Origin of the sequence: Methanococcoides alaskense (assembly GCF_027594145.1) — an archaeon.
Taxonomy (GTDB): Archaea; Halobacteriota; Methanosarcinia; order Methanosarcinales; family Methanosarcinaceae; genus Methanococcoides; species Methanococcoides alaskense.
In genome coordinates this window covers 692,056-749,726 of record NZ_JAQFFK010000003.1, presented here as the reverse complement: position 1 = coordinate 749,726, position 57,671 = coordinate 692,056, and the positions used below count along the sequence as shown (strand labels likewise).

The following is a 57,671-nucleotide window of genomic DNA, read 5'->3' as shown; positions in this document are numbered from 1 at the left end:
ATATTCCGTTCCCAATTCCCTTTCTTTTTACCAGTATTTTGTTCCTTTTTGTTCTTAGCACTAATACGGCGAATAGATACTGGTTGAGAACCAAGCCATTCATCGTTACAAAGATACCACACTTCATAATGACCATATTCTTCAGTAAGGACAGTGCCTTTGTCCAACAGTATTTTTCCAGATTCTAGAATAGTACCTGATTCATATAATTGTAATTTACAAAGTAGATCATTCAATCGCTGTGGAAGTTCTTTGATCTGCTTTTGTTCTAAACGTTCAAGTAATAGTTTCAGATCAAGTCGTTTTTGTTCGACCTTCAATCTTCCAATCACCTCACAACGTTCCATTTGTATAGTACGTTTCAACTCAATTTCCATGCAATTCCATCCTTTTACTCTGCTTAGCTAATTGTTTCAATTCTGCTGAAGATCTCTTTGCAAAATAGTCATGATGGCCAACTATGACTAATTGATATCTCGCTCTCGTAATCGCAACATTGAGACGATTCGGACTGTCAAGAAAGCCGTCTCTATTAGTATTTACCATTGAAAGAAAGACAAGGTCTGCTTCCTGTCCCTGGAAGAAATCAACTGTTGCTAATTTTATCTGTACATCATGTTTTTCAAAACGACTGTACCTTGTATCATCATCGGAAAGCTTTCGTAAATGATCACGCAAGCATTTTTCTTGACCTTTATAGAAAGTCAATACTGCTACTTCCCAAGGACTATTATCATCCTTTGGATTATGTTTTGCCCAGTTACAGAATGTATCCAGCTCTTTAGCAATCGTTTCTGCTTCTCTTTCATTGGAGTTTTTGACAACATTTCCATTAACGTTCAACCAGATTTTATGTTCACTATAGTGATCATATTTCCAATTCAAATCTTTGCAAACACGATCACCATCAAGTAAAGAAATTGCTTTATTTCGATTTTGTGAAGAATAAAACAGTTCACGAGGTAATTTTGAAATGTCAGGATGCATACGATGTTGATAATTCAATGTAGTATGACGGCAATCTCGTTCTTGCTCATTAAATCCTTTAGTAAGTGTCGTTGGATCATCATCTCTGCGCTTGATCATGCCACTACCAGATAGTGATTCAAGGATGGAGGGAAATGCAATGTTCCTCAATTGATATATTCGATTAATTGCTCTTTCACTGTATGGAAAAAGTCGGTTCAATTGCTTTTGTATACTGTTTAATTTTCCGAGATCATTTGTGATAAATCGTAACCAATATTCGCGTTCAAGTCTCCAACAAAGCTCTTCTGACCAACTGGAATCAAGGGAGTTATAAATTTGCTTATAAACGTCATCTGCCTTAGTTATTCGATTACCACGCTGGAGGTATATGTTGCTATTATACCAATTATTATTTGCAAAATTTCTACATGCATGGGCTGTCTGTAACCAGTTATTTTCAATAATTATTGAATCGTGTGGCATCCACTCTCTATATTCATTTAATAGATCTTTATCGATGAATAACACATTATGCTCATAAAGCGGTAATATGTTTAACAGATCGATTTTTTCTGAAATTATTAATATATTATTAAAATGGTCAGTATCTAAATACCTATCATCGGATAATCTTGCATCAATTTCTTTTTTAATTTCTTGAATTACTTTTTTAGAAAAAGGTACTACTAATTTATCTTTATATGGATATAATATGTGCAATACCTTGCATGCTTCTTGAAGAGCACCAGATAATATTTCAGGTGGTGAATCCCTTTTTCTGTATAAGACAAGTTTGTCTAAATTCGCTGTTATTTGCTCGCGATCAGTAAAAGGTGAAAGTTGTTTAATATCACCAACCAGAATCCAGCGTTTTGCAAGTCTTGCAGGAACAATAAATTCATGAAATGTAGTTTTGCTACATTCATCAATGATCATTAAATCGAAAGGAGGACCATTACGCTCAAGATTAAGATCCATTGATCGATTTCGCAACAAACTATGTATTCCCATTGTTGTTCCACAAACAAGGTTTGCACTTTCCATTACCATCTGTCTGCATGCAACTTCATCTAGATCAAGTGAATCAGACCAATTTTCGACCTGCCTATCCAAAACAAAATTTTCCAAACCTATGGCTCTATCCTCGAGACCTATACGAGTGGCGTATACTTTTTCAGTATATCCTTTTTCCTGCAACCTTTCAAGCACATTATTAATTGCTGCATGTGTAGATGCAGCAAGTAAAACTCGTTTGCCTCTATCTATTAATTGAATAATGAGCTCAAGTATAGTAGTTGTCTTTCCAGTTCCAGGTGGACCGTCCATTATTGCAAAATCAGGGGTTGCAAGAGCTTTACACACAAACTCACGTTGGTGATCACACCCCTTAAAAGAGAGATCAGTAAGTACTTGCCAGTCAATATTATTTTCTGATACGGGGTCAAATGATGGCCATTGGTGTTGATTTCGAGGTTTGAAAAGCTCAAGAAGTGGAAGATGATCTGGATATGGGTAATCTAATAACTGAAATGCGGTATCTCGCTGATTTCGAACCTGCCCAATATCAACCCTTAAATGTAATTCGACATTACGCGGTAAAGCAGATGGTCCATTTTTTTTATATGATATAAGAAGTTTTTTTTCATCATAATTGCGCTTGAGCACATAAAGTTGTCTTTCTCTCTTAAATTTGCCTTCAGAATCATGTAAAGTTACCTGATCACTAAAAAAATGTTCAAGTATTGAACCAGAAGGATTTGTTTCATTTGCATCTTCTGGTTCTAATAACTGTATCCATTTTTCATTGTTTTTATGTTTATGGCACGAAAAATTCCAGTTTGGAATATCAATGTGCTTTATTTTTTCGGGTAATTTTATTCCCTCATCAGTTCCCTTATAAAGCAAAAGGCACTCATTTTTACCTTTTCCTTTCTGAAGATTCCAAATTTCATTATTTGAAGATTCTAAATTTAGTTCTAGATCTTCTACTGAAAGCTGTTTCAACTCATTTTCAGTTATATCAATGATTTTAGCACATGTAATGTGTGGTTTTTTGATGTCAGATACTTTCCAAAAAATACCTGATGAAACATGATCACGATATTTACTTTGAAAATCCTCAACATTGAAACGTCGGATTACTCGATAATCACACTGCAGCCCATTGACTTCTATAGGGTGTTCAGAAGTCAGATCAAATTGTACCCAAAATCGCCAGCTTTCGTTTTCCCTACGGGATAGTATCGAGTTTCCATGCAAACTAAAAGTATGGTTATTACTTTCAAGAGGGTCTTGAATTTGTACCAATGAAAGTTCATAAGCTGACCAGCTTATTGCTTCTCCATTATTTTGAAAATCCTCTAACTTTATTTGCCAAAACCCAGTGGATGTCTGGCGAACATTTTCATCAGTGAGGGGTTTTTTAAGAGCATTGCGTCCTCTTCCAATAAGAAGAGGCTGTTCAGTATCCGGATCAAAATTTTCACCTTCATTAAGACTTATTGGTTCTACCTTATACCAGCCCGTTTCAGGTGGTTTAAGTTCAATTAAAGTTTCAGGATGTACCTCATATATTCGTGTTAAAGGCTTTAAAATGAAACGATCTTTTTCAACTCTCTCCCACTGACAACTCACTTCTTTGTTCTGCGAAGCATCAATCACATTTTTTAAGTAGCCTGTAAAAGGATCAATGCCTTTTTTCGTGAACTCCATGAAAGAAACAGGATCTTCCACACCCATTGCAATATAATGACCGATTGAAGAACTCATATCTTACTCCTTGGGATTCGTGATAAATGGGTTATCGATCTCTTGACGTAACCTAGGTTGCTTGGACCTTGAATCAATTTTGTCTAACAATTCCGGTTCTCTATCACTTGCTGGTACTGCACGCCCTTTTGCCCATTGTCGCGTGGATTGGATAACTTCTCTCATTGTATGGGAAAGTGGAGTAGTATCATTTATAGCATCTTCCAGATCATCTGCAGTTAATTCCCTCCCATAATCAAAAGCTCTAAACATTGCTTCTTTTACCGCTTCTTCAAGTTCAGCTCCTGTAAACCCACGTGATATGTCTACTAGATTTTCCAATTCTTCATTAGTGAAGTGATCAGAATTTCGACGGCGTTTTCGAAGATGAATACGAATTATATCTTTACGATCATCTGCATCAGGCAAATCTACAAAAAAGATTTCATCGACACGCCCTTTTCTGAGCAATTCAGGAGGTAACTGAGAGATGTTATTTGCAGTTGCAAGTACGAATACAGGTTTTGTCTTTTCCTGCATCCATGTAAGGAACGTCCCAAGGACACGAGATGTTGTTCCACCATCGGTTGAACCAGAGCTTTGTGCTCCAGCCATTCCCTTTTCAATTTCATCAATCCAGAGAACACAGGGTGCCAATGCTTCAGCTGTACTCAATGCAGCCCGTATATTTTCTTCTGATTGCCCAACAATTCCCCCAAATACACGACCCATATCCAATCTTAATAAAGGAAGTTGCCATGCACTCGAAACTGCTTTTGCAGCTAGGCTTTTTCCAGTACCTGGTAGACCCAGAAGTAGTATCCCTCTTGGTGACTCTAGACCGAAGTCTCTTGCATCTTCTGTAAATGCTCTCTCCCTACGTTCCAACCAGTCCTTTAACCTGCCAAGACCACCAATATCATTCAATCCCTGATCTGGTTGATAAAATTCAAGATGACCGCGTTTTTTTATCACTTGTTCTTTTTCTGCCGCGATTAAAGGAATTTCATCATCCGTCAGTCTTTTATTTTCTACAGCAGCCATAGAGAATGCTAGGGATGCTTCACTGGTCGTAAGACCAAGTGCTGCTTCTATCAATCTAGATGATTCTTGATAGTCACGTTCATGCAAACCAAATCGCTGTCTTACACTCCGCATTATTTGTTTTATCTCGCTATTCCCTGGTAATGGTAGTTCTAGTACTTGCACATCTTTTTCAAGTTCAAGAGGTAAATACCGTATGGGTTGAGATAATAATAAAGTTCGATCATTCAATTGTTGCGTTAAAATCCTACGTGCAATACATCGCAACCTGTTGATAATATGTGGTTGTTGCTCGGTAAGATCTGGATGAAAATCTTCAAGCAATAATAAGGACTCTTCTGATTCATCTTCAGTGAACCATTCAAGAATAGATGATGGATCTCTCATTTCTTCATCTTTTTCTATCAATTGACCATTCTGATCCAATTCACAGAGACCCTCAGTTCTATTCCATACATATGCACTTCTTCCTGTTTTTGAAGCAGCTTCAATCAGTGATGCATGAATTCTCAAAGTCTCATAACTTATAATCTGGATGATAGGTGCTCCAGACTCAATCAAATTTATGATCTTTGTGTCAATATTCATTTGGATTACCTCAACATAGTAATAATAATAAATTATTATAATTCATCTGTAATATATAGAGAGGTGTATTAATATTTTTTGATTTGTACCCAAGTATATTATTTTATTAGTGCTATATTTCGTTGTTTGTGAATTTTACTAGAATTTACGAAATTATAAATATTCATAGAGGAACTAAACAATTTAAAAAGTAATATATACATTAAAATCTTTTTATATTTAATTGCATAAAAAAATACTGGTAGTAAAAAGCAATTTAATTTCATAGCAATTTTGTTCAAATGAGTTAGACTGATTTTGTTAGTCTACTAATTGAAAATGAAAAGTAATTAAATTTTGATCGTTGGATGCCATTACAAGGAGCTGGAAAACAAATGAAGAACAAAGTGGGCGAATCATGCTTAAAATTAAAATGGAATATACAAGGAATTTTTGATGATATTCCTGCAATTGGAGAACAATTAGAATCACAAATCTCCCAGATTCCAGAAAATAACATTAACGATAAGATGAAAATCACAAAATGGGTAAATCAGATTAAAGAAATTAATGAAACAATTCGATATTTAAAAGAACATAAACTTGTTGAATTGGAACAAAATCTCAATTATAAGTTTGATGAACCCGATTTATTTGTCTTATCTTTCATTCAACCTAGTATCAAAAATTTGTTTGCTGAAGTGAATAAATACTATTCTAAAGCTGGCATTGATTACAATTTTGAACCTTACTTAAATTTAGATGAAGCAGCCAAAGTTTTAGCATTTATTGGTGATGCAGCAATCGATTTAGCATTAGCAGAAGTTCTTTGGCAGCCTAATATCTCTAATGTTGGAGATCTGTCCGTAAATAGATCGAAGATTGCATCAAATGGAAATTTAGCAAGAATATGTGATAAATGGAATATGTTTGATCATAGAATTCCCTTTATTCCAAATCAATCCAATGCCAAAACAAAGACAATTAATCATGTAAAAGGGACAATGGTTGAAGCTGTATTTGGTATTATGTATATTGAATCCGGACTAGATGATATAATTACATCAATTGTTTCATTAAAATAATTTTTGCAAAAATTTGGATAATGTAGGTGTGAATCAATGAAATTTCAGAATGATCGTTTTTCAAATACTAATCATGAACCTGACCCAATACTTCAGTTCAAGGAATTAAATGGACATATCAATCTTTTTGAAGATCATCTTGTTGTTGATCGGCTACCCTTCCACAAGTTCCTGCGAAGTAAACTATCTGAAAAATATACCCTGCCTTTATCCCAGATTTCAGAAATACATTTTAGACGTGCAAGTAGCTTTAAAAAAGGTTATGTTAGATTTATATCCATCGGCAAAGATGCAAGCTACTTGTCTTTTTTTGCGATTGATAAAGATGATGGAACGGTTGTCATCACTAAAAATAACAATGATTTCGTTGTTAGATTTATAATGCGTATTCATGAATTGAATCAATCAATCAATTAATGTTTTGGATTTGGATGATCCTGCAGTTAGTAGTCAAAACGATGATGTGGTTGATAAAATCGTTGATGCAACTAATTATGGTTTAGCATATGCAGGTGAAAAAATAAAAGAAGTTGATGGCAATAAAGCTGTTAAAGGAGCTGCTTATTTAGGAGCATGTGCTGGTGTTTACTTGTCATCCATCACATGGGGAATTGTTGGAAGGAGAAACTGTAGAAATTTAATCTTAGCTGCAGATTAGTATTATTTAAAAAACAGGGGAAACAATGTCAGAAACAAACATGTGGATGGTTAGAGCGGGCGAAAATGCTTACCTGATAGACGATTTCAAAAACAAAAACTATGTTGCTATTGGATGGGATATTGGAGATATCAGCAAAGTTGAAAACAAAGATCAAGTGAAAGAACTTGTTGAACAAACATGCACATATTTTTCCAAGAAAAGCCAGATAAGTAATGCTGCTGGCCAGATGAATAGGTTCCGTTTCGATTTCAAAAAAGATGACTATGTGATATCATACGACCCTGCGAACAGGATCTATATTCTAGGCCTGATCCGATCTGACTATGAATATAATACTGAAATAAGTGACTATTACCACACAAGAAAGGTTGATTGGGTTGGAGAAGTAAGAAGAGATGACCTCTCAACTTCAACACGAAATAGCCTCGGTGCTATTACTACTATATTTGCGATCAACGATGATGCTGCAGAAGAGATCATCGAGATACTTGAAGGAAAGAAAACACATCCTGATGAAGAGCTAGAAGAGATAAGCGAAGAAGAACTGAAAGAGGATATGGTCTCACGTGCTCATGAACTCATTAAAGATAAGATAATTGCACTTGATTGGGAAGAAATGGAAAAACTGGTCGCAGGAGTTCTAAGATCAATGGGTTACAAGACACTGGTCACAGAACGTGGTTCTGATAGAGGTAAGGATATTGAAGCTTCCCCTGATGGCATGATGTTGGAAGAGCCAAGAATATTGGCTGAAGTAAAGCACCGCAGTGGAAAAATGGGTGCACCAGAGGTTCGTAGCTTTCATTCTGTGTTGAGAGGTAGAAAGGGGTTGTATATTTCTACTGGCGGTTTTTCTAAGGAAGCAAAGTATGAAGCAGATAGAAGCATTGAGCAGTTAACATTGATTGATTCTGATAGATTGGTTGAATTGATAATTCAGAATTATGATGAGTTTGATGTGGAAACGAAGTTGTTGGTGCCATTGGCTAAGATCTATTGGCCTGCATGAAAGTTTAATTGATACTTAACCAGAATTTGTTATAATCGATATAAATAGAACCAAATTTGAAAAGCTCAATATGAACCAATTAGATGCTTTCATAATGAAAATGAATTAACTACATTTAAATAAATTTAGACACATGTGATATCAATGACTTTCGAGGAACGTTTAGAGCAATTAAAAGATGAGCTCAAAAAGAAGACTTCTTAAAAGCAAGAGGGCTTGGAAATGAGATTCCATTCTGGATATTTGACTATCCAGCAGATAAAGAACTTCTTGTTAGAAACAAGATCAACAAGATCATAACAAGTCTCGAAAATGAATCCATTTCTATCCTCAATATCGATCTGTACGATACTTGTCTTGAAATATTGCAACAGATTCCTGAAGAGAAGATCATTGCTCTTGAAAAGAGGAAAGGTTCAGATGCGTTGCTCAAAAAGCTTAAACTTATGCTAAAGCCGGATGTTCTTAAAAATACAATAATGAACAAGGTCGAAGAAGCCGAAAGTCCAGATATTATTTTTCTGACAGGTGCTGGGAAGGCATGGCCAATGATAAGGTCACATTCGATCTTGAACAATTTACAACCAGTGTTTGATAATACGCCCCTTGTTATGTTCTATCCAGGGGAATATAGTGAGTTTGATCTGAGTTTGTTTGGAAAACTGACTGCTAAGAATTATTATAGAGCATTTAGGTTGATCAATATTTAATAGTTTAATGTGTGGTAGTTATGACAAGTGGAACCAAAATAGAAGACCTCTTTTTAAAAGACGTTAAACGAAATATCAATGGTGTCATTAAGGTCGATCAAGATGATGATGCCAGTATTTATACTGAACTTGATGAGTATGTTGTTACAAAAGAATCAAGGGAACATTTTGATAAGTTCTTTTCCAGATACTTAAATGCCACACAGGAATCTACTGATAAGATCGGTGTTTGGGTATCGGGTTTTTTCGGTTCAGGTAAGTCTCATTTCATAAAAATACTTTCATATTTGATGGAAAATAGGACTGTACATGGAAAAACATCTCTTGATTTTTTCAGGGACAAAATTGAAGATGCACTTATTTTCGATAGCATTGAAAGATCGGTCAATTATGGTACAAAAGATGTCATCCTGTTCAATATCGATTCTAAAGCAAGTACTGTTGACAGAGACAATGAGCTTATTGTTAATGTGATGATGCGTGCGTTCAATGAGAAGAGAGGGTACTACAGGGATGTTTTCTGGATCGCTGAAATGGAAGAAGATATGGACAATAAAGGTCTCTATGGTTCATTTAAAGAGGAGTTTTTGAAGATCAATGGTGATACTTGGGAAAACAAGAGAAGTAGCTATTCTTTTGAACAGGATGATATTGTTGAAGCGTTGGTAAATTGTGGCTATCAAAGTCGTGAAGCTAATGAGAGACTTTTCGATAACGATGGTCAAGCATATCATTTTGATGTTGAGAAGTTTGCTGAAAAACTGAAGAAATATTGTGATTCAAAAGGAAATGATCATCAGGTCATTTTCCTTATTGACGAGATAGGACAATATATTGGTGCGAATAGTGAGCTAATGCTGAATCTCCAAACGATCGTTGAAGAGCTTGGTACTAAACTTGTAGGGAAAGCATGGGTAATTGTCACATCGCAGGCTGATATTGATCTTATTACTCAGGAAAAAGTAAAAGGTTATGATTTTTCTAAAATTCAGGGACGTTTTGATACTCGATTAAGCCTTTCCAGTGCTAATGTGGACGAGGTTATCAAAAGAAGGATTCTTGATAAAAAGGATGATTACAAGGATATGCTTTCAGTATATTATGGAGATAATCAAACCATACTGAAGAATTTGTTATTGTTCTCAAATGGCACAGCACAGATGAAATTGTATTCTAGTTCTGATGATTTTGTTAATGTTTATCCATTTGTTCCTTACCAGTTCATTATTTTGCAGAAAGTGTTTGACCAGATCAGGCAGACTGGATATACAGGAAAACACCTTGCAAAAGGTGAGAGGTCTATGCTTAATGCTTTCAAGGAAGCAAGTGAGAAATATTGTGATAATGAAATTGGCGTTCTTGTGCCGTTCTCTTCATTTTATAGTACCGTTGAGAGTTTTCTTGACCCGATTATTACGCGTACTATCAAACAAGCAGAAGCAAATGATGTTTTAAACAATGCTGATTGCGATATTTTAAAGATGTTGTTCATGATTCGTCATGTGGTAGATGTTCAGGCAAATCTTGAGAATCTGGTGGCTTTGTCAGTTTCGAGTGTTAATGAGGATAAGCTTGAACTTAAGAAAAGTGTCGCTGAGTCTTTGATTAAGTTGGAAGGACAGACACTTATCAATAAATCAGGAGATAGTTATTCATTCCTGACCAACGAGGAGCAGGAGATCAATCGTGAGATCAAGAACCTTGATGTTGACAGGCATTTGATCCTTGATGATATTTTCAATGTTGTTTTTAATTCTAATGATATTTGTCCTGTTAAGCATAGCAAATATGTTTTTGATAGAGCACTTGATGATAAAACTAAATCTGCAAACAATGCAGATATTACTGTTAAATTCCTGACCCCAATGTCTGATGAGGTAACAAGAGGCAGTGGTCAGAGGTCGTTGTCGGGTGATAATTTAAGCAATATTGATTCTAAGGATACGTTACTTTTCATTTTCCCTGAAAAGAGTGATTTTGTAGATATAGTTAAAAAATATTTGAGGATCAACAAATATCTTACTCAAAACAGCTCAAGATCAGATAACGATATTCGCCACCGTATATTATTGGATAAAAAACAGGACCTTGAGAGGCTTAAAGAGTCTGCTGTTAGAGGTATATTGGATGGAGCATCTGAAGCACGAATATTTGTTCATGGTAAAGAAGTGTCAAGTATTGGGAACAAGAACCCCAAGGAAAGGGTAAAGGAAGGATTAGATGTTCTTTTTGAGAATGTTTACAGTAAGTATGGATATGTTACAAGAAAATTTGATTCCGATAGTGATGTTCTAAAGATTCTAAGATCAAATGATCTTGAAAAGTATGGCATCGGTAAATCAGATACTAATAAAAGAGCTTTGAAAGAAGTTTTAGATTATGTGGATATTCGTACTGAAAAGAACGATAATGTTGTTCTAAAGGAAGTTAAGAGTAGATTTTCAGGAAAGCCATATGGCTGGAATGATCTGACAATATCCGGTCTTGTTGCGACTCTTTTTACAAACGAGGATATCAGACTTAGATACCAAAAGACAACGCTTCAGGGAAATCCAGAGGAAATTGCCAGATACCTTACAAGAAAAGATGATGCTGAACGTGTGATCCTTGAGATACGTAAGCCTGCTGGAATGGAAATAATCAATGATGTTAAGTCGATCCTTCGAGATGTGTTTGATAGAACGGCTATTCCTGATAAGGAGAAGGACCTTTTCGATCTTTGTTATGAGATAATTAGTGAAGAGATGGGAAGCGTTGAGAGAATTGCTGGCAAGTATGCTGAGGAGAAACGCTACCCAGGTGAGAAAGATATTCTTGCTTATGAGAAGTTTTTGAAACGTTTATTGAGTATCACTGATCCTTCTCAATTCCTTGGTAAGCTTTCAGAAGATAAGGTAATTCTTCATGATCTAAAAGAAAAAGTAAGTCCTGTGATGAGATTCTTTGGAAGTCCACAGGTTGATATTTTCAGGAAGGTTGCGAAGAAGATCGGTTCATTCAAGAGGAACGAGCAATTCCTTGATGCTGATGGAAAGTTTGCTGTTAAGGACATTGGGAGGATATTAGCTCTTGAGCAGCCATATCCTGAAATAAAGACTTTGACCGGATATGAAATATCTATAGATAGCTCCCTTAAAGCAAGTCTTGAGATTTTAAAGAAGCAGTTCTTTGATAGACTTGAAAGTGTTAAGATAGAGATAGAGGATGAATTTGGACATCATGCGACATTGTCCAATGACTTCAAACTTTCTGTGTTAAAACCATTTGAGAAACTGGAAGTTGATGTTACAAGTTCAGATGAGTGTTCTTTTGTGAAACTTCAGCTTGATAGACTTGAAGGTGAGCTGAGGATAGTGTTTGATGAGATCAGTAAACAGTTGCAGGTCATTAAGGAGGCCACGGCACCTGTTGAGGTTGATGGTGAGTCAGGTATTCCTGATCCAATGCCTGTTGTTCGTGGAACAAAAATGATCGAACATGCTGTATTCCGCACTCCGAATACAATTCGATCTGAAGAAGAGCTTGACAAGTATCTCGAAAGTTTGAGATCTAAGCTTATTGCTATACTTGAGGAGAGTAATATTAAGTTCTGATTATTAAATACCAGATTAAAATTTGTTGCGAAGTTTAACAACCGAGGAATCATGTGAGGACCAAGTTCGATGAAACCTCGCAGCAGTAAACAAAAATATCGCCTGACCTCCAAAGCTCACAAATTCTTAAAAAACGAACAAGCAGATCAAAACGTATGATTTGCTCTTATTGAACACAACAATTTTACAATAATCAAGTGGTAGCTACTATGGATAAGAAAAAGATAGAGGCATTTTCAAATACCGTGAGAGACAAGCTCCTCACAGAAATAAAGAACCAAGCATTTAACCTTGGTATTACTCCCGAAACGATCCACCCCGTGGACAGCACAACAGAAGATGCCATTATTGTAGGTGGCAAAGTCTTAGATAAGAAGATCATGCACCAGCGTGAGCAACTTGTAAGAGCAGTTGAAGAGAATGGCTACGTCCAAGTGATGGATGAAGTCACATACACATGGTTCAACCGTTTTGTTGCTCTCAAATTCATGGAAGCCAACGCTTACCTCCCCGTAAAAGTGTTCTCCTCCAAAGACCCATACGACCACGACAATGAACCTGAACTTTTCACTCAGGCAACATCCATAGATTTCCTCGACCTTGACCGCTCTCACATTCTCGACCTTAAAACCGATAACAAGGACGAAGAACTTTACAGATACCTTATCCTCAAGACCTGCAATTATCTTAATGAGATCATGCCGTTCCTGTTCGAACGCATTGAGGATTACACCGAACTCCTGCTTCCAGCAGACCTGCTCCACACCGATTCAATTATCCACGATATTAACGGCATCATCGATGAAGCTGACTGGCGTGAAGTTGAGGTCATCGGTTGGATCTATCAAGATTATGTTAATCCAAGAAAGACCGAAGTGTTCAAAGACCTGAAAAAGAACATCAAAATAAGCAAAGAGAACATCCCTGCTGCTACCCAACTATTCACTCCTAAATGGATAGTCAAGTACATGGTTGAAAACTCCCTCGGCAGACTATGGCTTGAATCCAATCCAAACCCAACCCTGCAATCAAAGTTCAAATACTTCATAGAACAGGAATCTCCAACCCCTGAAAACAAAACCCACAATCTCGAAGAAATAACCCTCCTCGACCCCGCCATGGGTTCTGGTCATATCCTTGTCTATGCTTTCGATGTTTTCTATGAACTCTACCACTCCATGGGCTACCTCGATGAAGAAATAGCCCCCCTCATCCTCAACAATAATCTCTACGGTTTAGAGATCGACAACCGTGCCACCCAACTTGCAGGCTTCGCCCTGATGATGCAGGCAAGAAAGTATGATAAGGACCTGTTCAAAAAGCAGATAAACCTAAACCTCTGCCCCATACAGGAAACCAACCATCTCCAGATAGACGCTTCAACATACCCTCAATTACACCGCCTCTATGATTTCTTCATCGATGCCAAAGAGTACGGCTCTATCCTGAAACTCCCTAAATTCGATTTTGCAAAGATCGATGAGGAATACGAACGATTTAAGGAGCAGCCATCGTTAGATTCTTTTTCAGTATCATTTGGCGTTGATGATATTGTCAAGCAGGCAAAAGTGATGGCAGGCTTGTATGATTGTGTGGTGACGAATCCGCCGTATATGAATGCAAGTGGAATGAACTCTAAATTGAAGAAAAGAGTAGCAAAGGATTATCCCGATTCAAAAAGTGACTTATTTTCTGTATTTATTCAAAGATGTCTAGATTACACATCAAATAATTGTTTTACTTCAATGATCACAATGCAATCATGGATGTTTCTTTCTTCTTTTGAAAAGTTGAGAGTGAATATATTACAAAATCATTGTATTGATACCATGGTTCATTTAGGAGCAAGAGCTTTTGAACAAATTGGTGGTGAAGTTGTTTCTACAACATCTTTTGTATTAAGGAAGTAAAAAAATGACTACATTTATAAATTTGATAAATTACAATTCAAGTAATGAAAAAGAGAATGAATTTTTCAATGATGACAATCGAAAATTTATTTTGGATCAGTCTGTTTTTTTAAATATTCCTGGCAAAACGATTTGTTATGAATCAAATGATAAAATTATTGATATTTTTAAATTAAATAATAGTTTAAAAGATGTTGCTGATTTTAAAACTGGAATTACTACTGGTGACAACACAAAATTTATGAGAAGTTGGTTTGAAATTCAATTTAATAATATATACTTTAACTCTGAAAATGTTCAAAATTCTATTGATTCCGGCTTTAAGTGGTTTCCATGCAAAAGTGGAGGAACTACTCGTAAATGGTTTGGGAACAATGATTTGATTATAAATTATCAAAATGATGGATATGACATTAAACATTTTGTTGATAAACACGGTAAACTAAAATCAACAATAAGAAATCAAAAATACTATTTTAGAGAATCAATAACTTGGTCTAAAATTACAAGTAATCAAATCAGTGTGCGTTATGCTAAAATAGGCTCAATTTTTGATGCTGTTGGGTTGTCAGCATTTGAAAAAAATAGTAATCTAACATATATAATGGCTCTTTTAAATTCAAAACCCACAATGCTACTTCTAAGCTACATTAGAGATGGTCTTAGCATCCTCGTAGGTAATCTTGTGAACTTACCGTTTATAGTACCTTCATCAACAGACGAGATTCAGATCAGTAAATTAACTCAACAATGCATCGATATTTCTTGCGAAGAATGGGATTCTCGAGAAATATCATGGGACTTCAACATTAACGAACTAATCCACTATAAAACAACATTAACTCTAGAAGATGCTTACAATAACTACTGCACCTACTGGAAAGAAAAATTCCATCAACTCCATACAAACGAAGAAGAACTCAATCGTATTTTCATTGACATATATGGCCTTGAGGATGAGTTAACACCAGATGTACCATTGAAAGATATTACAATTCTTAAGACTGAAACAGAAATTAGGAATGGCAAACTTTCATTCAAAAAAGATGTAATTATTAAGCAGTTTATCTCCTACGCTGTCGGCTGCATGTTCGGTCGCTACTCACCCGAAAAGCCCGGGCTAATACTCGCAAATCAAGGTGAAACACTCGCAGACTTCAAGGCAAAAGTACCTAATGTGGATTTCATGCCGGATGAGGATAATATTATTCCGGTGCTGGATAATGAGTATTTCTCGGATGATATTGTGGGCAGATTCAAGGAATTCCTTAAGTTTACGTTTGGGGCAGAGACATTGTCGGTAAATCTGGACTTTATAGCAGGGGCTTTGGCGAAGAAAGGTGGCAAGGGGTCAGAGCAGGTTATTCGGGATTACTTTATCAAGGATTTCTACAAGGATCATTTGAAGATGTACAAGAAGAGACCGATATACTGGATGTTTACTTCGGGAAAGGGGAAGGCTTTCAATGCTTTGGTCTATATGCATCGGTATGATAAGCAGACTTTGGCTAAGATGAGGATGGATTATTTGTTGGAGCTTGAAAGTAAAATGGATGCTCAGAAAGGGATGTTGGATGGGGATAAAGTTACTTCTCAGAGAGATAAGCTGGCTGGACAGATTCGGGAGATCATGGAGTATGATGAGGTGCTGAAGAATAAGGCAGATGCTTATATTGAAATCGATCTGGATGATGGGGTCAAGGTTAATTATGCGAAGTTTGAAGGGTTGGTTGGGAAGATATGATTATCGTTCCTATTTTCTACTTTAAGGTATGTTGATGATATTTTAGGTGGTAGTATGATATCAAGTTCCGATTTGAAACAAGAATTTAAAGAAAGTGATCGATTTTATGAAGATGCTAACAAAGACTTGTCTTTAAAAGATCCTATATTGCAAGAAATGATTCGAAGCGAATTTGGAAGAGACAGAGATAGAATCTTTTTTTCAAGAGCTTTTCGAAGATTACAACACAAAGCACAGATCTACTCTAATGAGAAAGGTGATCACTATAGAACTAGGCTTACTCACACATTAGAAGTTTCCCAATTATCAAGAAGTCTTGCCAGATATCTTTCAGTGAATGAAGATTTAGTAGAAGCTATTGCAATTGGTCATGACATTGGACATACGCCATTCGGACATGAAGGTGAAAGGGTGTTAGATGATGTGATGAGTGGGAATGACAATCTTGGAATGACGAGATTTAAAATAAATCATGGCGGTTTTAAGCACAATTTTAATAGTGTCCGAGTATTGGATATTACTACATTAAAATATCAGGATAAACCTGGATTAAACCTGAGCTGGCAAGTTTTAGAAGGAATCTTAAAACACACCAGAACAAAAAGATGTAAAGAAGAAGATTGTACTAAATGTGGGAACTGCTGGGACATCAAAAGATTTATTCATGATAAAAAATTAATTGATACTTTGTATTTAGATTTTAATTTTTCTGTAACACTTGAAGGTCAAATTGTTTCAATTGCCGATGAGATCGCTCAACGTCAACATGATCTTGATGATGGATTACGTGACGCTTCATTGAGATTGGATTCTAATGATGTTTATTCAAAAATAATAAGCTTTATAGGTGAGATTGTCGATGCTAAACCTGTTAACTGTAAGTCATGTAGTCACCAAGAAAAAGTTTATCTGAATGATTGTTATAATTCATTGGATATATTAAAAAACAAACTCGAAGTTAATAAAGAATCCAAAAATAAACTTTATATGATTGACAGTTTAGTAAGAGATATCATTGAATATTTTATTATCGATGTTTATCGAACAACAAATTATAATATCTCGATTTCCGAATTAGACATCTCTAGAACGAATGCTTGTAATGGTACAATTCTTGACAAAAATCTTGTATCTTTTTCGGAGTTAGGGACAATTCTGGATAACAAAATTGAAAGCTACATAAATCATCAAATTATAAATTCACATGGTGTGAACATGTTTGATGGAAAATCGAAATTCATTATCAGACAATTATGTAAAGCATATTATAATAATCCTCTACAAATGCCTTCATATGTTTTAATGAGGCTAGAAAAAGCAATTCGTGATAAGTTTCAGTTCTATGGTATAGATTTACGTCTTAGTGATATCTTTAAAAATGGAACAAAGAAAGACATTACCATGTTAATTAAATTGTTAAAACTTGATGACATTCCTATAATATACATGCAAGGCCCGATTATTAAAAATCCCTATGATATAAATGGCCACGATAAAGAATCAATATTTGAATCTATAAATAAAATAGGTACTTCTGAAATCGAGAACGATTCTGATCGATTCGTTAAATGGTTGTTAGAAAATAATTATGCTTATCTCTCTACAATATGTGATTATATTGCAGGCATGACTGATAACTATGCAAAGGATGAATATAAAAAATTATATTTGGTAGATTAAAATTATAATACAGGATGCTAGAGGATTATTTTGAATTTAGCATTCTTCTTTTCATATATTCAATGAACAAAAACCACATTTGTTTTTAGCAATTAACTTAAATATTATCTAGTTCAAACAACAATATACACGTAAAAATCACAAAAAATGCAATTAAATCTCAATATTTGGGTGTTATCAACATGTTAATTGAATTTAAAGCTGAAAATTTCAGATCAATTCGGGATGAGATTACTTTTAGTTTACTGGCATCATCGGATAAGGCACTCGATGGGAACTTGATCGAGCTGGATATATTAAAAAAGGATGATCGGTTACTTCGAAGTTCTGTTATCTATGGGGCTAATGCTTCGGGGAAGACTAATGTTCTTGCGGCAATGTACAATCTGCAGGCACTGGTGGTCAATTCGGTTAGGAATCAGATCGGGGATGTGCTTCCGTATTCTCCATTTAAGCTTGCGACGGAGTATGGGGCGAAGCCGACAAAGTTTACGGTGTTCTTTGTTAAGAACAATGTCAGGTACAAGTATAGAGTATCATTTGATAGTGAAAAGATTATTGATGAATTCCTTTACTATTATCCCAATAATCGGGAAGCTTTGGTCTTTGAAAGAACAGACACTACGGAATTTAGATTTACAACTGACAAAAGGGTTCAGAATGATATTTCGAAAAGGACGTTGGATAATGTCCTTTATTTGTCGAACTCTGCTCAGCAGAACTATGGTAAGACCCTTGAAGCGTTCAAATGGTTCAAAGAGAACTTACATATTGTAGGATCAATGCCAGTAGTTCAGGACTACTCAACAATCGAGATGTTAAAGAATGATAGTTCAAAAAGAGACATCATCAAGGCTCTTGAACGGGCGGATCTTGGGCTTGTGGATGTTGATGCTGAAATAAAACTATTCAAGCCGAATGATGCACCTCAGGAAGTAGTGGATAAACTCCCACGCAGCTTTGATATGGATAACGGTGAGCTCCAGAGGATAGAAATAAACTCATATCATCTTGGAACAGATGAAAGTGGAAACAAACAAAAAGTTTGGTTCAATTTTGAAACAGAAGAATCAGAAGGAACAAAGAGGATGTTCTCACTTATCGGACCATGGTTGGATGCACTTGAAAATGGACATGTTCTACTCATTGATGAACTTGAACTGAAATTACATCCGATGTTGAGTGAGCATTTGATCAAATTGTTCCATGATAAGAACTATAATAAGAACAATGCTCAGTTAATAATTACAACTCATAACACCAACTTGCTCAACGATGAGATATTCAGAAGAGATCAGATCTGGTTTACTGAAAAGGATGCAGATTCGGGGAGTACAGACCTTTACTCATTAGTAGAGTTCAAACCTCGCAAAGATCAGAATCTTCTAAAAGGATACCTGATGGGAAGATATGGAGCTTTACCTTTTATTTCATCTTAAATGGGGTCTGGAATGTCTGACTATAGCCGAAGAAACCGAGGGCAACGACCTACAAGGAATAAAATGGTAATCATTTGTGAAGGTGAGAAGACCGAACCCCTCTACTTCAACAATTATCGAACACGACAGAACAACCTCGATGTGATCACGATACCATCGAATCGTAAAGACGTTGTAAACATAGTAGGTTTTGCCAAAAAGAAGCTGGATGAGCTGGATATTGAAAGTGGAGATTCGATTTGGTGTGTATTTGATCGTGATGAAAATACAGACCAAACAATATCAAGTGCTTACAAAGAAGCTGGCAGATCTATCAACATGTGTTTTTCGAATCCTTCATTTGAACTTTGGTTCTTATTGCACTTCAGTTATAACAATTCTCCTCTTGAAAATAAAGGTTTGATAGAACTATTGAAAAGAAATATATCTGAATACAGCAAGAGTGAAAATTATTATAAAGTACTTGAACCTTTAATGGTTACAGCGATCAAGAACTCTAAAAAGCTGGAAAAATATCATCTTGACAATGGAACAGAACTTAACAGTACAAAAAGCAATCCATCTACACAAGTTCACAGAATGATTGAAACGATTCTAAACTTCAATTCATAAAAACGTACAGTTGGCTTCAATATACTCATCGGATGCATCAGTATGGTTAACATAGAGAAAACAAACCTAACGCTTCTCAAGAAATTTGCTGAAAAGGAAGACTACGAAGACCGTAAGATAGTCTTTTGGTATGACAATGAAAGAACAGCAGATCAAGAGAGCCTTGCTCTGATCGAAGAGGAGCTGGCAAAACACAACATCAAGACTAAAACACTTGATAACAACTATTTTGCTATAAAGAAGCTGTTAGAGGTCGAAGATACCGCTTCCAACTATCTGATCTACTCTCCAGATGATGAACGAGGTTATGAAGATAACTGGCTTCTTGACATTCAGATGTATTCAGGCAGGTTCGAGAACAGCAGGATATCGGACATAAAAAGTGTATTGGAAATAGATGGGCATGATCTTGACGAATTCCTCGAAAAAAGATACAAGTTCTTCATTAGCAAGAAAAGAACAGAACCCTTTTTACGCTTATATCAGGCTGACTGGAAAAAAGATGAGTTCTTAATAGGCTTCTTATCCGTTTTTACGAATTCTCGATCAACTGATCTCCGTGAGATCTTGAGAGAGCTTTTAAAGATATCTCTTGAAGAAGAAGATAACAAGGTATGGGAAGACATTGTCAAATTTGACCTCGTAGATGATTTCTGGAATATTATTAATCGTTACTTCGGTTATCATTCGAAAGAACCAACTCTTAAAAAGCTGTTCTTAAGCTTCATCATAACCCATATTGTCAGAAACACTGGCCTTAAATTGGATACCTACAAATCTTATATCAATTCCAAAGGCAACGAGTGTGAGATATTCATACGCAACTGGATGGATCATTCAAAGGACTCACAAGGATTCGATGATTTCTCTAAAGTAGTAATGGAAGAGAATAGCTCAAGGTTAGAAAGCGATCTCAAGAACATCATCAAAAATTCAGATATCCCTGATTATATTGAAGCCGAGTCCACAGATATCTTTGACAGAGCAGTTATCAATAACATTGCAATCGATATCGAAAATGGACAAGAAGATTTCGAATCCTATCTGAATTGGATCGCAATAAGAAAAACAAAACACTGGTATCCAAAATACAGCGATCTTTATCTTGCACTTGAATATGCTATTTTATTGCATAAATTTGCAAAAGAGTTCAGGGTCGAAGACCTCTGTGATAAGAACTTAAAGGACCTTTTTCATGCCTACACCGACAAGCATTACCTAATGGACCAATATTATCGCAAGTTCTATTACTATTACGACAAGAGCAGGGAAGAGGACATTCTCAAGAATACTCGTGAACTTGTCGAAAAACTCTACAATAATGTGCTCATGGATCGTCTTCTTGGTCAATGGAGTGAAGCTATCAACAATGAGACGAATGGAAAATGGAATGTAGAACTTGTAGATCACCAAAATGAGTTCTACAAAAGACATGTTGATAGGATCTTAAGCCGTAATGACCGAGATAAAGTTGCAGTCATTATCTCTGATGCACTAAGGTATGAAGTTGCTGCAGAGCTTCAGGAAGTGCTTAACAGAGAAACTCCAGGCATCATTGAGCTAAATGCTATAACAGGAAATTTACCCTCCTATACAAAATTGGGTATGGCAAGCCTATTGCCACATAAAGATCTCGAATATAAAAGTGGTCGTATCATTGCAGATGGAATTAGCACCGAAGGCTCACAAAACCGCGAGAAGATCTTAAAAAATACTTTCGCAGATTCGATTGTTATAAACTCTAAAGCCGTAATTGATCTTACAACAGAACAAGCAAGAGAACAGTTTAAAGGAATTCGCTTATTCTATGTTTATCACGACGAAATCGATGCCACAGGAGACCATTCTGCTTCAGAACATAATGTATTCAATGCTGCCGAAAAAGCGATTGAGGATATTAAAAAAGTGATTGACAAATTAGCAAGATCTCAAATTGTAAATAACATAATAATTACTTCCGATCATGGTTTTATTTACAAGAGGGATGATCTTGGTAATATTGATAAAAGGGACCTCTCCGACTTTGACAAAGAACAGATCATTGAGTCTAACAAACGCTACGTTTTAACAACTGAAGACATTCAGTTAAAGAACACGCACAAATTTGACATGGCAGATACTTTCAACTCTGGGGATAAATTATTCCTTTATACACCTCAAGCTGATCTCAGGTTCAAAGTACAAGGGGCTGGAAACAACTTTGTACATGGTGGAGCATCTCCGCAGGAAATTGTGGTTCCTCTCCTAAAGTATAGCTACAAAAAGACTGCTCAACTCGAAAAGAAAGGCATCAAAACAGGAAAGGTCAGTTTGATCCTTACCACACCTAACAGGAAGATCACGAACACTACATTCAAGATCAGCTTCTTACAATCAGAAAAAGTGACAGACAAAATGTTGCCACTTCATTGTAAAGTGTCATTATGGAATCGTAATGGTGACAAAAAGATAAGTGATGAGAAGCTTATCATTGCTGATAGCACATCAAATGATGCAAAGGAAAGAGTATATTCAGTTACGCTGACATTAACCAATGATGTTGAAAATAAGATATATTATCTTCATGCCATCGATGAAGACGATAAAGCACTTAACAAAGAAATATTCGATCCAATTGATTTCAATGTTGATCTCTTATTAAAAAATGATTTCTTCTGACGTATTATGACCATTAAGGATAGATGAAAATGATAGACACAGTACCAGACCTTGAAACAGATAGAAAGCTCAATGAGCATTTTTCAGGACGAGTTGTTAGGAAAGATCTCACGAAGCTCATCAAGATCGGTCACAATGTTCCAGTATATGTACTTGAATACCTGTTAGGAATAAACTGTGCTACCAATGATGAAGCTCTTATTCAGGAAGGCATCCAGAAGGTCAAAAAGATTCTCTCTGACAATTATGTCAGTCCTCATGAAGCAGAAAAGATAAAATCGAAAATAAGGGAAAATGGATATTACACCATCATAGACAATGTTGTCGTCAAGCTCAACGAAAGGAAAGACATCTATGAAGCAACTTTCAACAATCTTGGCATAACTAACGTAGAAGTAGATTCCAGCTACGTAAAAATGTACGACAAACTTCTTGGTGGCGGAATATGGTGCATTATCAAGATGGAATACTCCACTGATTCATCCTTTTCACCATTTGTGATAGCAGACTTAAAACCCATACAGATACCAAACGTAAAAGTCGATGAACTTATCGAGCAAAGAAAGAACTTTACAAAAGAAGAATGGATAGACGTTTTGTTAAGAACAATTGGAATGGAACCAACATTATTGGAAAACGATGTAAAATGGCATCTTCTCGAACGTCTTGTACCTCTTGTAGAGAACAATTACAACCTCTGTGAACTTGGCCCAAGAAGCACTGGTAAATCACATGTTTACAAAGAGATATCACCAAACTCCATCCTAATGTCCGGTGGTCAGACAACAGTAGCAAATCTATTCTACAACATGAGCACAAGACAGGTAGGTCTTGTAGGGCACTGGGATGTAGTAGCATTTGATGAAGTTGCAGGCATCAATTTCAAAGATAAGGATGGAATACAAATCCTTAAAGACTATATGGCATCAGGTTCCTTCGCACGTGGAAAGAACCAAATAAATGCGAATTCATCTATCGTTTTTGTCGGGAATGTTAATCAAAGCATATCTTCGTTACTTAAAACATTCCACCTTTTTGCTCCCTTCCCAGATGCAATGAACAATGACAGTGCATTCTTTGATAGGATGCATTATTATCTCCCCGGATGGGAAGTCCCAAAATTCAGACCGGAGCATTTCACAGATCATTATGGATTCATTGTAGATTATCTGGCAGAATTCCTAAGAGAAATGAGAAAACGATCGTACAGCGATATTATTTTCAAACATTATAATCTGGGAAATAATCTCAATCAGAGAGATGTTATCGCTGTCAAAAAGACTGTTTCAGGGCTTATGAAGCTTGTATATCCTGACGAAAATGCTACAAAAGAAGAAGTACAAGAGATCTTAGAGTATGCTCTTGTAGGCAGAAGAAGGGTAAAGGAACAGCTCAAAAAGATCGGAGGAATGGAATTCTTCGATGTTAATTTCTCTTATATAGACAATGAGGACATGAGCGAGAATTTTGTCAATGTTCCTGAGAGCGGTGGAAATCAGATCATCCCTCCTGGAATGCTAAAACCAGGACAGTGTTTTGCTGTAGCTGCGACTGAAAATGGAAAAGTAGGAGTATACAAGACCGAACTTCAGGTTACTGCAGGTAATGGAAAATATAATACATCTGGACTTGGTTCAAATTCGAAAACAAAAGAATCGATCAAAACTGCTGTGAACTACTTTAAAGCAAATGCAAAGTCTATCAGCCAATCTATCTCGACCAAAGAAAGGGATTATTTCCTGAACGTACAGGACATTTATGGCGTTGGTATGGCAGAAGGTGCAAATCTTGCTGCTTTTATTGCATTATGCTCAGGTGCTCTTGAACGTTCTGTAACAGAGCAAACCGCGATTATTGGTACCATGACGATTGGTGGAACAATACAGAACACTGAAAATCTGGCAGACTTATTACAGGTATGCTTGGATGCTGGTGCAAAGAAAGTTTTAATTCCTGCATCTGCTACTGTGAAATTGGGAACGGTGCCTCCTGAGTTGCTGAGCAAGTTCCAGTTAGCATTTTATGATGAGCCAATTGATGCTGTGCACAAGGCTTTGTTCATAAGTTGAGATTGGAGTAGAGTGGACAATAAACAGCTATTTATAACGAACAGCATAGCGCTAACAAATTACTTCGAACTATACATGTGTAAAAAATAAAATATGTGGTGTAATTGTACTTTCATTTATACATTATGAAATAATTTTCACATACCCCTTCAATTCATTTAGATGATCAGGAGATATAACTATTCGTATTGTTTCCTTATTATCTTTGTATGGATCTGGAAGACTAATTAATTTCCAATGGTAACATTCATCTTTGTTCCAGATTATTTTTTTATCAGAGATAGTTTTTAACGACTCACTTATATCTTCCAAATTCAGCATTAAACTATGAAGCAAATCATGATGATATTTACACAGAGATAAATAGTTCCCTGGATGATCATGTCCTTGACCGCCTACAGGATTCAAATGATGTGCTTCCATTATCGATTTTCTGTTTATATTATACGAAGCATAAGATTTGTGGTGTGTTAGTAACTCTGGAGTCTCTTTAGACAAACAAATTTGACAATGATAACCATATTGCTTTTTCACCCAATCTGCTACTTCCTTACTTCGATCTGGTTTTTCAACCAATGATTTGGATCTTTCAGAGTTCCAATTCGTTTTTGGCGCTTTATCTCCAGATGGATCACTACTTACATCTTCACGGTTTGGAGTTATATCAGATTGATTAGCAGTATGGTTTGATTTACTACTTTTATGTGTTTTTCCTGTTAACTCTTTTCTGAATCTATTTTTTTGCTTACGATTTGATTTTCTTGTTTTTTTACTTTTTAGTTTATCATTTGGGTCATACGAATGGACTTCTGATTTTTCAGCATCAATGACTGTTCGGGAATTATCTTCAGGAACTTCAAAGTCTTCTGAATCAATAACTGCTCGAGAATTATCCTCAGGAACTTCAAAGTCTTCTGAATCAATAACTGCTCGAGAATTATCCTCAGGAACTTCCAAGTCTTCTGAATCAATAACTGCTCGAGAATTATCCTCAAGGACTTCCAAGTCTTCTGAATCAATAACTGCTCGAGAATTATCCTCAAGGACTTCCGAGTCTTCTGCATCAGTATCTTTTATAGAACTGTTTTCATTAGCATCCATCTTATCTACAAGCGTTTCTTCTTCATCTACCCCATCAATTGGAATATGCCCAATTCCTTTTGTAGCCATCAAGTGTTCTATTTCTTCATCGCTTTGATAAAATATCAATATTAAAAAATCATCTAAACCTTTCAAGCCACCAAATATCTTAGACAACGCTACACCCAGATAATTTCGATCGGGGGAATTATTTAATAAATATATTTTTTCATTATGAGTCAATGATTTTTTTGCATTGGTAGTGACTTCTTCTTCAGATAAAACATATTTTACAACAATATTGTCTGCATCACAAATTTTAATCTCTTCTATGTGCGATAAAACACCATTTTGTGTGAGGTTAGTATAGGTGTCATTTTCTTCAAAGTACAAATATCTTTTAATGTGCTCAATACGCTTATGGAGCAGTTCTGTTAACTCATTATTTTCTTTTTCTCCATTAACAGTTAACAGCTCAGTTTGAACTGATTTTGAAGCATATTGAATATTGAAAGTTTTTATGAAATATTGAAACTTAGGGTAAGAATCATTAGGTATTTTTAAAAAGGCTAAGTTTTCTTTATCCTCAAATAATGAAAAAATAGTGTCATCATCGTTTATGAACACATCAGCATCATTTTTCCAAAAACAATTTTTATTTGTCCATAAAATATACTGATTTTCTAGATCATATTCATTCCACCAATCAGCGTCAGATATAATTATTTCATTTTTTTCAGGGTTTAATTCATCATTTAAGATTTTGTATATCTTTTTGACTATCCGGTCATATTTAATGATAGAGTTGTTATCATTTGACACTTCTTCTTTTGACAATTGAATTAATCTTTTGGCATAATCTTCTGAACTTGGTGTTCTAATGTCAAGTTTTTCTAAAAAGAGTGATTTAAAATGAGAATAATTCTTTTGTAAATAACATTTTGTATCTCCAAATATATCAGAATAATTACTCCAGAATACATCGTTCAATGAAAAGTATTTATTTGAATCAGGATCAAAAATAATTTGATTCTCTGAGAATGAACGATTGATTAAATAAGGGTCTTCTTTATAATGTTTGTTCAAATACGAATAAAAATTATTAATTAGTTCCTTATCTTGATGTTTATTTTCAGATAAATTGATTAACTTATCAATTACCACGTTAACAGATGGAGATAATATAATGCCTATATCATTTAAAAATTCGTTATTTGGACTTTTACTTATAGTTGAATCTAAATAATCGACTTTATCTCCCATTATTTCTTTATTTATAACGTTATCAAAGAAAACTTCGGATGGTTTTAAGTATGTACTATTTTTTGTTGGAATCCAAGCCGTTTCTCTTAGTCGTGAAAATAAACTTGAGTATTCAGAAGAACTATATTTTTCAAATTTAAAACGCTTGTATTTACTCCAATTATTGTTGAATATATTGAACAATATGTGTACAGTTTCTTTCTTGTCGGAATAATCATAGTTATCCAATCTTTTAAAAATAGCATCAATTTCTTTGCTTTCATGAGATGAAGACAGTTCATTGACAGTTATGCTATTATTAACTCCAATCTCAAGGAAAAAGGATCTCCAACCAGAAATAATCTTATTTTTCAATTTCGTCAGTTGAATTAATTCTGTATTTATTGCTTTCACTTCTTTCTTGTGTTTTTTCATCCATGTTTTTGATCTGCCTTCAACTTTTTTATTTAAGTCTCTAATTTTATTATCATAATTTTCTAATTCTTTTTGGAGATAATTAGAATCTACAAAATTTTCATTCAACTCATCAATACCTAAAAATAAGCTGTTTAGATCATATTTAGAAGAATAGATATTAGGCAAGTATGTTTTATCTGGAAGACTATAATAATTTACTCCTTCTTTAGTCTTAACTGTCTTTAAAAGCAATGTGTTTTTTAAATAATCAAGGGATTCAGTTTTACTTTTATAATCATTGATATTATCTTTAATATATTTGGTGTGTTCTCGTAAAACACCACCACTTTTATCTTTCCAATTATCATTTTTATAAAGTGGAAGTATATAATTATTGATAATTTCGTAAGAATCAGGATTTTTTACATCTAACTCGGTAAACAAATCCATTATAGATTTTTCTTGTTCAATCCGCTTGAATAAATCAGAATCTAATATGCCAATTGAATTTTTTAAATCTTCCTCAAATTCATATTTTATTCCTTCTTTGTTCAAATAGAAAAATAGAGTTAAATCTTCAGAAGAAGAATATGTTCCATCACTAAGTTTAAACATCGATAACTTTTTTAGTTTTTCGAAATCATCGATATTTTCACTCAGATATTTATACAACGAAACAAGCCAACTATCGTCCTTAGTTTCAATGAAGTTTTCTTCATTTAGTATTTCTAAAAAGTCATTCTGTGAGAAGGAATTTATTTCTAGTTCTACTGCCAAAGAGGTATTTAATGATATGTTGCTTGAAACTATCTCTTTCCCATATATTTTTTTCAAATCTTCATTGGAAATTAGTTCTTTTAATTTGTTCGGGATTTTCAATACGTCGCAAGGCTTTGCCCAAGAACCCGATTCTGTTAAAATACACTCGTACCCTTTTAAGCTATAATACAGATCTTCGACCGTTTGGCTGAAAAAATCATCATGGATATCATCTTTTAATGGAATATATTTATAAAAAGTAGTTCTCAGATTTTCTTTACTTTTAAAGTAATTGATTGAATCCAAAAATACTTCATGAATATTGTCTCTTATCCATTCATTCCACACAGTATTCTTTATAATAGATTCTCTGTTAGCTGTTAGAAGAAAATCAGCTTGGATTATAAATGTAAAACCATACTCATTTGTAGGAAGATACGAAAAAACTTTTTGATTATCTATTAGCGGCTTCTCTTCCATTGACACTGGAAATACAAGAATGATCTCCGTTTTTTTTACATTTATTCGTTTTTCTTCTTGAATATTTGAAGGAACTTTTAATGTTTTTCTTATTACTTTATAATTGTATAAATCGTTTGAACTTTTTAATTCGATAGAATTTCCTTTTTCAACCTTTGAAATTAGAATGTGTGATTCATCCATTTTATTTATAAGTTCAATGCGTTTCAATTTTTTCAAAAATAATATCAAGTGAGCATCTATGTCATTAAATTGGATCAAGCCTTCTTTAGCATCATCTCTAATAGGAAGCAATATATTTGTGCATTCAGGACTAATTATTTGTGGAATTGATTCAAGCCAATATGGAACAATAAAACCAAGATTATTTACCTCAGCTTTACTCTTAAATTTGAATCGAAAACCATTTGAAAAAATATGTGGTTCATCACTTATTTTAAAAACAGACTTAAAGCCAATTCCCTTTTCACCAATATAACCATCTTTTTTTTCTTTTGTACTTCTCCTTACATCACATATTGCCTCAACATTTTCTTTGTCAAAGCCAACTTCATTATTTTGAATAAGTATGATTTTCTCATCAATTGAAAATTTAATATATGGAGAAACTTGATCAGAATATTTATTGTCTTCAGCATTCTGAATTAGCTCTAGGACAAAATGTGTATTTTCAGTATTCAAATCAACTGCAAGTTCTTCAAGTGATCTATGTAAAGAGGATTGTAAAGCTAAAAATGCTTTTTTTGATCTTGGATCGCTCTCAAGTCCTTCTAATCCTTCACCTGATTTTTCAATACGGATACTATCTATTATATCTTTAGATTCAATTTCAGAATACATTTTAATCACTTAATATTGAATATTATATGTAAGCGTTAACCAGGTCTCAAAATATGAAATGATTGATTTATTAAATATGCTATTACATTCCAATTTTCACTTCCCATTCACCCAACTGCAGATTCCACCATAATTACACCAATAACAATTCGGCTTATCCTTAACCTCGAAATCCTCATCCATGATACTGTTCACAGTTTCCTTGATCCTACCAACGACAGCCTCAACCTCTTCCTCAACAACATCTACAAGCCTCAACTCCTGCACATTAGGATTCACATACAAATGACCTGCCTGAACTGGAAGCTTACCATACTTCTCTTTTACAGCAAGACAATACAATGCGATCTGCACATCTTCTTTCAGCTTCTTCTTCGGAGTAGTGGTCTTGCCTGTCTTGTAATCAATAACAACATACTCCCCGTCTGGAGTTTGATCAATACGGTCGATAAAACCACCAAATGAATGACCATCTATCTCAAGCTCAAACCATTCCTCCACTGAAATGGTCTCATCTTTACACTCCTTTTCAAGTTCGAACCAGAATTCAATCATCTCTTTCATCTTGCCATGTTCCTGCTTCTCCTGTGTGTCTGACGAGAAGACTGATCCATCCCATGAATCATCCAGTGTTTTATTGGCAAGTTTCATATCTATAGACTCTCCCTGCATCTTGAGCTTCGACATCTGCTCATACACAGAATGCACACTGGTACCAACCTGGAAAAAGGACATCTGTGGGGTTGGTATATTAAGAATTGAATTATATTTGAACCTCAATGGGCAATCTATATACTCCTTAATCTTCGAAGCCGAGAAACGCATATCAAGATCAACAAGTGGAGGAACACGGTTGTCAATCAGGTCTTCCAATTCCTTCGGTTCTTTAGGGTTTACCCTAAGCAAGTTTTTAAGATCAAAAGTAGCAAGATTTCCATGTGTTTCAACTTCCCTTAGTTGTGCAAGAACTACAAGAGCTTCCATGGCTTCTTTGACCTGCCCTTGTCTGGAATATATACTCACAAGGCGCTGGAACTCATCTTTCTTAACTTCAAGAGGAGATTTTAGATCAGGTCCTGCAGTAACTGTTGAAGCTGTGGTCTCAATATATTCGATCTGAGGATTAGAAAGATATTCGATCTGATCCAGGAACGCACTCGGCTTTACCGACCTCTTATTTCCTGAATATTTGTCAGGGAACACAAGATAGAGATGTTCACGAGCACGTGTCATAGCAACATATGCAAGCCTTCGCTCTTCTTCCATATGTAGGATACCTTCGATCTCATCCCTTTGAACTCCCTTTGCAAGTTGAGAAGGTACAGTAAATGTTTTTTTCATATGCTGCAAAGGAAGATGTCTTGCCGCCATATCACATACAAAGACCGCTTTAGCTTCCTTGCCCTTGGACTGATGTATGGTCATTACTTTGACAGTATTCTCCTCACTTGACTCACCATCTGCAACATCAATCCCGAAAACAAGATCTACATATTCCATCGCAGTATCAAAATTAGAACCCCCATCTACAAGTTCAAGGTCCTTCACCATCTTAACAAGTGAATTCAACAGATGGATATTCTTTCTGGAATTTGTATCATCATCCTGCATCTGACTACGATAGAGATCAGTGTCCTCCATCAACAGATATTTCACAGTATCTGACGGGAGGTGGTTCTTCTTGAAATCCAGCAAATGTTGTACTCTGCCCAATATCGTATTCACAAGGCTTTTCTGTGTTATATCGATCTCATCGAAATGGTCACAAAGTGCAAGATATATTCCATCTCCTGCAAGCTTGTACTTTCTGCTAAGCTTTCTGGCAAGCAGATTGATCTTCTGTAAATTGTGTTCGGTCACGCCTTCCCTTGCAAATATTTTCGCAAAGGAAATACCATTATTAAAAGGATCAGAAACAACGCAGATGTATGCCAGAGCTTCCTGAATTATCGGATAACTCGTCAGTTGAAGGCTTCCAACATACTCAACTGGGATCATCCTGCTCTTTAAAGCATCATTAAATTTCTGTCCATCAGCTCTTTTTCTGGTAAGTACATAGATATCGTTAGGTTCTAATTTTCCTTCAGTAACAAGCTTCTTGATCTCATCAGCAACCCAGTCGGCTTCATTTATCTCATCAGGAGTCTTTACCACCATTACCTTGTCCCCATCCCCATTGTGTGACACGAGATCTTTTACCTGCCTTTCAGGATTATTCCTGATGAGCTGCTGTGAAACTTCAACGATCTGTGATGTTGATCTGTAGTTGATCTCAAGCGGTATTTTTTCAAGTGAATTGTAGTAATCCTGAAGCTGCGTGATATTGGAAAGATATGCACCCCTGAAACGATATATGCATTGATCATCATCCGCTACACAGGTCAGGTTGTCACCATCGGCGATCAGATGGATAAGGAAAAGCTGTGCATAGTTAGTGTCCTGGAACTCATCCACAAGAATGTAGTCATATCTATCCCTTACCTGATTCCTCACAATTTCATTGTCTTTTAAAAGGTTGCAGGCGATATTGATCATATCATCAAAATCAATGAAATTATTGTCTTTCTTGTACTGCTGATAATGTTCGTAGAATTTTGTCAGATCACTAAGCATTTGGAGACGATCTATTACACTTTCATGAAGATCTGGCTCATTTGTCAAACGATGAGTTACGTGATCTTGCAACTCAGACGGAGTGATTAAATGATCATGGAATTGGGAAACACCTTCAAGCATGCTTGATATAAGATCGTAAGGATGAGTTGGGATCTCTATGTATTCAAGACCGAAAGAATCAATGTTGTTCATTCCCCAGACATAAGCATGTTCTTTTGGGATCAGCTTTACATTGTGATTTATACCTAAATGAAGTGAAAAATCTCGGATAAGGTCATTGCAAAATGAATGGAATGTAGAAACTGTGATCCCACTATCAGTACCTATCTGCTTCTCGATCCTCTCCTGCATTTCCCCTGCAGCTTTTTCAGAGAATGTCAATGCCAGTGTTCGCTCAGGAGCTGTGCCATCCTTGATCAATTTTACAACTTTTTCTGCAATTGTCAGAGTCTTGCCTGACCCTGGTCCTGCTAGAATCAGCAGAGGACCACTTGTGTAATCTACAGCTTTGGATTGACCTTTGTTAAGTCCTTTTGATGTCATATTGTGCTCCTGTTACCTAATATAGTATAGTGATCTTTGAAAATGGATATTTGTATCAAATATAATTGACCTTTACTTGCTCTTTCGGATATGAATTATCTATAGATATTTTTATAATTGTACAGAAATGTACCACATTAACTGTTTAAATAAGTATCTAAGACATATGCAATTCTTCCAAAATCATTTTTTGACATCTCTGCATAGAACTTATTATCGCCATGACTTAGGTCCATCACCCATAAATCATTCCTGCTCATTGCAAAATCCATCATCAAGAGCTTGCCATCCACTGTTTCTGCTAAGCCTTGTATCTGTATGAATGGAGGACTAAGGATTGTACCAAATTGCTGTATCATCTTAACTGCAAGGCCCCAACTTATCCCGAACTGAATATCAGAGTGTGGAGTTGTTAAACTGAATATCTCATCTTCAATTTTCACTTCAATTTATTTTCTGTCAATATCAAGTACCAATTTCATATTTTCACTCTTTTTTTGTATCGTTACAAGTGCCCATCGTGCCTAAATGTATGCCAATACTCCCTTAATAAGATATTACATCGTTTTACAAATATATTGACACACATAAAAACACATTTGTTTTATAAATGTGTTATTATTTCATAATAGTGAAACTAATGTGTTATTAAATCTAAAAAATGTAATTAATTAACCATACTTTTGATCTGTAACCTTGCCAGAGAAGTAAATCGAATACAAGATAAATAATATGTAATTATTAAAATAATAAATAACTGATTCAATCGCGCATACTAATACATGACCATAATGAAAATGAAGTACTTTGTACTATAATCGATATAAAAATTAAAGTTACTTGGATGCTTCCACACAAATCCTGAAATAAAGCATGTAGAATAGGTACACTATAGTCCAACATTTAAAACGTATCTGCTGATACTTCCATATGGACCTTATACCACTACAGAAATATTGGCAAACTATAAAGACTGGTTTGATGCTGAAATAATAAGGGCATATGATAATAAATCAGAGATTTATGGCTACCCTAAATAAATTGGTTGGACTTACCTGATCTGATCCCAGAAGTTTACAAGTGCTTGAATGACATGACAAACTACAATTAATCATTTTTAAAGAAGGGGGATACCCATTTTTACTTTTTGATCAATTATTCATTATAATATCGTGATACAGTACACTTTTAGCAATGCTAAACATACATCTGAAATAGAATCTATTTGGTGTAGCTCTTTTATCCGAATTCTTCTAAACACAATTGATATCGTGTTACTTGAGAACTACATCAATAATTTTAAACCATACCAAAGAATCAACATTGAATACTCTCATTTAATTTTGGAGAGTACGTACTCATTAAACCAATCTGACGTAAGATAATCTACTAATAGATCCAAAGAAACATCAGGGTTCTTCTTAGCGATTAACTCCATTTATTCAGAATTATCAAAAATATATACTCTACGATAGTACTTTAAAGCATCAAATAAATTATTGTTGGCCTTTGTATACCTAGTATAAACCTTTTCGCAAAGAACTTCATGACCACTCATTTGTGCTTACGAAATACAAATGAGGATTTCTACAAACCCCTTCTTATTTGCAATTATAAGGTCTTTTTAGTAAGAGCCACAAAAGAATGTGGATGAAACATGAAATCTTCGCTGTGAAATAATACATCAATTCTCAGTGACAATACAAAGGAAGTACAGCACAGTTATTCAAAAAAAATATATTATCTCTCATACAGAGAGATAAATCAGTTTTGCGTTTCTTCAACGCAGTGGTTATTTACTATATATTTACACACTTCAACAGTTGATCTTGGAATCTTATCCTTGTGATCATTACAAAATTCCTCTCTCCCTCTTCACGGCTTCAAGGGTTGTCTTACCTGTTTCAATATCCGACATGATCTTATCAAACTTTGTCTGCGCCTGCTCGTCGATGGTGTAAAACAACTTTAGTGACCGTGGTAACTGATCGAGCACTTCGGCCGAAATTGTTTTATCAATCAGAGGGCTATCAATCATAGTCGAACACCTCTTTTTTGTGTTCGTCTGCAGAGTTGTTGCGGTCACGGATGGTACTGTAGGCCGCTGCACTCAAAACTACTGGTCTATATGAAATTCTCGAATTCATCTGTTCTACGGTGGATAAATCCGCATTTGTCTGTTCCACAATTTCGGAAAGTACTGTTAACGACCTGTTCCGATTTGCTTGTTTGTATCTAATTTTCAATATTAGATTTTTCATGTTATTTCCTTCTATAGTGGTGCGACAATTTTCCAAATATTAATACTTAATATTAAAATAGGTACTAAATACAGTATATAAGCTTTTGTAAATTCCATGGTTTTGAAGGAGAGAAAACGAGAGTTAAAGCAACTATTGAAAGCAATTTATATTAACCTTGCAATGAAAAAAGTGTTTAAATGCCAATTTTTTGTACTGGCAGTAATAGTAATAATGCAAACAGTGCCGCATGTAATTTCATGACATTAAAAATAAAGAAAATATCCGAAAAATTAGGAGGGATGTCAAATCTCCTCTTTACAAATTCTTAAGTTTGTGATTCAATCGTTCTTCGATTAACGATTCTAATTTTGCATCTATCAGCTCTGCAAGTCCATCTTCTGCTGGCTTTGTAGCTTCCTGCATCTCAATAGCTGTTTTTGAATCTAATACTTGACCACACTGTACACAAAATTTTGCATCAAACGCGTTCTTTGTCGTACATACTGGACAATCTTTAGGCATCATCTCTAATTGGGGTTTATGGTCATTCTCTGTGATGATTCCATGTATTGATAAGATCTTACTTTCAACATCTGCACCTGATAAATGCAAATATGTAGCTGGCATATCGGAGTTGGTTTCCCATCCTGCAAATTTTCTTAACTCCATTTCATTAACTCCAAGTTTAGCAAGATCGGTTAACCTTCCATGCCTGAAAGCATGAGGATAGATGTTTTTCTTTGCATTCACCTTTTTAGCTAAACCTTTGAGCATGTTGCCAGCAGTATGCCTATGTAATCGTCTAAAGTCACCCTCATACTTCCTATCAGTTATAAAGATTGGTGCATTAGGATTATCTCTGTCTGGATGATGATTAAGCCATAATCGGAGCTCAGGGACTGACATGATTAAGGGGATTCTTCGCATTCCCGTCTTTCCTGAAACAATGATAGTACCACCATTTTTGTTAAACTCAATGTTCTTTAAGTTCATATCAAGTATTTCACTAATCCTTGCAGCACTATCCCACAACAAAGAAGTTAGTGCTCTATCCCTTTGTTTAGTGCATCCAGATAGTAATTGCATAACATCTGATTCTAAAATAAGTTCTTCAACTGGAAGTGTGTTTTTAGGTGTTTTGTGATTCACATTATCAAATAAATCATTACCAGGAAGTAGCCACTTAAAAAACACTTTCAAAGTAACTATGTTGTCATGGACTGTGGATGGTTGGCATGTATCACGCCTATGCAAGTAAAACATTTCTATATCATTCTTCGTGACTTCGTGTAGATCCTTATTATTAATAAATCTTAAAAAAGAAACCATTTGCCACATTTCGCCTGTTATAGTAGATTCCTTTTTACTTTTTAATCTAGCAGACAATACATATTTTTCAATTATTGTTTTGTTTGGATCTTCGAATATAGGTTGCTTTTCTTTCATGAACAATAATTGTTTACATAGTTAATAAGTCTTGCTCCATAATATAAACTATATTCAGAGCCTAGTCTCGTAGGAGTTCGAGGGTTCGAATCCCTTCTCTCGCACCAAAACTCTTTTTGATGGATATTGTTAAAAATTAAATGAGAGTATTTTTTATAAATTCCGAGTTATGCGGAGTTTGAATTTTACCCCTAGCACAATAGTGTGGGGATATATACAAGGCGAAAAAAGTGTACGCTAATATATTAGTGACTTAATTTGAAAAGTAAATTGATCCACACATATTATAACATCGTATTAATATATATATTTATAATATTAAAGACAACAACGTTTTTAAAACTAAAGCAATTCATAAAGTATGATACTATGAATATAGGCGATTTTATCTTACCAAATTTTACTTTTATTGTAGGCCTCATAGGAAATACGCTTCTTGAACGAATAAAAAGAAGAACGGAAAAAAAACATATTCAAGAGTCCTTTGTAATGGATATTGAAAGACTCAAAAAACGAGTAAACAATGATATTGACAGGCTATATGAAGCATATAACCTAAGTAAAAATCAAACAGAGGAAATTGATTTAGTTTATGCCTTAATAGGTAATCAACCAAAAACACTAGGGTCACAATACGATTTAAGTTTTTATTATGATAATTATAAATATCTGAGTAATCTGAAAAAAGGAACAAGGGAGGAAATTATATCACTTTTTGAAAGAGTATCTACAATTAACAACATTATAAATGATTACCAGGATGATAAATTTGAAAACATCAATGAATCCAATCTGAGTTCCAAAAGTAGTTCGGTTATGGTATATTTTGGCCATCTTAAAACCTTAAAAAAAGAAATAGAATTATTTCAGATTCAATTTTAAATTCACCCTCCCCAATTTTTCAATCTTTCTCTAACATGAACGTTAAGGCTAAACAGTTTATCACTCTTAGCATTCTGCTTCATGTAGTGCAAAGTACATTTGGAGAATCCAAACCTCCCCCTTCAAATCCCCAGATTACTTTTGTAAAGAGAGCATTTAGACTTCAGAAATGCCCCCTATATCTTATTCACACGACTGGCATGCATATATCAAGAATATGATGCTTTTCTGGATGTTCTTCAGGGGAGTTTAAATATATCTCATAACTTGCCCGGGACATGTCAATTTCAAGGTTATTTTGTATCAGCCATTCAACGACCTTTTCCCATGCAGGACCATATTCTTCTGCTCCTGTCAGTTCTGCACGCATTACTACGTACTTTCCCCCGGGAAGCTTTTGCTTTTTGATCTCACCTTCAACTTCAAGGTCCTCTTCAATGGTCATACACACATCCAGCTTAAGTTCTTCTGGAGGGGTAACACCTGGATCATCATAATATGCAGACAGAAAATGAGTATCCGGTCCAAACAATTGTTTCGGACCTGCCCAGCCACAAAGTTTACCAAATAATTCTTCAAATACCTTGGAATTTCCAATATAGTTACCAACAAAGGAAACATATGCTACATTTCTTTCTTCTATTTCTTTTATCTCTGGCTCTTTTATAATTTCCATACATGTCACCTACCTTCAATTTCAAATATTTCTATGTAAATATCTTTTCAAATATTACTTTTATAGATTATTCTGACCTTTTTACAGAATCAGTTCTTTCAGATACGTCTCATAACGAAATAGACTGCTATTATTCCTGCTATCGCCATAAAGGTCACGAATCCCGGTGTGTCCTCACTCTCAGTTTCAACTTCAAGCGGGGCTTCAGCTATCCTGTCAATTGTTTCCTGTGAGAGGAACGAGCCACCAGCACCAAGTATCACACCTTCACAATCTCCACAGAATATTTCAGTATTCTCATGGCAGAATACACAATCCTTTGCTTCCGTGGTAGTTGTGTGAGGTGTCCATTCAGCAAAAGCCGTATGTATGGAATTGTTATAAGAGGTAGTCATATTGATGAAAGGTTTGATAGTGCCATCGACAGATCTAGCAAGGTAGAACCTATCCACATCAATTTTATCCAGTTGACCTGTTTCAAGATGGCAGTTCTCACAAGTGATAGCCCAACCGGAATGACAGGCTGAACAATCAAGTTTCCCGTCATGTATGCTATGTGCAGGAATATCCTGAGAATACTGTGTAACATCCATACCCTTTACCGACTTTTCCGGATCACTATGACAATCAGCACAGGTAATTTTTACGGCTTCCATCTGGGATTCGTAAGTAACTCCGTCACCGTGTATCTCTTCTGCTGTATGGCAATCTGTGCAGTCAAGTCCCTTTTCATAGTGGATATCTGCATTCGGAGCTACACCCTTATGTGCTGGAAGCTCTCCCTGGAAATATGATGTCTGTTTTTTAAAGTGGCATTGGTCACATGTTTCCAGAGTTATATCGCCTCCATGCCCTCCTTCACCTGTATGACATGATGTACAGGAGGTTGCATGACATGAAGAGCACCCCCTTTCCTCATAGAAAACATGCATATCAATTCCAAATTCACCTGCTGCCCCTTTCTCATATTCTCCTTTCATGCTGCTGCCGGTGTAATGAAGAGAAGATGAAAAATTAGCAGTAATATCTGAATGGCAAGGTTCACAGCTTTCAAATTCAGATACAGGTTCTTCAATTGCAAAAGCAACATTTGCCGTCAGGATAAAAAAAGCTGAGACCATTACAAGAACGATACTTACGATATAATTTGTGTATAGTTTATTTCCAGATGTATTGCGGAAATTTTGGATAAATTGGAACCTTTGGTTCATTAGCACTCCCCCTGCTAATATGAGATATGCATTGACATTTATTTAAGAGTGTTGCAATCATTTGAATCGCATTTATTGAGGAAGGTATAATTTGGCTCACGGTATCGTTTCCGATAAGCAGCATCGCCACCCTCTTCGATCATATAACCATCTTCATAAAAATAATGAACGAAACAAACGTTCCTTTATTTATCAAAAACAGGTTCAACTGTGGACTGTGAAATAATCAATTCAGTCTATTACCACTGGCCATGATCAGTTAAAGTCTAAAAAGATTAGGAAATTAAAAAACTCTCCAATTCTCCAATCTCTTCCCTACATGAGCATTGAGAGAAAGATTGGAAGTGTGGCTAAAATAACTATGCTAAATGGGGGGGTTCTACATGAAAAACGAAATATTGGCCAATGTGAGTAGGGCAAATATTTGAAACTTTGCCCTGTCCAAAGTGTAATAAGCTCACTTGAAAGAGAGTGCACAACAGCTTAAAATTGATTCTTTTTTAAATGATCGATCTGATCGTATATATTTCGAATTAATTCTTCAAACTTATTTATCTCTGAGAGATAATTTTCATAAGTATGTAGTTTGATCTTTTGTTCTTGGGTAATGGCATTGCCTCTGTATTCTTCTATAAGAGGATCTATTTTCGTTTTTGCAATATCTAATTCGGTTTCAAAGCCATTCCTGATCTGGATAGCAAAAGCATCTAACAGATTTTTTTCCATATGCAGATATGTCTTGCGGGATCCGGGCTTATGCAACCTTTTTATACTCCAAAAATTCTCAATATTTTTGATCTTAAGGCTTATAGAGGCAAGGCTATACCCTGTCCTCTCTGCCAGTTCCTCCATACTTATTGCATTGGATTCAAAATTAAGTATCGATAGAATTTGTGCAGTGGAATTATCAACTCCATAGCCCTTAAAGATCTCATGACCAATGTCAATTATCTTTTTTTCAATGTCATTCATTTTTCTCATCCACTTATCTGAATGTTTTCTATTACAATATTGGTACAATGCATGATCAAGCTGATACCAATTTTAAACCACCAATTCCAACAGCAATTAGTCCAATGAAAAATATCCTGGGCAGATTCATTGATTCGTTGAAAAGAACTACACCCAATACTGTTGTCCCAATGATCCCAATACCTGTCCAAACTGCATAGGCGGTCCCAACAGGCAACGTTCTCAAAGCTTTTTCCAATAAATACATGCTTAAAATCAAAGTAATTACTGTAAACACCATTGGATAAAACTTGGTTAAACCATCACTATATTTCAGTCCAACTGCCCATCCAGTTTCAAGTATTCCTGCAATTAATAAATATATCCATTCCATGCATATTACCTTTTAGTATTTTTAATAAATATTAAAATCTAATTGTGCCGAAGTTTTATTTGTAGTTTTTGGCAAAATGTGCTTTGCTTGAAAATATTTTGACCGAAAAATAGGGTATTTATCGGTCAAAGTGTCCAATATAGTTCAAGATATAAAGCAAAGAGATAATTAGAAATTACAACGCTACAAAAATCAAGAACCTTTTAGATATAAAATTAAGCTATTGAGTAGCATAAAAGTAAAAATAAGTGATTATGAATCTGCTGAAGAGTATGAAAATGATTTAAAAAAAACAGGTGGGGAGAATTTCAGTTATGTGTAAAAAAGAATTGCCCTTGATTCAACAGTTGGCTTCGTTTTTTTCTTAAAAAATAATTATACTCATATAGATTCTGAAGCATAGTTAAATATTTAATTTGCATCTAACCGTCTCTTAACATGATTATTGAGAGTAAACAACTTATCAATCTTTGTATCCTGTTTAATACACTACAATTTCAACCTATTAACACCTACACCTCAATCCAGGAAGATCAGTGTATACTGAGATGGAACCTCATTATCCATTGGGAATTTTTGGAGGGGTGTACCCAGTTTCTCCAATGTTTTGTCCATTCTTATGCCAAGACCCATGATGCATGGTCTGCGTATAGTGGGATGGTGGCATGGTCCATCTGATCCAGCACAGTTGACACCGGAATAATCACTGTTGGCGCACCATGTGCACATACCTGGAAAAGTTGCAAGGGCAGTGTTATATCCAAGGCTCCAGGAAAGTTTCTCAATTTCGATACTACCCGGCTGTATTATTTCCTTGCGTTCTTTCATCACTGTTTTTAATGTATCTTGGTACTGTTGTTTGATATCTGGATCTTCAGGAGGGATGATACTGTATTTGATGAAATTTTCACTGATATCTTTGGAAAAAAGGTTGTCAGACTTCCAATCTACAAGCAGAACCCACTCATATTCTTTGAGCATGACCCGAAATTCATCCACTGTTGGTATGAACGGTGGACATACTTGGCTTCCGTAACCATTGCATCCGAATATACACTTTAATATCGTCCTGTTCTCTACGATGATATCCTCAGCAGGTATCAATCTGACACTGTTTGCACCATGCTCTTTGGCTGTTTGCTCCAAAAGCGTGTAATTAGATTCAGTGATTCTCATACCCAAAACATAGATCAGTAACAATATATCTATTTATTGTCCACGTATTGAGAAAGCATTAAATCGTAATTTCTTCAGATAGAATTCACATATTCATTCGGACTTATTTATATAATCATTTATAGAAACCGCCTTTCCGTATGGGTAAAATATTGTGAAAAGTTCCCTTATGGAACCACTATCATTCAACAGTAGCACACAATCCTTAATCGTGTGCTTGTGGAATCAGTTAGAAAAAAGGAGGTAGAGTTTTGAAATTTGTTTATTTTCAAACTTTTCTACCAATCAAATTATCCCAATTCTTCGAGATCCCCTATAGTCTACGAAACGATTTAGCTTTTTAGCAATGTGGACCCTTTGACAGTCTCTTCTATTGTCAGTATAGGAGTGATCTTTGCGGTGTGATGCGTTAACATCGGCGGTTTTAAGAATTCCGAAACTGCCATCAAACTGTCTGATTCGAGGATGAAATAGAAAATATGCTCGTTAGGGCAAACATATGCTCCATTTATTTTTATACCCAGTTTCTCTGCTGAGCTTTTCATTTCCCCAGCCCATTGCTTCATTTCTGCCTTGTATTCGTCTCTTGCAAAACACTGTTCAGGTGTATGCTCAAGACTGATCATAAATAACATTCTTTATAACCCCCATAAATATCAAACAAGATTAGTATTTAGTATATTGGTTACTTCTCTGTAAAAATATACTTCTAAATTTGGCTTTGCATAAAGCCTATTTCTAATTTCCGTAGGAAAAAGAACGAAATGATCCGCTGAAACAAACGAACGTTTTATATGAAATTCATTCATTTAAACCATATAGACCACAATTGTAATCATTTTAATAAATTATATTTTTAATAAAACCGTTTTGGGAATATGAATGACAGTCGATGAAAATATAAAAAGGATCTTTAACGAACTTGGAAGAACAAAACTTGTCTGCGTCACCAAGACCATCGACCCTGATAGGATAAATGAATCCATCAGAGCCGGAGCCACCATCATAGGTGAGAATAGAGTCCAGGAATTCGAGGAGAAATGTGCTGAGATCCTGCCCTGTGAAAAACACCTAATCGGAAATTTACAGACAAACAAAGTTAAAAAAGCCGTTCAACTCTTTGATGTGATCCAGTCAGTTGACTCCTTGAAATTGATACAGGATATTGATAGGAAAGCCGAAGCCATTGACAAGGTACAGAAGGTATTCCTTCAGGTCAATATAGGCAACGAGCCTCAGAAATTCGGTTTTGGATCGGATGAGATCGGACAGGTGATAACGCAGATCCATTCCCTCAGGAACGTTCAGGTGAAAGGACTCATGTGCATACCGCCTTTTGTGTCCCCTGAACGAACACGTTCATATTTCAAGAAGATGAAAGCACTTTTTGATGAGCTGAAGCAGGTCGATCAGGATAACATCGATATACAGGAACTATCAATGGGAATGTCCAATGACTACAGGGTTGCCATCGAGGAAGGGGCTACAATGGTACGCGTCGGTTCTGCAATATTCGGGAATAGGAAGTACTGAAAATACTATTAATTGTCCAATTGGAGAATCGTAGCATTCCTGGCAGATGGAGTATTTGATGAAAGGATCATCGATACTCACGGCTTGCCGGTAAACTCCCTATATTTTCTCGCACCTTGTGATATTGCCTTATACTTTTTCTTCTCAATTCCTTTCAGGCCAAGCTCAGCTTTCTCTGACTGGAAAGTAAGTTCAGCGGTTAATTTGAAGAAACTGTCAAGCCGCTCCTGAGGGATAAGACCCTGATGCACAGCTCTTTGGACAGCGCAATGGGGTTCATCACGATGTGTGCAGTCCTTGAACCTGCACCCTTGGGCCAGATCAGTGATATCTGAGAATGTCCTGTCAATTCCGTCAGAACTGTCCCCCAATTGGATCTCACGAATGCCGGGGTTGTCAATGAAGATCCCGCCGTTTGGAAGAAGGAACAGCTGTCTTACTGTAGTAGTATGTTTGCCTTTGTCGTCATCTTCCCGAACACCAAGGGTCTTCTGTATAGCCTCACCAAAAAAAGCGTTGATAAGTGTGGACTTTCCAACCCCGGATGAACCGATGAGCGCCACCGTTTCAGCAGGATTGATGTAGGGAGCAAGTTTGTCCAATCCGTCCTTTGAAAGAGCACTTATAGCAATGACCGGGACATCGCCTGCAATATCCTGCGTTTCTTGTATCAGTTGTGCCGGATCATCAACAAGATCGATCTTATTAATAAGAATAACAGGGTTTGCACCGGATGAGTAAACGATAGTCAGATACCTTTCAAGTCTTCGCAAATTCAGATCATTTCCAACTGCTGTAACGATGAAAATAGTATCGATGTTTGCAGCTATCACCTGCTCATCACTGCCATCTCCCGTAGAGCCTCTTGCAAGACAGGTCTTCCGGGGCAGGATATCCACTATAGTGTATGAGTTGATCTCAGCCTGGTCCAGCAGAACAACAAAATCTCCGACAACCGGCTGTTTGCCAGCCCTGCGCATTGCACCTGAGATCGCTGCCTGTACCATACCACCCGGAATGAGAATATCGCAGACCGTCTTATGCTGAGCTGCAACTCTTCCAGCTATGTATGGGCCCTTGTAAGCAGATAATGCCACTTCAAGCCCATCGTTCCACCCGGGGATCACTTCAAGATCAAGGTTATCAGGGTTTTCGGATTTTGATCGATCATCCATAAATAGTAATTCTTATTTTAACAGGTATAGGTCTTTTGGGTTGTGCCATCGTTCCTTAACATATAAATAATGTAAAAGATGAATGTTATTGGGGAGTTTAGATCATCTTATTGACATAGACCATATCTTACAGATTCCCACAACCAACAATAAATGGAGATGTAAGCCAATGCTATCGAAAATACCTATAGACATATCAAAGGTCAAACCTGAAGACATCAACAAAGAGATCCTTCGTGCAGCCATAATCGCTGAACTGGATGCGATTAATCTTTATGAGCAGATGGCAGCGCTGACAGATAACAAAGAAGTGAAAGGAGTACTTCTGGACATCGCAAAGGAAGAGAAAACGCATGTCGGAGAATTCCAAACACTCCTGTTAAGAGAAGATGAACAACAGGCACAGGAAATGGAAAAAGGCAAGCTTGAAGTTGATGAGATGACAAAATAAAGGGGGAAGAAACAAATGATGTCTGAAATGCCGATAATACCTGAAAATCTAAGTAAGGAAGATCTCGACAAGGAACTTATCAGAATTGGCATGATAGCTGAGCTGGATGCTGTTAATTTCTATGAACAAATGGCCTCTCTTACAAAAGATGAAGACCTGAAGGCAGTGCTTCTGGAAGTGGCCAGAGAGGAAATGGTACATATCGCTATGTTCGAAACAGTATTAATGGAAGTTGATAGCGTGTATCTCAAGGTTCTCGCAGATTACTCACTCGCGAGGAATTAAGTTTTCAGGAGATTTATCATGAAAGTTGTTGCATTTAATGGAAGTCCAAGAAAAGAAGGAAATACATCACTTTTACTCAAACATGTCCTTACTGAACTTGAAGATGAAGGTATTGAAACCGAGATCATACAGATAGGTAACAATACATTGAGTGGATGTACCGCCTGCATGAAATGTTTTGAGAACAAAGACGAGCAATGCGTTATAAAAAGTGACATCGTAAATGATTGCATCAAAAAAATGAAAGAGGCGGATGGCATAATCATTGCATCACCTACATATTTTGCAGATGTTAATGCAGGAACTAAAGCCCTTATAGAAAGAGCAGGATTTGTGGCGAAAGCGAACGATGATCTCTTCAAACGCAAGGTAGGTGCTGCTGTTGTCGCTGCCAGACGAGGAGGTGCAATTCATGCCTTTGACTCGATCAATCATTTATTTACAATATCCCAGATGATAATTCCAGGTTCAAGCTACTGGAACATTGGGATCGGGTTTTTACCGGTAGATGTTGAAGCCGATATGGAAGGGATACAGACCATGCAAACCCTCGGACAGAATATGGCATGGCTTCTGAAAAAGCTGAACGATTAAGCTAAACAAGATCATTGCGGGTATATAATGATATTAAAATTCAAAAACAAAGAACCTTCGATATCAGAGACATCATTTGTTGCAGGATCCGCAGATATCATCGGTGATGTAAAAATTGGAGAAGGTTCAAGTGTCTGGTTCAATGCGACCATCAGAGGAGACAAGGATGAGATCATTGTAGGTAAAAGAAGCAGCATCCAGGACAATTGTGTTATCCACACCGACCCTCCCTTTAAAGTAAAGATCGGAGACAATGTAAGCATCGGTCATGGAGCAATTCTCCATGGTTGCACGATAGGTAACAATGTCTTAGTGGGAATGAACTCAACTGTTCTTGATGGTGCAGAGGTCGGGGAGAACTGTATCATCGGTGCCAACGCCCTTATCCCACCTGGAAAGATAATCCCACCTAACAGTGTTGTCACCGGAGTTCCCGGGAAGATCAGAAGGGAAGCAAATGCTGAAGACATACAGATGATAGCTGAAAATGCAGCCGAGTATGTTAGATTGGCAACCGAATATAGAACAGCACTGAATGAATGAATTCAGACAGATAGTGTAAAAATGTCTGCTTTTCTCAGTAAAGAAGAGCAGGCATGGGTAGACTGGGTCTTTGATGAACTACATCTCACCTAGAACGGATAACAATAGATACTTGGATTCTAAAGATGCTTTTTTGATAATTGATACTAGATGATATTTTGTTGTCATCAGATTTCTCTTCTTGTCAGCACTAAATAATAAAAACAAATTAAACTGAAAATATCCAATATGTTCATTACATATATTTTGAAGATGAACGTTAAGTTTATCTGCATTATGCATTATAATGCATAATATGGGACGCCCAAGAAAAAGAAGAATGGTTAATTTTGACCACGATGTAAGGCATTTCAAACCCTCAGGCGTTTGCCTGAAAGATCTGGAAGAGGTCAACATAACCATTGATGAACTGGAAACCCTCAGGCTGAGCACTCTTGAAAAAATGAAACAAGAAAATGCAGCTCAGACGATGCAAATACACCAGTCCACCTTTCAAAGGACGCTCCAAAGAACATTGCAGAAAATAGCAGATGCATTAGTAAATGGAAAATCAATACGAGTAGAAGGAGGAGATTATACAATGCCAGGAAAGGATGGAACAGGACCTATGGGACAAGGACCAATAGGAGGACAAAATAGAGGTCAGAATGGAGGAATGGTCGGGGGACAGAACCAAGGCCGAGGACAAAGAGGATTCCGCGGTGGAAATGGAAGTGGGTTTGCCGGACCCGGAGGAGAATGCAAATGTCCAAACTGTGGTTATGAACAAACTCATCAGCTAGGAATCCCCTGCGCTCAGGCAAACTGCCCTAAATGTGGAAACCTTATGATCCGAAAATGATCAAGAGGAACATTTAACTTCAGCCACACAAAAACAGAAGAAGAAAAATCAACAAATGGGATTAAAATGGGATCAAGGATAATCTACGGACCAATCCTTTCAAGAAGACTTGGAAGGTCGCTTGGAATTGACATCATCAAAAAGAGTGAATTCAGGAAGAACTGCAATTTCGATTGTGTCTACTGCCAGCTTGGACATGTGGACTGGAAAATATCGACACCATCAGATGTTACAGATCTTGTAACAACTGAAGAAGTGATCGACAGCCTCGCTAACTATCACAAGAAAGTGGATGATCTTGATTACATAACATTTTCAGGTACATGTGAACCTACATTGAACCTGGAACTGGGTAACATGATCGAACAGATAAGGAACATAAGTGATGTTCCCATTTGTGTAATTACAAATTCATCACTCGTGAACAGAGAGGATGTCAGAAATAGTCTTTCAAAAGCCGATCTTGTAGTTGCTACACTTGTGTCAGGAAATGAAGAGACGTTCCAGTCCATAAACAGACCTGCAGAAGGGATCGAACTTCAGGATATAATCAAAGGACTAAGAGAACTGCAGAAAATGAAAGGCTCAAGGGTTGCCATAGAGGTCATGCTACTTGACTCAAATAATGGCTACCTTACAAATTCAAGCGATCAGGAAATCGAGAAACTGATCGAAGTTCTCAAGTTCATCGATCCGGATGAGATAGAGATATTGACCATAAGCCGACCGTCTGCTGAAGAATTTATCATCCCGGTAACTGAAACAAGGCTTAAAGAGATCGCACAGAAGTTCGATGAGAAACTGGGAAGGGAAAGGGTAAGACTGGTACTCAAAGGTCTGAAAAGAAAAAGGTCGAATATAGAACATGAGAACCCTACGGACGAGGTATATGATCTCATACTTCGAAGACCCTGTACATTTGATCAGGTCGTTCGATCTCTTGATATTGATAAAGAAGAACTCTCCCCGATAATTGAAGGACTGGTCGAGGAGCACAAGATCATCGGCATAAGCTCAGAAAATGGAATGTACTACCGGGCAGTATAACTAAAAAACAGTAAAAAGGGATGGATATTACATCCCAAGCTGTTCTTTTTTGGAACCGCGTGTGCAGTAGAATCCGTTCTTAAGACCCAATTTTTCGGTCATAGGACAACCACCGCAAATTCAGCCTTTTTCCTCGCTTATACAGCTACTCTTACCAATCGCAGGGAAACAAAATCCTCCCTTCTCACCACATTATATCCACGAAGGGCATTTAGCGCAAACACCAACGATAATTGATAGGAATATATACGACCTTGTTAATCATAAACAAATACATGAGAAAGTTTCCCTTACCCAACAGGAAGGACAGAATCCTTCAGAAAAACGGAGAGAGTGGAGCTTTCTGGGAAGACAGGAAAGACCGCCGACATTGCGGTATCGACCTTTATGCGCCTGAAGGTGACCCTGTTATTGTCATTGAGAACGGTGAAGTCACCAACGTTGGGATTATGACATCACCTGAAATGATCCCTTACTGGAATAAAACCTATTATATCATCATTCGGAACCATTCAGGACTTTTCTACAAATACGGTGAACTTGGTTTCTCAAACGTAAAAGTTGGAGATACTGTTGAATCTGGTCAATTGATCGGGCATGTCGGAGCTGTGCTGAACAGCAAGAAGATAGACAAGAATGCTCCCGAATACATCCAAAAACTAAAAGATAAGGATTCCAGCATGCTCCACTTTGAGCTATGGGAAGAGACTCCTGTTGCTGAAGATAACAATTATCTTGGTGGTGGCAACTGGTTTGGAGATAAAGGGCCTCGAAAGCTCCTTGACCCCACACTGAATACCTTAGCTCTACTGATAATTAACTAAAATGATCAAATGACCCTGACCGTAAGGTCAAAGGTCTGTTCATATCCTGTAAGGTTAACCTCTGGCTGCATGTTTATGGCGGAGATATTCTGTTCACCAGCCGCAACTGCCTCGATCTTCCACTCATGCATTCCATAAAGGGAGCCCTCTGATTGCGGGATGAACTTATCCCCTTTGACCTGGAGGCCTTCCGTCAACGTCATGTTCCAGACATATGTATCAGCTGTGGATTCGAACAATCTGATAAGCATCCACTCGCCTTGTTCAAGTTCGATCGCATCACCATAATAGTAGCCATCCACTATAAATGACGGATACAGTTCATTATCCCCTTCCACTATCAGGGTCATCTCGAAGTCGCTTGGAACAGAAGACTGACCATTCCATGAATTGTATTCCACCATAATGGATTTCTCACCAATGGACGAGGTTTCAAAGGTCCATCCATAGACAGAATCATCATCTACAGGACTGTAGGATGATGAATATCCATAGCCTTCTTCTTTAGTTGACAGGTCATCTTTTCCTGAAAGATCCCAGTAGCCTTCCGAAGGTGCATCAAGATCGATACGCACAATGCTTCCGGCTTGAACCGATACTATACTGCCATTATCCCCTTCTGTGAACACATGGTCAGCTGGTATTTTCTCGATCTCAGGATAAATGAATTGGTCATCTTCTGTCGGAGCCATTCCCACAGAAAGTGCAGCTATAACCACACCAACAAGCATCAATGGTAGAAGGTAGCGTTTTACAGACCTTTTTGTGGAACTGCTGGCATTGTCATAGTAGCGTCCTTTTAACATCATCAACATAACTGCAAAAAGACATCCCAGGAAGAACCAGAGCCCTATGTTATCTGAAAGGTTCGAAAAGAAAGTATGCATACTATCCATTATCTGAGGACCAGCTGCTTCAGGAACTGCCCTTGCAACTTCTTCCACCACCTCATCAGAAGCAAGTGACGGGGCCATATCCATGGGTGCATCACGGAGAACTTCAGACTCCATGGCAACATCCATCATTGCAGGTGCTGAGAAGGCACCTCCGTTCTCGATGGCAACCGGTTTTGACAGGTATTGAAGACCTGCAGCACCAAGGAATGCAGCACCTATGACACCGATATACTGTTGTAGCATACTGATTATGGAAGCCCTGCTGATATTCATGTTCCCCGGAGCTACAATGATCAGTTTCTGTACCGGCTCATAGAGCTTGACCTCACGGCCTTTGGCACTCCATTTTATCCTGTGTACCTTGATAAGATCGGATTCCAGCAAACTGTCAATGTTGTACTTGATAGTGGTAATGGAAAGACCGAGCTTTTTCGAGATATCCGTTGCAGACATAGGTTCTTCGGATAGAAGGTCCAGTATCTTCAGTGACTTCTCATTGGAAAGCGTCTGGGTGATCTTCTTTGAATCTTCGTTGAGAGGAAGTACAACTACATTTTCCGAACTACCCTGATCTGCATCTTCAGTTTCATTCTTGTTCTTATTTTCAACGTCTTTAGTGACCATATTTGCACCAGGGGTTGATCTCATACAACATTAGTATTGTCTTCAGAAGAGAATACAACGAACCTATTGGAAGGTCCGTAGATATCTTCTTCCCTTTCCAGACCGGAGGATAGTCTCTTTCTCTCCACAAGATCGGACTCCATCAGAGCCATGATCTTATCTTCAACATCCACAAAAGGAAGACCGGTCTTTCGGGAAATTTCCCTTACAGAAAGTAGATCTTCCGAAAGCACTTCCAGTATCTTGAAAGAACCCTCTTTTGAAAGTACTTCAGTTACAGTCCTTGACCCTTCAGCAATTGGAAGGATCAGGAATTTATCAACGTTCACAGGATTTGCTGCACAGTCCATAACGATATCCCCTTTTTTCTTTAGAAGTAATTATCAGATCATTTCCACATGAACATCAAGATCTTGAATACCCGGTTCCGTAGGTACAGGATTGCGCCAGGTGCTGTAATAATCGCCATTTGAGAGGCTTCCATCACCATCTACATCCACATGGACTGAAAGGGAATACGTCATTCTTTCCTCGAGTTCAGGGTGGTGGATCAGATATGGCACTAGCTGAACATTGTCTGCATCCATGGATACGCCAGTAATTGAATCCTCGGACATGATCACAGAAGCTACGTCCTGGAGGCTTACATCCTCAACTTTCAGATAGATGGTTGCATTAGTGAAGGATTCCACAGGTTCGTCAAAGATGATATATCCCAGAACACCATCGCTTTCTAATACAGATTCACCTGCATCCACTCCATCATCCATATCAACGTCAATACCGGATTCAGAAGTGTTGTCCGTACAGCCCATTGCAAAAGCGGATGCAATGAGGATCAATAATGTCAATCCTAATGTGAGATATTTGTTTTTCATGATAATCGGTTCCTTAATGTGTCGATTTTATGAATCTATAATATAACAAATAGCTCGTGGATATAAAGTCTTTATTTAAGCTACAAAGTAATTCGTAGTCTTAAGAAGCAAGAAATTCAACAAAAAAAGAAAAGGTAAATAATGGTTTTTCAGTCGATTTTTGACTTGAAGATGTCTTCTTTAAGGATACCATAATCGTCAAAACTTGAGCGGATCGTCATGAATATACCAATGGTGACCGTCATCACAGTGGAAACATATATCCCGATCATTATGGCCATCTGGTACTTGATAGCAAGGATAGGACTAGAACCTGCAATTATCTGACCGGTCATCATTCCCGGCAATGAGACTATACCTACCGTGGACATGCTTGCGATAGAAGGTTTCAATGCGAGCTTGATACTTTTTCGGGCATAGGGAAGAATGGCTTCAGACTTCTTGGCACCCAGTGACAAACTGTAGAGATAACGATTCTCGTTCCTCCTGATACTATCATAAAAGTTGCTTATACTTACGAGATTACCACGAAGAGAGTTTCCAAGGAACATTCCGAATATGGGGATCAAATATCGGGCATCGAAAAGGTTCTCAAGGTTCACTACGAACGTATTGAAGTAAAGTAATATCAGAAAATTTCCTACTATAAATGAAAGTACCGTCGGCAAAAGCAACTTCTTCATATCAAGCCCGATATCATTTATCGTAGCATGTGTTGCCATGAGGATCATTACGAATAACCACAAAAGGTTCACGATCGAATTGTTCAGATCAAAAAGTACGGTAAGGAAAAAACCCACAAAAACAAGTTGTAAGGTCATTCTTGAAGCCGAAACAACAGTTTCGCGTATTATCCCGAGCTTAAGGTAGTGACTCACTAAAAGCGGAATTGCAAGCAAAAGAAAACATGCTACAAGGGACAGATAGCTAATATCATAGGCTTCCATTCAAACACCCACCGGTACGACCCTGACATTTTCCTTTTCCCACACATCATCATGGGAAATTATCACAAGTGTCCAATCCTTGCGTTCCAGGAAATAATTGGCGACCTTTTCCTTCAGTGCACTATCAAGAGATGAAGTGATCTCATCGAGCAGATAGATATCCTTTCCTATGAGCACTGACATGATTATGCCTATCCTCTGCTTTTCACCACCGGACAGGTCTTCGAAATCCATATCAAGAACGTCCTTTTCAAACCCCAGATAAACAAGAAGTCTTCTGAGCTTGGTCCTGTCAAGTTTTCCTTCATTGAACGAATAGGAAAATACTTCCTCAATAAATTCATTAACAGACCCTTCATAGATATCAAGGTCCTGAGAGACATAAGCGATCCTTTTTCTTGCATCCCATACAGTATTAGCATCAAGGAGCTTGTTATTAAAATAGAGACTCCCACTTGTATGATGAGCAAAACCCATGGGCATCTTCAAAAGTGTGGATTTGCCTGCACCTGACCTACCTTTCAACAGGATACGATCTCCCTTCTTAATATCAAGGTTGAAGTGAGACAAAACGTCCTTCTCACCATACCTGAGAGAGATATCATTATATTTTAAAAGTTCCGAATTCATTAGCTAGTGACTTCCTTCCGATGTGGAATAGGTTTATGAGAATAGGTTTATAGGAATAACATTATTACTCCGAAGGATAATATGAAACTCCCTTTTAGTAAAGGATTTTGAATACTATTCCACACGAATATTATATGAAAGTATTTATTTAAAAAGTATATTTTTTACATATTAATTAATACATATTTCTAATTTTGTGTTATTTATATCAAGTTAAAATAACACGAATTGTTCCAAATTACACAACATCTATCCGACAGAAATGAAGGATAATAAGATTAAATTAGGCTTACTGAATGATAAATTTGGGATATTATAACTTGAAGCCAATAGCTCAATACTTTCCTGTGTCGAAAAAAAGGATCAAATTCCATCACAAGAAAAGCAAAGTAACTATCTATATTCTGCCCACAGGAAATATTGCTTCAAATATTATATGTGAAAAGGTTTAGAAATGTCTAAAAGTAGAAGTCAAACTTGATTTCTTACTAAGAGGAAGACTGGCATGGATAAGTGGTCGCTTACAGAAGAGAAAATTAGCACTTTTGTGATCTCCACTTCTTCCTGACGTTATCTATATATCTTATCTTCCTGATAGTTTTTAGTATGACAAAATGGAAAAAGGCTTCTGAAGAACTTGGGGAACTGGTCGGAGAATACGTGGCAGAATACGATGCTGAGTTCAGGAAAATGTTCGGCAGTCCAGTTCATTTTGTAAGGGGGAACATGTTCGTGGGCGTTCATGGCGATGGCATAATGCTACGCCTTAAAGAAGAGGACCAGCAAAAATTGTATGCTGAACACGATGAAGCAGCACCTTTCACACCAAATGGAAGGCAAATGAGAGAATATGCAATACTTCCGCCATCTGTTTACGATGATGAGATCGAGTTAAGGAAATGGCTGGATATATCATATGCTTATGTGAGCTCTCTTCCAAAGAAAGAGAAAAAGGAAAAAACTTCAAAGAAAACAAAAAAGACAGAAGATTGATGCGATCTGTATATCAGCTCTATCTATAACCATATTGAAAATAAAAAAAGATCGATACATATCTAATTTTTTTGATTGTGTTATAGGTTAGAATCCTACTCCCCGCACATAAAATCGGGGATATATACAAAGAAAAATATGGCAACGGTGTTTTGTGAGTTAGTCGCACAATCGAATACTTACTTCTATATTTTATTAAAACTAGCTTATTATTTAATCTAAAACAAGATAGAAATGTTTATATTTTGTATGAGAACATAATGTATCAAATGCTATATGATTTTATAAGTATGGTTATTAAGGAATTCGCAGACCATAGTTTTTCATCTAGTCTGATAAGCATTATTGGCTTCATTATAGTATTCCCTTATTTTTATAAGAGCAAGGTATGGAACGATTTATCAGATTTTGAAAAACTTTCAATTTCAATCATTAGTGTTCCAATTACTTTTTTCTTAATTGTTTTCCCTATCTCTCAAATATATCTTTTAACCCTTAATTTTTATTATGGTTTTGATTTATTTTCATATACTTCCAGTTATTTAATGAATTTATACATCATTGTATATGCGGTTCTTTTAATAGGAATATCTTATCTTAGAACCTTGTCACCAAATGCATTATACGATAATCACACGTGTGTAAAAAAAATATTCATGGGTTATTTTATCATTTTCTTTTTTCTAATAATATTCACAATTGATTTTTGTTTAATTGCTCTAATAAGTGGATATAGGGAATATTTTCCAATAATATATGGTACTTTATACATCAATATTTTACTGCTATTAATTTTTAGTATTATCCATTTGGCTATACATAAAAAAGAATTAACAAATATACAGTCTTACATCAAAGAGAACATCGAACTGTTCAATAACAAATACAAGGCAAAAAGCCGGATAATCGTTTTAGTCTTATTGATTATAGTGCCTTGTTTATTCGGGTATATATTGTTTAGTTACTCAATTGTTAAAACAGGACAAGAAGTCAAAGAACTATCTATTGAAATTTTACCTATGAATCCACCAAAGTATATTTCTGCTGAAAGAATATCCTCTGAGTACTACACTATTAACCCACCTATAGCTCTGAAATAGGTAAAAATAACATCAGATATGCATATACAACAAGCTTATAATACGGTTAATGGTAAACACTACAATTATGACATCAACAAGAATAACTATTTTGTAGTCAATGATTCATCTAAAGTAAATATTACTACTATTGTATCCGAAGAAATTAATTTGTCTACAGAATTAAAAATTAGTAACAAGATATTACCAAAGTACGTTGATAACGTGGAAATGTTTCACATCAATTTAACGAATAATATCACATATGAAATTAATATTGATTATATCGAAGTACATATAGATTCAGATTATGAACCAGTTCAATTAACCATGAATAGGACTTATGGTCAATATTCAAATACATGGGACAAAAATAATTCTGAATTTGATTCACAAATTTTTACTAAGGGCAATTCTCTTTTTTTGTGGTGCCCTCCTATACACCAAAAACAAAGCACTCAATTTTTGGTAAAATTACAAAAAAAATAATCAAACTATTTACTTCTATTTGAAATAATAGAAACATTTATTTTTTATATGTGCCATAATTCCAACCTCCCCCTAACATGAGCATTGAGAGTAAAGGTCATATCACTTCTAGCATTCTGCTTCATGTAATGCAAAGTGCCCTTAAACTCCAGCTAACAATTGATGAATTAAAAAAATAGATTTATGGGATGGTGAACATGCCATAAATAACACACAAAAATATCAATATTCCTCTTTAATATACTTGATCATCCTCGGTGTCAGCAGCGGAACGATCTGCGGAAGCATGTTCGGCATCAGATTCCCCATAGCCTCTGGCATGAGATCAGGCATCTGTTCTCTCAGATCATCGGACATCTGAACACGCCTTCCCACAGCTTCGAGCATCTCCGGCATGACCTTTGGCATTATGCCTGGCAGAAGCATTGGCATCATGATAGGCATCATTGGCTTCATCATGAGGTCCATGCCTGGCACGTACTTTACCATCTTCATCATACCACGCAGCGGAGCAGGCATTGCAGCCATCATTTCTGGAAGCAGCTCTACCATCAGGTCGGTCATGTTCTCAGGTCTTAGCAGATGGATCATCTGGTCGAACGTTAACCAGGCTGTGAGTGCAGCGTTCGTGGTGTCAGGTATGTCATAACCAAGACTACGGGCAACCGTTGCCGAAAGATCCTGAACGTCCACCGGACTGCCACTATTCTCGGCAGCTATTCTCAACTGTACCTGACAGCATGGACAGGCTGCAACCATGATCTCGGCACCGATGTCCTCGGCTTCCTTCAATCGCACGTTACCAACAACACTCGCAACTTCTGGATTTGCGACCAGTGTTAGCACTGAACCACAGCAATGACCATTCTCCCTGTTATGTTCCATTTCACGGAAATCAACGCCGGGTACTGCTTTAATAAGGTTTCTTGGTGGTTCGTAGATTCCGCCTGCACGACCCATGTGACATGCATCGTGTATAGTTACGACCTTGTCGAGCGGTTTGACGAACTTCTCAGAAAGCACATCGAGCTTGTCCTCCAGCACCTGTGAATAGTGTTTGGCCTCGAAGTTGTATTCGATGCCAAGCTTCTCTGCCCACTGGCGATAGAAAGTATTCCATACTAACCAGCATGCCGGACAGGAAGTGATAACGGTCTTAACACCCTTCTTCTTCATGTTCTCGATGTTCATTCTCATGATCTTTTCGAAAACATCCCACTTACCGGCTGCAAGCATCGGGATACCACAACAGGACTCTTCCTTGCCAAGGTATGTTATCTCCAGGCCTGCATCTGTGAGCAGACGGACTGAAGCCTCAGCAATGTCCTTCTCCACAAAGGATGCAGTACATCCTGCAAAGTAGGCGTATTCTGCTTTGTCCTTGATCTTTGGTTTAAGGTCTTCAGGAATCCATTCTTCCCTATTCTTAAGATATTCTCCCCAAATGTTTCGCTCTTTAAGCAAACTGGAAGCCATTATCTCGAACGGTGGGATGGTCATCTTGCCACGGTTCAGTACCAGTTCTTTCCTCAGGGTCATCCAGGAATCATTAATTGGGAGATCGAGCTGGCATCTGTGATCACAAAGCTCACAGGTAGTACAGGCAAGGAACGTGTCCACCTGTTCCTGTGTCATCTTGTCCCTGCCGGCGAGGTATTCCTTGATGAAGAACCACTTGCCTCTTGGAGACTGGGATTCCCAGCCACGACCGTAGTACTGGTCACATTCCTCGACACAATAACCACATTGAGCACAGGTGTAAGCATGAGAAACAATGTCGGCTTCAATGTCCTTCTGTTTAGTGAACTTCTCGACCCCGACACCACTACGGTTACCCACGAACCTCATCATTGGCTCGAATGCTTTTGATAATGTAATTCCGGTCTTGAGAATACCTTTGCCTGAAATTGTCTCAGGGTTCATTATGTCAGCAGGATCTACCTGTTGTTTAAGGTCAAGCATTTTATTGAGACGGCTACCATAGACCTTCTCTGCCTCTTTTGCAAAATAAAGCCCGGAAGCATATATCCTTCCGCCGTTCTCTTCCGCGATCTTGACGATACTGATACCCAAGGTGAATGCGAGGTTGAACTTGAACGACCTTTCAGAGTGAGGTATGAAACAGAGCAGTATGACATTGCCATCCTTTGCCACCATACCTTCCATGAGCACAGGCAGATCTATCTTCTGCTTGATCTCGCTGACAACTTTACCCACCTTGTCCAGAGGTACGATAATCTCTGCAGGAATAAAGGAAGGACCAAGCCTTTTTACCTTCATGGAGCGGAACCATTCTCCAGCTTCATGTTTGGAGATAGAATCAGAAAGGACTTTTCCACCATTGCTGGTGATAATATTTTCAAGGGCACTAACATCCCTTGACTCAGG

At 36.7% G+C, this 57,671-nt stretch carries 46 protein-coding genes (2 of these 46 only partly in view); 24 read left to right on the top strand and 22 right to left on the bottom strand.

The genetic code is table 11. The features are described from left to right. The 3 genes in view from PBV53_RS07530 to PBV53_RS07520 are tightly spaced (at most 3 nt apart) and all read right to left on the bottom strand, a layout consistent with a single transcriptional unit that may run on beyond the window. On the bottom strand, positions 1-377 hold the start of the coding sequence (locus PBV53_RS07530) for a hypothetical protein (protein ID WP_270096539.1). Its footprint begins 1,156 nt before the window's first position; only the first 377 of its 1,533 coding nucleotides appear in the window; its start codon is at positions 375-377; its stop codon lies beyond the left edge, outside the window. After that, positions 367-3,738 (bottom strand): AAA domain-containing protein, encoded by a 3,372-nt coding sequence (locus PBV53_RS07525; RefSeq protein WP_270096538.1) that lies wholly within the window; start codon positions 3,736-3,738, stop codon positions 367-369. Before PBV53_RS07525 ends, PBV53_RS07530 begins: the two co-directional genes overlap by 11 nt. Positions 3,739-3,741: 3 nt before the next feature. Continuing rightward, complete coding sequence (locus PBV53_RS07520; protein ID WP_270096537.1) at positions 3,742-5,349, bottom strand: AAA family ATPase; 1,608 nt, start codon at positions 5,347-5,349, stop codon at positions 3,742-3,744. Positions 5,350-5,696: 347 nt separating this feature from the next. Here PBV53_RS07520 and PBV53_RS07515 point away from each other — a divergent pair, with 347 nt between their 5' ends. The 13 genes from PBV53_RS07515 (at position 5,697) to brxL (ending at position 24,498) form a co-directional block, all read left to right on the top strand. After that, the gene (locus PBV53_RS07515; RefSeq protein WP_270096536.1) at positions 5,697-6,413 is read left to right on the top strand and encodes a ribonuclease III domain-containing protein; all 717 of its coding nucleotides are present in this window, start codon (positions 5,697-5,699) and stop codon (positions 6,411-6,413) included. A 36-nt stretch (positions 6,414-6,449) separates the two neighbouring features. Then, the gene (locus PBV53_RS07510; RefSeq protein ID WP_270096535.1) at positions 6,450-6,830 is read left to right on the top strand and encodes a hypothetical protein; all 381 of its coding nucleotides are present in this window, start codon (positions 6,450-6,452) and stop codon (positions 6,828-6,830) included. 4 nt (positions 6,831-6,834) lie between these two features. Beyond that, the gene (locus PBV53_RS07505) at positions 6,835-7,071 is read left to right on the top strand and encodes a hypothetical protein (protein WP_270096533.1); all 237 of its coding nucleotides are present in this window, start codon (positions 6,835-6,837) and stop codon (positions 7,069-7,071) included. Positions 7,072-7,096: 25 nt separating this feature from the next. Then, positions 7,097-8,083: a restriction endonuclease gene (locus tag PBV53_RS07500; RefSeq protein ID WP_270096532.1), complete on the top strand. Its 987-nt coding sequence runs from the start codon at positions 7,097-7,099 to the stop codon at positions 8,081-8,083. Between the two features lie 365 nt (positions 8,084-8,448). Next, entirely contained in the window at positions 8,449-8,793 is a 345-nt protein-coding gene (locus PBV53_RS07495; protein ID WP_270096531.1) for a DUF1788 domain-containing protein, read from the top strand. A 20-nt stretch (positions 8,794-8,813) separates the two neighbouring features. Continuing rightward, positions 8,814-12,386 (top strand): BREX system P-loop protein BrxC, encoded by a 3,573-nt coding sequence (gene brxC, locus PBV53_RS07490; RefSeq protein ID WP_270096529.1) that lies wholly within the window; start codon positions 8,814-8,816, stop codon positions 12,384-12,386. 209 nt (positions 12,387-12,595) lie between these two features. Continuing rightward, the gene (pglX, locus tag PBV53_RS07485; protein ID WP_270096528.1) at positions 12,596-14,296 is read left to right on the top strand and encodes a BREX-1 system adenine-specific DNA-methyltransferase PglX; all 1,701 of its coding nucleotides are present in this window, start codon (positions 12,596-12,598) and stop codon (positions 14,294-14,296) included. A gap of 4 nt (positions 14,297-14,300) precedes the next feature. After that, positions 14,301-16,040, top strand: coding sequence for a BREX-1 system adenine-specific DNA-methyltransferase PglX (gene pglX, locus PBV53_RS07480; protein ID WP_270096527.1), 1,740 nt, complete (start codon positions 14,301-14,303; stop codon positions 16,038-16,040). Positions 16,041-16,094: 54 nt separating this feature from the next. Continuing rightward, positions 16,095-17,720, top strand: a complete 1,626-nt coding sequence (locus tag PBV53_RS07475) for a deoxyguanosinetriphosphate triphosphohydrolase family protein (RefSeq protein ID WP_270096526.1) — start codon at positions 16,095-16,097, stop codon at positions 17,718-17,720. 182 nt (positions 17,721-17,902) lie between these two features. Further along, positions 17,903-19,159, top strand: a complete 1,257-nt coding sequence (locus PBV53_RS07470) for an AAA family ATPase (RefSeq protein WP_270096525.1) — start codon at positions 17,903-17,905, stop codon at positions 19,157-19,159. Positions 19,160-19,171: 12 nt separating this feature from the next. Then, complete coding sequence (locus PBV53_RS07465; RefSeq protein ID WP_270096524.1) at positions 19,172-19,771, top strand: RloB family protein; 600 nt, start codon at positions 19,172-19,174, stop codon at positions 19,769-19,771. Between the two features lie 42 nt (positions 19,772-19,813). Beyond that, positions 19,814-22,429: a BREX-1 system phosphatase PglZ type A gene (gene pglZ / locus PBV53_RS07460; protein ID WP_270096523.1), complete on the top strand. Its 2,616-nt coding sequence runs from the start codon at positions 19,814-19,816 to the stop codon at positions 22,427-22,429. A gap of 29 nt (positions 22,430-22,458) precedes the next feature. Beyond that, positions 22,459-24,498, top strand: coding sequence for a protease Lon-related BREX system protein BrxL (gene brxL, locus PBV53_RS07455; RefSeq protein ID WP_270096522.1), 2,040 nt, complete (start codon positions 22,459-22,461; stop codon positions 24,496-24,498). A gap of 123 nt (positions 24,499-24,621) precedes the next feature. Here the strand turns inward: brxL and PBV53_RS07450 are convergent, their stop codons facing one another. The 6 genes from PBV53_RS07450 to PBV53_RS07425 all read right to left on the bottom strand — a co-directional run bounded on the left by PBV53_RS07450 (position 24,622) and on the right by PBV53_RS07425 (position 36,164). Then, complete coding sequence (locus PBV53_RS07450) at positions 24,622-29,316, bottom strand: sacsin N-terminal ATP-binding-like domain-containing protein (RefSeq protein ID WP_270096521.1); 4,695 nt, start codon at positions 29,314-29,316, stop codon at positions 24,622-24,624. A 96-nt stretch (positions 29,317-29,412) separates the two neighbouring features. Continuing rightward, positions 29,413-32,475 carry a UvrD-helicase domain-containing protein gene (locus PBV53_RS07445; RefSeq protein ID WP_270096520.1) on the bottom strand — a complete coding sequence of 1,021 codons (3,063 nt, stop codon included), beginning with the start codon at positions 32,473-32,475 and terminating at the stop codon, positions 29,413-29,415. Between the two features lie 137 nt (positions 32,476-32,612). Continuing rightward, positions 32,613-32,918, bottom strand: coding sequence for a hypothetical protein (locus PBV53_RS07440; RefSeq protein WP_270096519.1), 306 nt, complete (start codon positions 32,916-32,918; stop codon positions 32,613-32,615). Positions 32,919-34,327: 1,409 nt separating this feature from the next. After that, entirely contained in the window at positions 34,328-34,513 is a 186-nt protein-coding gene (locus tag PBV53_RS07435; RefSeq protein WP_270096517.1) for a hypothetical protein, read from the bottom strand. Then, complete coding sequence (locus PBV53_RS07430) at positions 34,506-34,721, bottom strand: hypothetical protein (RefSeq protein ID WP_270096516.1); 216 nt, start codon at positions 34,719-34,721, stop codon at positions 34,506-34,508. The genes PBV53_RS07435 and PBV53_RS07430 overlap by 8 nt, the downstream gene beginning before the upstream one ends. Before the next feature lie 312 nt (positions 34,722-35,033). Continuing rightward, positions 35,034-36,164 (bottom strand): site-specific integrase, encoded by a 1,131-nt coding sequence (locus PBV53_RS07425; protein ID WP_270096515.1) that lies wholly within the window; start codon positions 36,162-36,164, stop codon positions 35,034-35,036. 369 nt (positions 36,165-36,533) lie between these two features. Here PBV53_RS07425 and PBV53_RS07420 point away from each other — a divergent pair, with 369 nt between their 5' ends. After that, positions 36,534-37,046 (top strand): hypothetical protein, encoded by a 513-nt coding sequence (locus PBV53_RS07420; RefSeq protein WP_270096514.1) that lies wholly within the window; start codon positions 36,534-36,536, stop codon positions 37,044-37,046. Between the two features lie 187 nt (positions 37,047-37,233). On the opposite strand, the gene PBV53_RS07410 is transcribed toward PBV53_RS07420, so the two are convergent. The 6 genes from PBV53_RS07410 to PBV53_RS07385 all read right to left on the bottom strand — a co-directional run bounded on the left by PBV53_RS07410 (position 37,234) and on the right by PBV53_RS07385 (position 42,089). Continuing rightward, the gene (locus PBV53_RS07410; RefSeq protein ID WP_270096513.1) at positions 37,234-37,722 is read right to left on the bottom strand and encodes an AraC family transcriptional regulator; all 489 of its coding nucleotides are present in this window, start codon (positions 37,720-37,722) and stop codon (positions 37,234-37,236) included. A gap of 98 nt (positions 37,723-37,820) precedes the next feature. Further along, on the bottom strand, positions 37,821-38,933 hold the full coding sequence (locus PBV53_RS07405; protein WP_270096512.1) for a cytochrome c3 family protein: 1,113 nt from the start codon (positions 38,931-38,933) through the stop codon (positions 37,821-37,823). Between the two features lie 483 nt (positions 38,934-39,416). Then, on the bottom strand, positions 39,417-39,905 hold the full coding sequence (locus PBV53_RS07400) for a GbsR/MarR family transcriptional regulator (RefSeq protein WP_270096511.1): 489 nt from the start codon (positions 39,903-39,905) through the stop codon (positions 39,417-39,419). Positions 39,906-39,960: 55 nt separating this feature from the next. Continuing rightward, positions 39,961-40,278 (bottom strand): DMT family transporter, encoded by a 318-nt coding sequence (locus PBV53_RS07395; RefSeq protein WP_270096510.1) that lies wholly within the window; start codon positions 40,276-40,278, stop codon positions 39,961-39,963. A gap of 519 nt (positions 40,279-40,797) precedes the next feature. After that, positions 40,798-41,454 carry a DUF2284 domain-containing protein gene (locus tag PBV53_RS07390; protein WP_270096509.1) on the bottom strand — a complete coding sequence of 219 codons (657 nt, stop codon included), beginning with the start codon at positions 41,452-41,454 and terminating at the stop codon, positions 40,798-40,800. Between the two features lie 332 nt (positions 41,455-41,786). Beyond that, positions 41,787-42,089, bottom strand: coding sequence for a DUF3303 domain-containing protein (locus PBV53_RS07385; RefSeq protein WP_270096508.1), 303 nt, complete (start codon positions 42,087-42,089; stop codon positions 41,787-41,789). A 247-nt stretch (positions 42,090-42,336) separates the two neighbouring features. Between PBV53_RS07385 and PBV53_RS07380 the strand changes: the two genes are divergently transcribed. After that, positions 42,337-42,987: a YggS family pyridoxal phosphate-dependent enzyme gene (locus PBV53_RS07380; RefSeq protein ID WP_270096507.1), complete on the top strand. Its 651-nt coding sequence runs from the start codon at positions 42,337-42,339 to the stop codon at positions 42,985-42,987. 77 nt (positions 42,988-43,064) lie between these two features. Here PBV53_RS07380 and rsgA read toward each other — a convergent pair whose 3' ends face one another. After that, on the bottom strand, positions 43,065-44,162 hold the full coding sequence (gene rsgA, locus PBV53_RS07375; protein WP_270096506.1) for a ribosome small subunit-dependent GTPase A: 1,098 nt from the start codon (positions 44,160-44,162) through the stop codon (positions 43,065-43,067). A 169-nt stretch (positions 44,163-44,331) separates the two neighbouring features. Between rsgA and PBV53_RS07370 the strand changes: the two genes are divergently transcribed. The 7 genes from PBV53_RS07370 (at position 44,332) to PBV53_RS07340 (ending at position 48,747) form a co-directional block, all read left to right on the top strand. Continuing rightward, positions 44,332-44,613: a ferritin family protein gene (locus PBV53_RS07370; protein ID WP_270096504.1), complete on the top strand. Its 282-nt coding sequence runs from the start codon at positions 44,332-44,334 to the stop codon at positions 44,611-44,613. Positions 44,614-44,628: 15 nt separating this feature from the next. After that, the gene (locus PBV53_RS07365) at positions 44,629-44,898 is read left to right on the top strand and encodes a ferritin family protein (protein ID WP_250868875.1); all 270 of its coding nucleotides are present in this window, start codon (positions 44,629-44,631) and stop codon (positions 44,896-44,898) included. A gap of 18 nt (positions 44,899-44,916) precedes the next feature. Continuing rightward, positions 44,917-45,492, top strand: a complete 576-nt coding sequence (locus tag PBV53_RS07360; RefSeq protein ID WP_270096502.1) for a flavodoxin family protein — start codon at positions 44,917-44,919, stop codon at positions 45,490-45,492. Positions 45,493-45,519: 27 nt separating this feature from the next. After that, positions 45,520-46,035, top strand: coding sequence for a gamma carbonic anhydrase family protein (locus PBV53_RS07355; RefSeq protein WP_270096501.1), 516 nt, complete (start codon positions 45,520-45,522; stop codon positions 46,033-46,035). Positions 46,036-46,330: 295 nt separating this feature from the next. After that, positions 46,331-46,876 carry a DUF134 domain-containing protein gene (locus tag PBV53_RS07350; protein WP_270096500.1) on the top strand — a complete coding sequence of 182 codons (546 nt, stop codon included), beginning with the start codon at positions 46,331-46,333 and terminating at the stop codon, positions 46,874-46,876. A 66-nt stretch (positions 46,877-46,942) separates the two neighbouring features. Beyond that, positions 46,943-47,923, top strand: coding sequence for a radical SAM protein (locus PBV53_RS07345; protein ID WP_270096499.1), 981 nt, complete (start codon positions 46,943-46,945; stop codon positions 47,921-47,923). A gap of 275 nt (positions 47,924-48,198) precedes the next feature. Further along, entirely contained in the window at positions 48,199-48,747 is a 549-nt protein-coding gene (locus PBV53_RS07340; protein WP_270096498.1) for a M23 family metallopeptidase, read from the top strand. A gap of 5 nt (positions 48,748-48,752) precedes the next feature. On the opposite strand, the gene PBV53_RS07335 is transcribed toward PBV53_RS07340, so the two are convergent. The 5 genes from PBV53_RS07335 to PBV53_RS07315 form a co-directional block, all read right to left on the bottom strand. Beyond that, complete coding sequence (locus PBV53_RS07335) at positions 48,753-50,267, bottom strand: protease inhibitor I42 family protein (RefSeq protein WP_270096497.1); 1,515 nt, start codon at positions 50,265-50,267, stop codon at positions 48,753-48,755. Between the two features lie 20 nt (positions 50,268-50,287). Further along, on the bottom strand, positions 50,288-50,617 hold the full coding sequence (locus PBV53_RS07330) for a hypothetical protein (RefSeq protein WP_270096496.1): 330 nt from the start codon (positions 50,615-50,617) through the stop codon (positions 50,288-50,290). Positions 50,618-50,650: 33 nt separating this feature from the next. Next, positions 50,651-51,145: a hypothetical protein gene (locus PBV53_RS07325; RefSeq protein ID WP_270096495.1), complete on the bottom strand. Its 495-nt coding sequence runs from the start codon at positions 51,143-51,145 to the stop codon at positions 50,651-50,653. 149 nt (positions 51,146-51,294) lie between these two features. Beyond that, positions 51,295-52,092, bottom strand: a complete 798-nt coding sequence (locus tag PBV53_RS07320; protein ID WP_270096494.1) for an ABC transporter permease — start codon at positions 52,090-52,092, stop codon at positions 51,295-51,297. Then, a complete protein-coding gene (locus PBV53_RS07315; RefSeq protein ID WP_270096493.1) occupies positions 52,093-52,722 on the bottom strand; it encodes an ABC transporter ATP-binding protein in 630 nt (209 codons plus the stop codon). A 606-nt stretch (positions 52,723-53,328) separates the two neighbouring features. Here PBV53_RS07315 and PBV53_RS07310 point away from each other — a divergent pair. Both PBV53_RS07310 and PBV53_RS07305 read left to right on the top strand, forming a co-directional pair. Further along, positions 53,329-53,715, top strand: coding sequence for a TfoX/Sxy family protein (locus PBV53_RS07310; protein WP_270096492.1), 387 nt, complete (start codon positions 53,329-53,331; stop codon positions 53,713-53,715). A 269-nt stretch (positions 53,716-53,984) separates the two neighbouring features. Continuing rightward, entirely contained in the window at positions 53,985-54,815 is an 831-nt protein-coding gene (locus PBV53_RS07305) for a hypothetical protein (protein WP_270096491.1), read from the top strand. A gap of 690 nt (positions 54,816-55,505) precedes the next feature. Here the strand turns inward: PBV53_RS07305 and PBV53_RS07295 are convergent. Continuing rightward, positions 55,506-57,671 carry the 3' portion of an FAD-binding and (Fe-S)-binding domain-containing protein gene (locus tag PBV53_RS07295; RefSeq protein ID WP_270096490.1) on the bottom strand. The gene runs 882 nt beyond the window's last position, so 2,166 of the gene's 3,048 nt are visible here — the last part of the coding sequence; its start codon lies beyond the right edge, outside the window; it ends in the stop codon at positions 55,506-55,508.

Excerpts from the sequence above, each read along its gene's own strand:
- PBV53_RS07525 (WP_270096538.1), bottom strand. The coding sequence starts at position 3,738 with ATGAGTTCTTCAATCGGTCATTATATTGCAATGGGTGTGGAAGATCCT.
- PBV53_RS07520 (WP_270096537.1), bottom strand. The coding sequence starts at position 5,349 with ATGAATATTGACACAAAGATCATAAATTTGATTGAGTCTGGAGCACCT.
- PBV53_RS07515 (WP_270096536.1), top strand. The coding sequence starts at position 5,697 with ATGCCATTACAAGGAGCTGGAAAACAAATGAAGAACAAAGTGGGCGAA.
- PBV53_RS07510 (WP_270096535.1), top strand. The coding sequence starts at position 6,450 with ATGAAATTTCAGAATGATCGTTTTTCAAATACTAATCATGAACCTGAC.
- PBV53_RS07500 (WP_270096532.1), top strand. The coding sequence starts at position 7,097 with ATGTCAGAAACAAACATGTGGATGGTTAGAGCGGGCGAAAATGCTTAC.
- brxC (WP_270096529.1), top strand. The coding sequence starts at position 8,814 with ATGACAAGTGGAACCAAAATAGAAGACCTCTTTTTAAAAGACGTTAAA.
- pglX (WP_270096528.1), top strand. The coding sequence starts at position 12,596 with ATGGATAAGAAAAAGATAGAGGCATTTTCAAATACCGTGAGAGACAAG.
- pglX (WP_270096527.1), top strand. The coding sequence starts at position 14,301 with ATGACTACATTTATAAATTTGATAAATTACAATTCAAGTAATGAAAAA.
- PBV53_RS07475 (WP_270096526.1), top strand. The coding sequence starts at position 16,095 with ATGATATCAAGTTCCGATTTGAAACAAGAATTTAAAGAAAGTGATCGA.
- PBV53_RS07470 (WP_270096525.1), top strand. The coding sequence starts at position 17,903 with ATGTTAATTGAATTTAAAGCTGAAAATTTCAGATCAATTCGGGATGAG.
- PBV53_RS07465 (WP_270096524.1), top strand. The coding sequence starts at position 19,172 with ATGTCTGACTATAGCCGAAGAAACCGAGGGCAACGACCTACAAGGAAT.
- pglZ (WP_270096523.1), top strand. The coding sequence starts at position 19,814 with ATGGTTAACATAGAGAAAACAAACCTAACGCTTCTCAAGAAATTTGCT.
- brxL (WP_270096522.1), top strand. The coding sequence starts at position 22,459 with ATGATAGACACAGTACCAGACCTTGAAACAGATAGAAAGCTCAATGAG.
- PBV53_RS07450 (WP_270096521.1), bottom strand. The coding sequence starts at position 29,316 with ATGTATTCTGAAATTGAATCTAAAGATATAATAGATAGTATCCGTATT.
- PBV53_RS07445 (WP_270096520.1), bottom strand. The coding sequence starts at position 32,475 with ATGACATCAAAAGGACTTAACAAAGGTCAATCCAAAGCTGTAGATTAC.
- PBV53_RS07435 (WP_270096517.1), bottom strand. The coding sequence starts at position 34,513 with ATGATTGATAGCCCTCTGATTGATAAAACAATTTCGGCCGAAGTGCTC.
- PBV53_RS07425 (WP_270096515.1), bottom strand. The coding sequence starts at position 36,164 with ATGAAAGAAAAGCAACCTATATTCGAAGATCCAAACAAAACAATAATT.
- PBV53_RS07420 (WP_270096514.1), top strand. The coding sequence starts at position 36,534 with ATGAATATAGGCGATTTTATCTTACCAAATTTTACTTTTATTGTAGGC.
- PBV53_RS07410 (WP_270096513.1), bottom strand. The coding sequence starts at position 37,722 with ATGGAAATTATAAAAGAGCCAGAGATAAAAGAAATAGAAGAAAGAAAT.
- PBV53_RS07405 (WP_270096512.1), bottom strand. The coding sequence starts at position 38,933 with ATGAACCAAAGGTTCCAATTTATCCAAAATTTCCGCAATACATCTGGA.
- PBV53_RS07400 (WP_270096511.1), bottom strand. The coding sequence starts at position 39,905 with ATGAATGACATTGAAAAAAAGATAATTGACATTGGTCATGAGATCTTT.
- PBV53_RS07395 (WP_270096510.1), bottom strand. The coding sequence starts at position 40,278 with ATGGAATGGATATATTTATTAATTGCAGGAATACTTGAAACTGGATGG.
- PBV53_RS07390 (WP_270096509.1), bottom strand. The coding sequence starts at position 41,454 with ATGAGAATCACTGAATCTAATTACACGCTTTTGGAGCAAACAGCCAAA.
- PBV53_RS07385 (WP_270096508.1), bottom strand. The coding sequence starts at position 42,089 with ATGTTATTTATGATCAGTCTTGAGCATACACCTGAACAGTGTTTTGCA.
- PBV53_RS07380 (WP_270096507.1), top strand. The coding sequence starts at position 42,337 with ATGACAGTCGATGAAAATATAAAAAGGATCTTTAACGAACTTGGAAGA.
- rsgA (WP_270096506.1), bottom strand. The coding sequence starts at position 44,162 with ATGGATGATCGATCAAAATCCGAAAACCCTGATAACCTTGATCTTGAA.
- PBV53_RS07370 (WP_270096504.1), top strand. The coding sequence starts at position 44,332 with ATGCTATCGAAAATACCTATAGACATATCAAAGGTCAAACCTGAAGAC.
- PBV53_RS07365 (WP_250868875.1), top strand. The coding sequence starts at position 44,629 with ATGATGTCTGAAATGCCGATAATACCTGAAAATCTAAGTAAGGAAGAT.
- PBV53_RS07360 (WP_270096502.1), top strand. The coding sequence starts at position 44,917 with ATGAAAGTTGTTGCATTTAATGGAAGTCCAAGAAAAGAAGGAAATACA.
- PBV53_RS07355 (WP_270096501.1), top strand. The coding sequence starts at position 45,520 with ATGATATTAAAATTCAAAAACAAAGAACCTTCGATATCAGAGACATCA.
- PBV53_RS07350 (WP_270096500.1), top strand. The coding sequence starts at position 46,331 with ATGGGACGCCCAAGAAAAAGAAGAATGGTTAATTTTGACCACGATGTA.
- PBV53_RS07345 (WP_270096499.1), top strand. The coding sequence starts at position 46,943 with ATGGGATCAAGGATAATCTACGGACCAATCCTTTCAAGAAGACTTGGA.
- PBV53_RS07340 (WP_270096498.1), top strand. The coding sequence starts at position 48,199 with ATGAGAAAGTTTCCCTTACCCAACAGGAAGGACAGAATCCTTCAGAAA.
- PBV53_RS07335 (WP_270096497.1), bottom strand. The coding sequence starts at position 50,267 with ATGGTCACTAAAGACGTTGAAAATAAGAACAAGAATGAAACTGAAGAT.
- PBV53_RS07330 (WP_270096496.1), bottom strand. The coding sequence starts at position 50,617 with ATGGACTGTGCAGCAAATCCTGTGAACGTTGATAAATTCCTGATCCTT.
- PBV53_RS07325 (WP_270096495.1), bottom strand. The coding sequence starts at position 51,145 with ATGAAAAACAAATATCTCACATTAGGATTGACATTATTGATCCTCATT.
- PBV53_RS07320 (WP_270096494.1), bottom strand. The coding sequence starts at position 52,092 with ATGGAAGCCTATGATATTAGCTATCTGTCCCTTGTAGCATGTTTTCTT.
- PBV53_RS07315 (WP_270096493.1), bottom strand. The coding sequence starts at position 52,722 with ATGAATTCGGAACTTTTAAAATATAATGATATCTCTCTCAGGTATGGT.
- PBV53_RS07310 (WP_270096492.1), top strand. The coding sequence starts at position 53,329 with ATGACAAAATGGAAAAAGGCTTCTGAAGAACTTGGGGAACTGGTCGGA.
- PBV53_RS07305 (WP_270096491.1), top strand. The coding sequence starts at position 53,985 with ATGCTATATGATTTTATAAGTATGGTTATTAAGGAATTCGCAGACCAT.